Genomic DNA, 57,671 nt, shown 5'->3' with positions numbered 1-57,671 from the left:
GGAACGACAGCGCCGTGAACGCCCCGAACACGACCAGCACGGCCACCGAGTCCGCCCGGACGAACGCGCCCGCCACCGCCACCGCCGTGGCGGCCAGGGAGATCACCAGGATCACCCGCCGCCGGGACAGCCGGTCCGAGGCGGCACCCACCGGCCACTGCAGCACCACGCCACCGATCATGGCCACGGCCATGAGCACCGCGATCCGGTCGACACTGAAACCGGAGACCACGCCATAGGTCGGCCCGATGCCCATCGCGAGGCTGACCCCGATCCCACTGACGATCGAGGTCGCCGGCCCCAGCGGGGCGACTCGGAGCACCTCACGGACCGGGGGCCGAGCCATCGGCGGCGGCAGGGCAGGAGCTGGAGAACGACTGAGCGACAACGGGATCAGCGACAGCGACATCAGAGCCGAACCGATCGCGAACGGCAGGGCACTCGTGGCTCCGGTCGCGGAGAACACCCACTGCCCCACGGCCACGCCGACGTTGGCCGTCACCAGGTAGACCGCGAGGAGCCTGCCGCGGGTCTGATTGGTCGACACCGCGCTGAGCCAGCTCTCGGCCACGATGTACATGCCCGAGATACACAGGCCGAACCCGAGCCGGGTCGTCACCCAGGTCGGCGCATTGACCGCGAACGGGAACACCAGCACCGACACGGCGGCGGCCGAGGCGAGCGCGGCATACACCCTGATGTGCCCGACGGAGGCGACCAGTCGCGGCACCAGGAAGGCGCCGACCAGGAATCCGAGGTAGTGCACCGACCCCGCCAGACCCACCACCGGGGCCGAGAACTCCTCCGTGCCCCGCACGCCGAGCACGGAGGCGACCAGACCGAAACCGACCATCAAGGTGGTCACGGACACCAGGACGGCCTGTGCGCCGGCCGATCTCTCGGTGCCCGATCCACTCGTCATGCCGCTGATTGTGCAGCCCGAGCCACCCCGGTTCGGGCTTTCCCATGGTTGTGGGCGCCGGGTCGCGCGGGACGCGACACCGTCTGATGTGGGTGGCGGCGGTGGCGACCTGCCTGACGCTGGCGGCCAGCGGATCGGGTGGCTCCACCGCGACTCCTCCGGCTGGTGGGGTGTGCAGGAGTTCGGCGCCGGGGGGCTGAGCCACCCGGACCCGGCACCTCACTCGTCCAGCGGGTCATGACGGGAGCCGGTGGGCCGACCGGACCACCGTGCGCATCTCGCTGCGGTCCACGACGGCTGCCGTTCTGGCGATCCTCGGCATGGCCCTGGTTCCGGCCCCCTCCGCCACGGCGGACGGCACCGAGATGCCAGCGGGTACCTGGCCGACCTGTGACGCCCCGACCGACGTGTTCTGCCTGGAGAGCGCCACCGTCACCCCGGTGGGCGGCGAGAGCGTGCCGGTCGCGGCTCACGGCCTGACCGGCTCGGCGTCCTTCACCGGGGCGTTCAACTGGGGCGTGTCAGGGCTGGACGACCCCGACCTGCCCACGGCGGTACGGGACGGTGAGTTCACCCTGGTCATCAGGGTGAACCAGTTCCTGCCGCAGTACAGCCTGGCCATCGCCCGCGACGTCCGGGTCACCCGGGTCGTGAACGGCGACGGCACCGTGACCATGACCGCTGTCGGGCACGCCGTCCACCGCGACTGGGTCACCGGTGACGCGCTCCCGGCCTGCGTGGCGGGCACCGACTGCGGCGACGAGAACACCACCGCCGATGCGCTCGGCACCGGCTGGGTGTTCATGGGCTACAGCCAGGAGCTCGGCTCCTGGGGCCCGGAATACGCTGCGCTGGACGGGATGTCGATCGCCACCGATGCCGAGGCCCGGCCGACCTTCATCCTGATCGGCACCTACCCCGAGCTCTACTGGTCGATGCCGGTGCTCGGTAATCCGCACCTGGACGTGAACGGCAACCCGGTGCGCGGCTCGTTCCACGCCTGGCTGCCGTCGACGTTCTTCACCGCGGCAGGCACCGACGTGACCAGTGCCCTCGCCACCGGTTTCGACGTGACCAGCAGCTCGGCCGGGGTGGCCGTGAACATTCCCGCGACGCTGTCCGAGCAGGACGGTGGCGTGGCGATCGACGTGCCCGATCTGCCGTACTCGGTGCACTCCGTGACGGTGGCGAACCGCGCGTCGCAAGCACCGGACGGCACGCCCCCGGGCGCACCGACCGGCGTGACCGCCTCGCTGACCGGCGCCGCCGCCACCGTGCGATGGACGGCGCCCGCGGACCACGGGGGACTCACCCTCGGCACCTCCACTGCGCGACTGTTCACCGCGTCGTCCGGGGGGTCGGTCGTGGGGTCGTGCACGTCGTCCGGTACCTCGTGCACGGTCACGGGACTGACCCCCGGCGCCAGGTACTACGTGGCCGCGACGGCCTCGAACGCGCTCGGCGAGGGCGTGGCGAGTGCCCGGGTGGCCGTGGCTGCGGTGGCCGCGCCGGGGGCACCGCGTGCGGTCACCGTGACGCCCGGCGCCGGGCGGCTCACCGCTGCCTGGACGGCACCGGCCTCGGACGGCGGCAGCGCCCTCACCGGGTACACCGCCCGGGCGTGGAACGCGGCCTCCGGAGGGTCCACCGTCCGGCAGTGCAGCTCGACGGCGACGGCCCGGACCTGCGCGATCACCGGCCTGACCAACGGGGTCACGTACTACGTCGACGTGGTGGCCTCGAACGCCGCCGGCACCGGCACCCCCAGCGCACCCCGGCTGGCCAAGAGTCCGCGCACCGTGGCCTCGGCGCCGCGGTCGGTGGTGGCCACCTCGCGTTCGCGCACGGTGACGCTGACCTGGGCGGCGCCGGCATCGATCGGTGGCAGCGCAGTCACCGCGTACACCGGCTCGCTCTACGCGAGCTCGAAGGGTGGCAGCCCGGCCGTGCGGTGCACCGCCATCGGATCGCGCCGCACCTGCACGACAGCCGCCCTCACGGTCGGTCGGGTGTACTACGCCTCGGTGGTGGCGACGAATGCCGCCGGAGCCTCGGTGCCCTCGGCGCGGGTGCGCGTCGTGGTGCGGCGATAGCACCTCCCTGCGCGCCTCCGGCGGGACGTGGCACCATGCCAGGGGTGAGCACCCCGTCGCAGCAGCAGCGACTGCGTGATCTGGAGCGGCTGCGCGCCGTCCGGGATCGCATCGATCGCGACTACGCCCAGCCGTTGGACGTCGAGGCGCTCGCCCGCGGTGCGCACGTGTCGGCCGGGCACCTGAGTCGCGAGTTCCGGCTCGCGTTCGGTGAGTCGCCGTACTCCTACCTGATGACCCGGCGCATCGAGCGTGCCATGGCCCTGCTGCGCCGCGGCGACCTGAGCGTCACCGAGGTCTGCTTCGCGGTCGGCTGCTCGTCATTGGGCACCTTCAGCACCCGCTTCACCGAGCTGGTCGGGGTGCCGCCCAGCACCTACCGACGCCAGGCCATCGGCGAGGGCGAGATGCCGTCGTGCGTGGCGAAACAGGTCACCAGACCGATCAGGAATCGAGAAGCGCGCCGGCGTGAACCCCACCTAGCGTGAACGGCATGACGCTGACTCTTCACACCACGTTCCTGCCCCACACCGACGCCGACGCCTCGCTGGCGTTCTACCGCGACACCCTCGGTTTCGAGGTGCGCAACGACGTGGGCTACGGCGACATGCGCTGGATCACCGTCGGCGCACCCGACCAGCCCGGCACCTGCATCGTGCTGGAGCCGCCCGCCGCCGACCCGAGCACGACGGACGACGAGCGCCGCATCATCACCGAGATGATGGCCAAGGGCACCTACGCCCGGATCATCCTGGCCACCAAGGACCTCGACGCCACCTTCGAGCGGTTGCAGGCCACCGGCGCGGACGTCGTCCAGGAGCCGACGGTGCAGCCGTACGGCGTACGTGACTGCGCCTTCCGCGACCCGGCGGGCAACCTGATCCGCATCAACGAGGTGGCCTGAGGCCTCGGGCACGAGCCAAGGTCGCCGGTTCGTGCCGTTGTTCTCTGGCAACCCCGAGCCGCGCCGGTGAGGCTGGAGGTAGCTCGAGGAGGACATCATGACGACCTCGACGCCCGTGGGCAGCGCTCCTCCTGCACCGCGTCCGCGGCGCCCTCGCGTACGGACCAGGCTGACGATCGCGACAGCCGTCGTCGTGGCGCTGACTGCCGCGGGCCTCACCGTGCTCCATCGAGACGACGGTGGGACGACGCTCGACCACGACGCCTCCGTCTCGCCGACCGGTGCGTCGTCCGGGGTGGCCTCGACACCCGCCCCCGCACCGAGCTCGGGGACGACGCCGAGCGCGGCGTTCCGCTTCCAGCCGGTCTGGCCGTTCGCCTCGGTGGCCGACGCCGTCGCCTGGCAGGCGCAGGCCCGGACCAACGGCAGCCAGTCGTGGCGACTCGACCCGGCCGAGGTGGCGGTGGCCTTCGCGTCGCAGCACCTGGCGTACGCGGAGGTGAACCGGGTGACCAGCCGCGAGGTGACCTCGGAGGAGGCCTGGATCGGGGTGGCCGCCAGCCCACCCGAGGGCCGTGCCGTGAGCGCCGCCGTCCTCCATCTGGCCCGGATCGGGCAGGGGGCGCTGAACGAACGCCCCTGGGAGGTCGTGGGGAGCCGCGACACCCTGCTCACGCTGACGGCACCGCGCTACGGCGCCACCGTCGGGACCACGCTGGTGGCCGGCGGCCGGATCACCGGGGTGGATGAATCCCTGGTGGTCCAGGTGCGTGACCGAGACGGTGCACTCCTGGCTCGCAGCCGGAGCATCTCGGTCGGCGGGCAGCGGACGCCGTGGCAGGTCCCGCTGGTGCTGCCTGCCACCACGGCCGGCGTGGTCACCATCGCCGTCTCCACCGGAGGCCACCTCACCGAGGTGGAGAAGTTCGCCATCACCGCGGTGGTGGTCCACCCCGGAGCGATCACCTTTGCCACTGCCTCGGCAGCACTGGCGGCGGCGACCACCGGGGGCAGCTACGTGGGTGACTGCGACCGCCTCGGATCGCTTGCCGGAGTGCGGAATCCGGTGTGTTCTCGGTTCGTGACCTCGGCCGACGGGCGTTCCCTCTATCGCCTGGGCTTCGTGAACACCGATGCCGGCTGCTTCGTCGTCCTCGGCGCGCAGGGCGCACGGTGGATCCTCATCGAACCCGCGCTGGACGGTGCCCACGTGCCCCCGACCCTCGGCGGGCCCATCGCCGAACCGTGATGCCGATGTCGGCTGTCACGCCACCGGAGACCTCGGCCCCCACAACCGGCGGGCCGGCCCTCGGTAGCGTTCGACTCGTGGGTGACCGATCGAGACAGAAGCCGGCAGCGAGAGCATTCCGCCACCTGAACCGCCTGATGGTGGAGTGCTGGCGGTGTGGCCTGGGCCGCTGGATCAACGCCTGGCCAGCCGGCTCCGGCCGGATCCTGGTCATCGGTCACCTCGGACGCCGCAGCGGGATGCCGCGATGGACGCCGTTGAACTACGCCCGCATCGACGGTGACGTCCACTGCGTCGCGGGCTTCGGCGCCGGATCGGACTGGTATCGCAACGTGATCGCCCACCCGCAGGTGGAGGTGTGGTTACCGGACCAGCGGTGGATCGGTCACGCCGAGGATGTCAGCGACCACCCGCAGCGAGTACGCCTGATCCGGGAGGTGTTGATCGCCAGCGGGTTCGCCGCTCGCCTGGCCGGTGTCGACCCCCGGCACCTGGACGACGTCGCCCTGGACGCCGTCAGCAGCAGCTACCGGGTGCTGCGGCTGCGCCCGGTTCCCGGCGACCAGCTCCTGCCCGAGCATCCCCGCCCTGGGGACCATGCCTGGCACGGCGCCGTCGCGGTGGGCGCGGCGGCGCTCGTCATCCTGGGCACCCGGCGATACGGGATTCCACGCAACCAGACCTTCGACCCGGTGCATTTTCGACGACGATGCCCGGATGGAGAATGGCGGCGGATTCAGTTGTAGGGGCAGCGGTTCGACGTCGACGTCACCACCGCTCACAGGGGCGAGTTGCCGACGTTCACACGCCGAGTCCCTGCGAGCGAGGACCTCGGTCCAGCGCGCCCGCGGTGCCTGCGGCGTAGCGTCCCTGTCGTCGATTGGGGGTCGCTCCCATGACGAGTCGAGGCACGTGCGAGACGCCGCCGGACGAGGCGAGCACGTCGGTAACCGTGTCACGGTCGCGGCTGGCTGGATCCCTGCGCGAAGCGCGACGCACGGCGATCGCGATCCGCTGCCTGGTGGCAGCGCAAGCGGTCGGGCTGCTGTTGTGGTGGCTGTTCATCGCGCGGCGGTTCCCCCCGGCCTACTGGACCCATGGCGCATGGCGGGTGTTCTTCGCCGACGACACCCGGGTCGCTCTCGTCCTGGTCGGTATCCCGGCAGTCGTCACCGGCGTCCTGCTCGTCACGCAGGTGGAACGAGCTGCAGAACAACGCCTCTCGGCAGGCCTGAACGCGACCACCGGTCTTCGCTCGCGCCTGCCCTACCTCGTGCTCGGTCTGTTCATCGCCTCGGGGATCAGCGTCCTGGCGATGATCCTCCACCGCAGTGCCCTCGCCGCACGCGCCGAAGTGATCGTCATCCTGGTCGAGATCCTCGCGTCGTTGCTACTGGCCTCCGGCGAGGCGTTCCGTGGACAGTTGCCGGAGAATCCGGTGGCGTCGGATCCGCCCGTGGTGACGCAACCCTCCTGTCCCGAGCGCGTCGTGGCTTTCTCGGGTGGCGGGATCCGTGCTGCGTCGTTCGCCCTCGGGGCCTGGAACGCGCTCCAGCGCGAGGCGTCCCAGCCTCGAGAGACACCGGGACCGCCGATCGTGGCCCTCAGCGGCGGAAGCTACATGGCTGCCGCAATCGCTCTCGTTCGACGATTCCAGGTGCTCCGGCATGAGCGGGAAACGATCGTCCGGCAACGCCCGACGCCCCTGGACTGGCGCGAGGTGTTCGTGGACGGGACTCCCGAGTTGTCCCGCTTGCGACGGCACACCCGTGACCTCGTGGAGCCACGCCGCTACTTCTTCGGAGGTGTGTTGACCCTGTTGTCAGGCGCCGCGCTCAACGTGATCATGGTCCTGGGAGCACTCCGCTTCGCGAGCTGGTCCCTGAGCTGGCTCTATGCCACGGCCGGCATCCTCGTGGTCGAGGACTCCGTCACCGGACTCGGCACCGACCGCGATCTGCGCCTGCATCTGGTTCAGTGGCCGTCGTCCCTGCATCCGGACACGACCTGGTGGGTGGTCTCGTTCCCCGTGGTGCTCGGACTGTTCCTGGTGGTTGTCCTGAGCCTCGGCGTGTGGCTCTCTCAGGGCGTCCGGGACACACGGCGGCCCGTGGGCATCGTCGGCCGACGACTGCCCGCTGTCCGCGCCGTGGCCGTGGCCGGCCTGCTCGGACTGCTCGGCGTCCTGGTTCTGGTGCCATCGCTGCTCTTCGGGCTCTCGTGGTCGGCGCTCTCCGGCGCCCCGACCCAGACCACGGCGAGCGCCCTGCGGGAGCTCGGGTTCACCACCCGAGACCTGTGCGAGACCCGTGCTCGCAGGGAGCTCTCGGCAGCCCTGGCGGCAGCGGAACTCCAGGCACGCGCCAACCCGGGCCTTCGCCAGACCCTCGTCGCCGGAGCCTGCGGTACCTCGTCATCCATGAGTCGGACCTTCCCGGAGAACGACTCCGAAGCGCTGTCCCCTACCGCACGGGACCGGCTCATCCTCGATGCCGCCGCCGCCCAGGCCCACGGACCGGGCGCGACCGGAGCCGGCCAGACGGCCGTGGTGACGGCCGTGGTGTCCCTCATCGGCGTGGCGATGCGCCGCGCAGGGGCGGGGACGACCACGGTGAACCAGTCGGGTTGGCGAGCCCGCGCCCGCCGCGTGTTTCTCGCCTGGCTACCGCTGACGGCAGCGGCCCTGATACTGCTCTGGCTGTTCCTGTCCTGGACGTACCACCTCACGGTGGACGGCAATGCCCGGGCCGGTACGACGCAAGGCCTCCTGCCCTTCGCCGCTGTGATGGTCGCGGTCTGGTCGAGCGCCAATCTGACGTCGCTGCACCCCTATTACCGTTGGCGGCTGTCCAGCGCGTTCGCCATGGCCAGGTCTGACGGGGTCGACGACACCAGCGATGGGGCACCTGACACTCCCGAGCGCGGCCCTGGATCGGCCGTCGAGCTGCCGGACGGCCAGACCTGCTCCTTCTCGTCACTGGGCACGATTCCGCTTCACGTCGTCACCACCGCCAACGTGCGGGCGTATGACGAGGCCCCGACCCGGCGGTGCGGCTTCCCCATCGTGTTCTCGTCGCAGAGCATCCGCATGATCGCCGCGGACCGGACCCTGGTTCGCCCGACTCAGGACTACGACGAAGGGGCGGGGCTGGGCCAGGTGAGCGTGATGTCGGTCGTCGCGATGTCAGGCGCCGCCGTGAGCCCGATGGCGGGACGGTTCGCGGCGACGGTCGCGCCGTATCGCATCCTGCTGACGTTGTTCAACGTACGCGTCGGGTGCTGGGTCGCGAACCCGATGTGGATCGGCAGTCCACCCCCCAGGCCGACGTCGCTGGGCAGCTGGCTCCGACGGTGGCCGCACTCGCCCTGGCTCATCGGCAGGCCGGGGGCGGCACAGGTTGCCACGGAGGCCTTCGGGCAATCCCGAACCGACGATCGATGGCTCTATCTCAGCGACGGCGGGCACCTCGACAACACCGGCGTGGTCGAGGCGGTGCGCTTGCTCCAGCGACCAGACGGCACCACATCGGGCTTCGTCCTGGCAGCGGACGCCAGCAATGACATGTCGGGTTCCTGGTCGGCCGTGGGCGATGCCCTCTCCGTGCTCAGATCCGATCTGGGTGTCGAGCTCCACCTCCATTACGGCCAAGGCGTGACCGGAGTCGGCGCGCCCGTCACCGGTGGCGGGGTCACGCCGCGGAGCCCCTGGTTCCGCCGAACCGACGCGGCCGTGGCGCCCGACGCGAAGCCGACTGCGAAGGAGCCGCAATTCGCCCGCCTCTACCGTGGACGAGGTCGGGCGTCCGGCCTGACGCTCCTCGTCGTCAAGGCGGTTCGGCCGGATTCACTCGACCGACTACCCGAGCCGGTCCGCTCGTTCGCCCTTGTCCACCAAGATTTCCCCCGCGCCTCGACGACCCGGCAGGACTTCGGCGATCTGGAGTTCGAGGCCTACCGCGCCCTCGGCGAGTGGTACACCGCTGCGGCGCTGTTCGAACTCGCGAGCCAGCCGGATGCGTGAGGGGTCCTGGTCGGCCTGGGATTGCCCCGTACTTCGCCGGCCTCGGGGCGTGACGTGAGTTCTTCCGGTGAGCTCCCGGGACCCGGCCGCTGCGAGGCACCTGCGGTGCACCCGAGGTTTGCGTCGGCGTCCTGAGGGAAACCCGGCGCCATGGCTGTGTTCTCATCACTCGACCGCATCGCCTCACTGCCGTGGCTGGACTCCGCCCTGGGCCGGGCCGAGGCGCCGTTGCACCGCCTTCCGATGCCGATTCGCGATGCCCTGCACGGCATCTGGCTCGGGCACCCGCTGCACCCGGCGCTGGCCCAGACCCCGATCGGGTTCTGGACCAGCGCGGCGCTGCTCGACGTCCTCGGGGGCTTGACGCCGCCAGGCCCGGCCAGAGACCAGCTCGAGAAGACGGCCGGAACGCTGATCGCGGCCGGACTGATCAGCGCTCCGCTGGCCGCGGCGTCCGGGTTGACCGACTGGTCACAGCTGGACCGGCCGCGACAGCGGATCGGCGTCGTCCACGCGGCGCTCAACTCCGCCGGGGTCGCCTTGGTCGCAGCGTCCGTGATCGAGCGTCGTCGAGGCCGATCGGGTCGTGCGCGATGGTTGAGCGTGGCCGGGGCGGGTGTCACCGGGCTCGCGGCCGGGGTGGGCGGACACCTCAGCTATCGGCACGCCGCCGGGGTCAACCACGCGCCCGACGTACCGGCCGACATCCCGGCGCTGCCCGAACGCCTCGTCGAGGGCGCCGGTGATCCACCGGACGGCTCCCTCGACGGCCGGCCGGACTGGACGGCGGTGACCGGGCTGGACGAGCTGTCCGACTCGAGGCCGGCGCTCGGCATGCTCGGCGACGTCCCGGTGGTCGTGGTGCTCCGAGGCGATCAGGTGCACGTCCTGGCTCACACCTGCAGCCACCTGGGAGGGCCGTTGTCGCAGGGAGAGGTCGTCGACGACTGCATCGTCTGTCCTTGGCACGGCAGCGCCTTCCGGTTGACGGACGGCAGCGTGCGCCATGGCCCGGCCACGGCGCCACAGCCCACCTTCCAGGCCCGGCTGTCGGACGACGGCAGTGTCCAGGCCCGCCTGTTGAGCCTGATCCCCTGAACCCGGGCACCCCTGCCAGCATGGGTTCGTGAGCCGGACACCGCTGCGCGCCTCGCGAGGTCACCTGCTCGCCTACCGACGCACCGTGCAGGAGCTGGACGAGCGGCTGCCCTGGAGCGCTGCCTCGCTGCGTCGGGCCGCCTGGGCCGGGCTGCAGGACAGCATGCCGCGTGCCGCGCTGCTCTCGATCCATGCCCGAGTGGCCCAGACCCTGCCCACCGCGCTCGACGACGCCTCGCTGATGCAGGTGTGGGGGCCACGGTTCAACGTCTACGTGATCGCCGCTCAGGACGTGGCGCCGTTCACCCTGGGCCGGCACCCGGACGACGCGCGTGGCCGCCGCCGCGCGGAAGAGCTGGCCGACGCGGTCACCCGGGTGCTCGCCGGGCGCGAGCTGGCCTATGGCGAGGTCTCCGCGACGCTCGGCATCGGGAATGCGATCCGATACGCCACCACCACGGGACGGCTGGCGATCCGCTGGCACGGCGCCCGCGCCCCGATGGTCCGTGCCATCGAGCCGCCACAGGTCGAGCCCGACCAGGCACGCCGCGACCTGGCACGGCGCTACCTGCACGTCTACGGCCCCACGGACGCCGAGACCTTCGCGCAGTGGGCCGGCATCTCGGCACGCGAGGCCCAGGCGGCCTTCGCCGGACTCGACCGCGAACTACTGGCCGTCCACACGCCCCTGGGCGAGCGCTTCCTACTGGACGAGGACGAGCCCACGCTCCGCGCCGCGGCCGACCTGGCCGCCTCGACCCTCGCGGCGGCGTCCGCGCGGTTGCTGCCGAGCGGGGACGCGTACTACCTGGCGCAGGGCAGCGACCGCGAACTGCTCGTACCCGAGGCCGAGCATCGGGCTCGGCTGTGGACCTCGCGCGTCTGGCCCGGCGCCGTCCTGGTGTCGGGTGAGATCGTCGGCACCTGGCGTCGCGCCGACCGGATCGCGGCCATCGAGACGTGGCGGCCACTCGACGGCGCCGAGCGGGAGGCGGTCGAGCACGAGGCGGTCTCGCTTCCGTTACCCGGGTCGGGCGGAGCGATCACCGTTCGCTGGGCCGACTGACCCAGAGCCGCTCGGCTACCGCTCCTGATGCGCCGACACCGACCTGAGGTCGATCGTGATCGGCGAGGCCGGCTCCTCCTCCAGCACCTCGAGCGAGCCGAAGGGTGCGGTGCGTGCCGATCGGGTCACCTGCTGCAGGAGCCGCGGGCCGAGCTGCCCGGCGACGTCCGCCTCGGCGCGGGTGATGACCTCGACGCTCAGGGGATGACCGATCGCCAGACCTCGGGCCCGCCGCCAGATGCGACCGATCGCCACCAGCCGAGCCCCCGCGACGACCTCACCGGCCTGCGACAGCGCGGCGCCCAGCAGGCTCGCGATGTCCGGCAGGGCCAAGGGTTGCGACAGCTGGCTGTTGACCCGCGCGGCCCGGCGGAGCACCGCCACGGCTCGGGCCGGGTCGCCGAACACCAAGGCGAGCACCCCGACGATGACCAGGACGTCACCGAGCGCCGGGCTCGGACCGGTCTGCTCGGCCGCCGTCAGCGCCTGCCCGGCGAGGTCGGCGGCCCGATCGTGCTCGCCGTCCGCATACGCCAGCAGCGCCAGCTGGGCCGTCGTCGTCGCCAGGTGCCCCAGGCTGCGCTCGGCCCGAGCCCGCGCCTGGAACTGCTCGATCAGTGCCCGCCCCTCGCCCACCGCGCCGAGGTGGGCCAGCACCTCACCGCGCTCGTTGTCGATCAGCGGCACGAGCTGGTCGGCACCGGCCCGGACGGCCAGCCCTCGCGCGGTGTCGAAGTGCTCCAGGGCCAGCGCGTGCTCGCCGCCGTAGCGATGCACGAGGCCCCGATTCATCAAGGCCCGCGCCAGCAGGAGGTCATCACCGACCTCCAGGGCACGAGCATGCGCGGCGTCGAAGGACGCCTGTGCCCGCGGCAGGTCCCCCGAGACGAACGCCAGACTGCCCGCCGACAGGTGCAGCGTCGCGCGGGTGCGCGCCGGGACGTCGCCGGCCTCGGCCAGCGCGAGCCAGCGGTCGGCATCACCCAACGCACCGGAGAAGTACCAGTAGTCGAGCAGGACGACGACGAGCCGGGCCAGCCGCTCGCTGTCACCCTCGGCGTGCAGCCGCCCGAGCACCACGGCGAAGTTGGCCGTCTCGGCGCCCAGAGCGGACCGGGTCTCGACGTCCAGATTCACCCGGAACTGCGGCCCCAGGCGCTCGGCGAGCTCGAGGTAGTACGCGCTGTGGGCCGCGCGAGCACGCTCGGCCGCCCCCTCGGGCAGGTGGGTCAGCATCTCGGCCGCGTACTCGCGGACCAGTTCCAGCATCCATGATCGCCCGCTGCCGTCGGCCACCACGAGGCTGCGATCGACCAGCCGGGCGAGCACGTCGAGCACCTGCGTGCCCTCGTGCAGTGGGGTACAGACCGCCTCGGCGGCCTCCAGGGTCCAGCCTCCGACGAAGACCGAGAGCTCGGCGAAGACGGCGCGTTCGGCCGTATCCAGCAGGGTGATGCTCCAGTCGAGGGCCGCGCGGATGCTGCGATGTCGATCCGGCAGGGTCCGTGGTCCGCCACCGAGCAGTCCGAGCCGTCCGCTCTCGCGGCGCACCAGCACCGCCGGGGGCATCAGCCGCACTCGGGCGGCGGCCAACTCGAGCGCCAGCGGCAGGCCGTCGAGCATCCGGCAGACGGCTGCCACGTCGGCCGCGTTCTGCTCGGTCACCTCGAACTCGGGCATGGCCGCTCGCGCCCGATCCCGGAACAACCGGACGGCGTCGCTGTCGAGCACCTCCTCGCAGGTCGAGGCCGTCGCGGATGGCACCGGGAGCGGGCCGATCGGGATCAGGTACTCCGCCGGCAGCCCGACCGGGGAGCGACTGGTGCACAGGACGGTCAGCTCCGGCAATCGAGCGATCAACTCGTCCAGGCCGGCCAGCCCCTGGTGGTCGGTGCCCGGCCGGTCGATCAGCTGCTCCAGGTTGTCCAGCACCAGCAGGAGTCGCCGCCCGCCGAGTGCCCGGGTCGCGACGTCGAGCGCCGGCTCGCTCGCCCAGGCGGGCGCGGCACCGGCCACACGGCAGATCTCCGGCACCACCGAGGCGGGGTCCTCGGTGCCCGCGAGCGCGACGACGAACACGTCGTCCGGCCACTGGGTCGCGACCTCCATGGCCAGCCGGGTCTTGCCCGCACCGCCCGGCCCGAGCAGGGTGATCACTCGCACGGCCGGATCGGTGAGGTGTGCCCGGACGCGAGCGAGGTCGGCTGCCCGGCCCACCAGGGGCCTGCCGGGTCGGATCGGCGGTCGGGACGAGGGCACCGCTGGTGGCGGCTGCGGGGCGGGCTCGGCGCCGGTCGAGGTCTCGGGCAGCGACACCTCTTGCCGCAGAACGGATTCGTGCATCCGGCGCAAATCGGTGCCGGGGTCGATCCCCAGCTCGTCGGCCAGGCGCCGAGCGGCCGCGGCGTAGGCGGCCAGGGCATCGGCCTGACGTCCCGCCCGGAAGAGGGCGGTCATCTGCAGCACCACCAACTGTTCGTCCAGCGGGTGCCGGCGGACCAGTTCCTCGAGCTCCGAGATCAGCGCATGGTGGTGGCCGAGATCCAACCCGGCCCGCACCAGGGCGGTTCTGACCGCCAGCCGACCGGCCTCCAGCCCCGCCCGCAGACCCTGTCCCGCCGCGCCGAGGTCGGGCAGCGCCTCACCACGCCACAGCGCCAGCGCCTGCCCGAGTACCTCTCGGGCCGCCTCGGCACGACCTTCGCGCAGTAGGGCATGCCCGGTGTCCGCCAGCCGCCGGAACCGGACGGCGTCGACGGCGGCCTCCGGCAGGTCCAGCACGTAACCCCCCGGACCCGCGCGCAGCGCCCGCCCGCCATCACCCAGCGCCTTGCGCAGCCGTGAGACATAGACCTGGACGGCGTTGCGTGCGCCGTCCGGCTCGTCGCCGTCCCACAGCACGTCGATCAACCGGTCCAGGGCGACCACGGCGCCGACCTCCAGGGCCAGCACCGCCAGCAACGCCCGGGGGCGAGGCCCGCCGAGCTCGGCCCGGAGGGCATCGACGTCCACCTCGAGCGGTCCGAGCAGGCGGACGTCGACCCGGGCCTCGGATCCCGGCGCCTGGCCACCGCGGGGCGTCACGGCACGGAAGATACGTGATCGCCCGAGCGGCTGCGGCCGTTCGGCGCGCCCGCACTCGACCGGACGCCTCGACGGCACTGTCAGTGGACTGTCAGCGCGCTGTATGGGCGGGGCGAGAGGTTCTTCTCAGCAGCACGGACCGGGACGGACTGAACGACCAGGACAGGCCGACCAGATCCATCCCCACCACGGACGTCAGGACCTCGAAGGGAGCCGGCCATGCGTTCCATCACCATCAAGCAGGGCAGCCGCTGGGGCTGACCTCACGCGCAGGTGCCCGCGTGGGCCGACGCGGATGCCGGGCCAGGCCCGGGGGATCTCGAGGGGGATCTCCCGGGCCTCTCGGCGTTCCGCCGCGCGACACCCCACCCAACCCGCTCATGCTCCGCGGGTGACCGCTCATGCTCCGTGGATGACGTGATGACAGCGTTGTCAGACCGTCATCACGCGTCACCTGCGGAGCATGACGCGGTTTGTTGGGGTGGGCACCACCATCGTCCCGGCGACGAGGTCGTGCAGCGCCCGGTGGTCGATGGTGCGCCAAGCCGTCAACACCGTGGTCACGGCCAGCGCCACCCCGGCCACGTACGCCACCGCCGTCAGCGCGGCGTCGTCGACCTCGAGCACCATACGGACGACGGCCACGTGGGCGAGTTGCCACGGCAGCAGCTTCACGGCGTTGCGCACGGCACACCGTGCCACCCCCGGTCGTCTGCCGGTGACGGTGATGACCTGCAGGCGGCGACACCGTTTGCCCCAGGTGGCCTGGACGGCGCTCTCGGACACGGTGAGATAGGCCCAGGTCGGAGCCACGCTCGCTGCCAGGACGACGGCATCGGTCTGCCCGACCGACAGGGCCGCCGGGCCATGAAACGTCAAGGCCACGAGGCCTCCGACCGCCAGGATGCCCAACACCACCAGGTAGTCCCACAGCGAGGCGAGAACACGGTCCCCCAACCGAGCCGCGGTGGGCCGGGCGCCGTCCTGCCTCATGACGCGGATCCTGCCAGTCGGGCGCCGCCTCGCGTCGGAACGGCTCGAGCCGCCAGCACCGCATCAGCCTGGCGTGATGTCACCTCGGTAGGCGCCGTCCTCGGTGCCGCGGGCCTCGATGTAGCTCTTGAACCGCTCCATGTCCTGCTTGGCCCGCGACGACACCAGGCCGAGCTTGTCGCCCAGGGTCTCGACGACGCCTTCCGGTGCGGTGGTGAGCTGAAGGGTCACCCGGGTGAGGTTGGGAGCGAGCCGGTGAAAGGTCACCACCCCGGCATGGTCGGCGCCGTTCAGGCTGTTCCAGGCCACCCGCTCGTCGGGGTGCTGTTCGGTGATCCGGGCATCGAACTCGCGCGCCACACCCCCGATCTTGATCCGCCAGTGAGTGAGTGTGTCGTCCAACTGCTGGATCTGCTCCACACCCTCCATGAACTGGGGGAACTGCTCGAACTGGGTCCACTGGTTGTAGGCCGTCCGCACGGGAACCGCGACGTCCACCGATTCGATGATTTCGCTCATGGACCGCGCTTACCCCCGGACAGCACCCCCAAACCGCGGCGCACCGCAGAAGCGAGTGCCTTGCTCTCCAGGTGAGGCGAGCCGCCGGACTACACCCACGCCAGTCATCGTTCGAGGGGAACGATCCACTCCTGCAGTTGGGCCGCGATCTGCGGGGTGTCGATCTCACCGGCTGCCGCGGCCAGCACGAACGCCGTCTCCTTGTCGGGGCCGGCATTCACCGTGAATCCGTTGCGGCCGAGGAACATCAGCGTCGCCAGCCAGGCAATGCGCTTGTTGCCATCCACGAGTGCGTGGTTCTTCACCAAGGAGTGCATCAGGGCCGCGGCCTTGGAGTGCAGGTCGGGGTAGGCGTCTACGCCGAACGCTGACGATCGGGGGCGCTGACACGCACTGTCCAACAGGCCGATGTCGCGGATCGGCCCCCAGCCCGCCACGTCGATGTAGCCGAGCAGATCGTCCAGCGTCAGGTAGGTGATCACGCGTCCCCGAGTCGCTCGAACGTCTCGGCGTGCTCGGCCAGCATCCGCTCGAGGAGGGCGTGATCGGAACCCGACACCGCCCGCCGGACCGCTTGCCGGACGAACTCGATCTTGGACACACCGGCCGCCCGCGCGGCACGCTCGAGGGCGGCATCCTCGTCGGGGTCGAGCCGCAGCGTCATGGCCATGCACCGATGATACCAACGGTGCATGGCGGGTCCTGGGCCACCGGTCAGACCGGATCAGAGACTCTCGATCCAATGATCACCTGGCACATCGGGCAGTCCTGGCACGGGACGCTGCTCCTCCACCCAGTGGCCGTGCCCGAACGCTTGATCGGCGACCCGTCGCCAGAAGCGTCCGGCGGCCACGTTCTCGTGCTGGAAGGCAACCTCCCACGGGCCGACATGGCGACCGATCACGTCGAGTGCCAGCACGAGCCCCACGCCCGCACGACGAGCGACCGGGGCAACCCACAACGCGGACAGCGTGCGTCGCGGGCCCTCGAGGCCCTCGACGACGGCGAAACCGACCGGCGATGGATCACCGGTCTTGGGATGGCTCTGCAGCGCCAGGTACCCCGCCACGTCCGGCGTCGTCGCCGTGGGCAGACCCTGCGTCGCATACCGGCCATCCGCATACGGCAGCGCCGACACGATGGGCGCGAGGTCGTGTTTGAAGCACTGCCACATCCAGGCAACGACATGCCACTCGTGATCAGCCACTTCTCGGACCAGCATGCGACGACCCTATGAGTGGCCCCGACCGACGACCATGAAACGCCAACTCCTGGCTCGTCGACATCGACCGTGCTTCACGATCTCTGAATGCGGCAACCCCTGCCGACGAACTACCGTTGCTGAATGATGTTGCGGGTACTGGGCCCGTTGCAGGTCGACGGCCCGGACGGGGCGGTATCCGTGGGGGGCCCGGTTCCTCGCCGGATCCTCTGCGCGCTGCTGGTCCGGCCCCGCGAGGTGGTTCCGGTCGACAGCCTCGTGGACGCCGCGTGGGGTAACGCCGCCCCGCCGAGCGCAGAACGGACGCTGATCAGCCATATCGCCCGGCTGCGTGAGGCTTTGGCTCGCCTCGACGCTGCTGCACCCGTTCAACTGGAGCGCAGCAACGGCGGATACCGGCTGATGGTCGCGCCGCAGGTGGTGGACGCGACCCGGTTCGAGCAGACCCTGTTCGGCGTCTCGAACCTGCCGGCCGCCGACGCCGTACCGGCGCTGCTCGAGGCCACAGCGCTGTGGCGTCCGCCCGCACCGTTCGCCGATCTGCAGGACACGACCTACCCGGCAGCGGAGGCGGCCAGGCTGGTCGAGCTGTACGGGTCGGCGATCGAGGCGCTCGCGGCCGCCCAGCTCGACGCGGGCGATCCCGTGGCTGCGGCCGCCGGAGCGCAGGCACGGCTGCGTGAGGACCCGTACCGGGAGCGGTTGTGGGAACTGCTGATCCTGGCCCTGTACCGCCAGGGACGGCAAGGCGATGCGCTGGAGGCCTACCAGAGTGCCCGCGTCGAACTGCGAGACGGGCTCGGCGTGGATCCCGGCCCGCTCCTGCGCCGGCTCGAAGCGAGAGTCCTGGCGCAGGATCCCGGGCTGCTCGCGGGTTCGGCGCAGATCCGGCGACCCTGTCCCTACAAGGGTCTGGCCCGCTACGACACCGCGGACGCCGCCTTGTTCGTCGGCCGCGAGCGGCTGGTGGACGAACTGGCCGCCCGCCTCGTGGACGAGCGATTTCTGGTCGTCGTGGGGCCGTCCGGCGCAGGCAAGTCCTCGCTGGTGCGAGCCGGCCTGGTCCCGGCCCTGGCGACCGGCGCCCTTCCGGGGTCGCAGGACTGGGGCGTCTCGGTGATCGTCCCGGGGGCCGAGCCGGTCGAGGCCCTGGACGGCGCGCTCGCCGTCCGGCCGGAGGTTCTGGTCGTCGATCAGGCGGAAGAGGCGTTGCTCACCGATGACGGCGCGCGGCTGGTGGCGTTCGGCGACCGGCTGCTCGAGGCGATCCGCGACGGTACCCGGGTCGTGCTCGTGCTGCGTGCGGACTTCTTCGGGCTGCTCGCCGGGCACCCCGTGCTGGCCCGCCGGGCCGGACCGGCGACGGTGCTGGTGGGGCCGCCGGACGAGCAGGAGCTGCGCCGGATCGTCACCGACCCCGCGGCTCGGGTGGGACTGCGGGTCGAACCGGCGCTGGCGGACCTGGCCGTGGCCGAGGTCCGTGACCGGCCCGGGGTGTTGCCGGTGCTGTCCACCGCGCTGGTGCGCGCCTGGGAGCATCGCGATGGGGAGGCCCTGACCGTCGCCGCCTACCGCGCGGGCGGCGGCGTCGCGGCATCGCTGCAACGGGTCGGTGAGGAGGCGTGGGCCGCGTTCGAGGACGACGCGCAGCGGGCCGCGGGCCGTCGCCTGCTGTTGCGTCTGGCGTTGCAGGAGAACGGGTCCTGGGTACGCCGCTGGGCCCGGCGGGCCGACCTGGTCCGGCCCGACGACCCGGCCGCCGCGGCGGCGTTGGCCGTGCTCACCGAGCGTCGGCTGGTGATCGCGCGGGCCGAGGATCTGGGGATCGCTCACGAGGCGCTGCTCACCGGTTGGCCGCGGCTGCGCGGCTGGCTCGAGGACGGCCGGTCCCGCGCGGAGATCCGTGAGCGACTCGCCCTAGCCGCAACCGCTTGGGAGGAGGGCGATCACGATCCCGGCGAGCTGTATCGCGGCACTCGGTTGCAGGCCGCCCTCGACACCGCCGCCGCCGGCCCGGAGGACCTCACCACGCTGGAGCGCACCTTCTTGGCCGAGTCGGCGGCCGAGGCCGACCGGCAACTCGACGACCAGCGCGCTCGGGCCGACCGGGAGTCGCACGGCCGGCGTCGGGCTCGCGTGGTCGCCGCCGTCCTGGCCGTCACCCTCGCCTTCGCCGCCTCCGCCGGCGCCTACGCGATCACCCAGCAGCGCACCGCCCAGCGGTCGGCCCTGGCCTCGGACGCCGCGCGGCTCGGGGTGCTCGCCCGAGCCGGTGGCGACTACGACCGGTCCCTGCTCCTGGCGGCACAAGCACTGGCCATGGACCCCTCGCCGGAGGCCGAGAGCGACCTGTTCGCGACCCTGCTCCGCGGCGACGCCGTCACGGTGACCCTGCGCGCGCCGGGTCGGGCCCACTCGATCGCCATCGCCCCGGACTCCAGATCCGTTGTCGGCGTGACCCATGCGGGCGACGTCGTCCGGTGGTCGGTCTTCGGCGGCCCCAGCAGCACCCTGGCCCGGCTGGGTCAGACCCCCGGCGAGTTCTCGTTCAACGGCGTCCTGACGACCGGCTCCCAGATCGCCGTCGCCCACGACGGGCGGCTGGTGGTCGGTGTCTCCTCGGAGGCAGGCCACGGCAGCCTGCAGCTGCTCGACGCCACCACCTCTCGGGTGCTCGAGCGATTGCCGGTCGATCTCTTCGTCGGCTGGGCGTTGTCCCGGGACCGCCGCGTCGCCATGGCCGCGACCCCGGACAGCATCCGAGGTCTCACGCCCGGCCTGCTGATCTGGCCCCTGGACGGCCCGGCCCACGAGGTGCGACGGATCGCGTTGGGGGCCAGGCCGATCACCGTCGCCGCCTGCGGCAACGCGGCCTGCGTCCTGACCGATCGCGAGCTCGTGCGGGTGCGCTTGGCCGACGGCGTGGTCGAGGGACGCGTTGCGCTGCCGCCGAACACCATCGACCCGCAGCGGCCGGAGGCGGTCCACAAGCTCGTGGTGAGTCCGGACGGCGCCACCCTCGCCGTGACGTCCCTCGACGGCACCCTGCGCCTGCTGGACTCACGGACCGGCAGGGCGGTGCGGGAGCTGACCGGCACCTCCGGGGATCTACAGGCGCTGGCGTTCTCCCCCGACGGGACCCGGCTCGTGGCCGCCGATCACTCCAGCGTGCTGATCTGGCGCACCGACATCACCGCTCGTCCGGAGCGGCACGACGTGCACGGTGGGCGGGTGTCGACCGCGGAATGGTCCGCCGATGGGGGCACACTCGCCACGCTGGGCGTGGACGGGGGCGTGGTGCTGCTGGACATGACGGGCAAGCGTCGCGTCGGGGCCGTCCTCACGGACGCCCTCGGTGCGCGGACGACCACCTTGTGGGCGACGGAACAGGCGATCGTGGTGGGCCAGGTCACCGGTCGGCTGCTGTTCGTCAGCCCCCTCGACGGCACCATCGAGCCGGCAGCCGAACGCCCCCACGGGACCAACGCGATCGACAGCGCCCGGGCCGGGCCGAGCGGGGAGCGCCTCATCACGACGGACTATCTCGGCGCCTCGGTGTGGGACCTCGCCGACCGCCGGCTGCTCGGCAGCGTCGAGCTGCTGACCGATCCGCCCTCGCCCGACCCGTCGTCCGACAGCGCGCCCTACTACAACACGGCATCGTGGGTGAGCCCCGATGGCCGGCTCGCGGCGAGCACTCCCAGTCGCGCCGGACCGGTGATCGTCGATCTGTTCACCCGCCGGGTCGTCCGCCGGCTCCCCCCACTGCCGCCACCCGAGGCCCAGATCGAGGTCAGCGTTCAAGGCTGGACGCCGGACGGCCGCTCCCTCCTGATCACCCGGCAACTGTCGAGTGCGGCGTCCGATCTGCTGGTCGTCGACGCCACCAGCGGAGCGGTCAGGCTGCGGGTCGACACCAACTCCGCGCTCCCAGGGGAAACCGTCGCGGACCCCACCGGCCGCTATCTCGTCGTGGGCACGACCGCGGGGACGCTCCTGGTCCTCGGTGCCACGGACGGTCGCCCGTTCGCGCCGGCGTTGCAGGCCAACGACGGCAGCGTGATCAACGTCTCGATCAGTCCGAACGGGCGCTATATCGCCGCGGCCGGTCAACCGCCGCGGCTGACCGTCTGGGACACCCGGACGTTCCGACAGGTCGCGATCCCGCTGCCGCTCGACGTCAATGCCGCTGAGGCTCGCGCCCGGTTCGCTCCGGACGGTCGCCTCATCGTGGCGACCGGTTCGGTGCTGCGGGCGTTCACGATCGACCCGGCTCAGTGGCTCGCTCGAGCCTGCCGCGAGGCGGGACGGGGTGCTGACGCGGGACGAGTTCGAGGAAGTCCTGCCGGGTCGGGCCTACGAGCCGGCCTGCGCCTGACCCGATCGGACGCCGAAGGATCGCGGCCTGCAGCCCACCCGCAGTCGGGCTGCAGTCGGGTTGCAGTCGGGCTACAGCGCACCGCGGCCAGCCTGGGCAGGGTCGGCGGGAACCACCCGCCCAGCCCGGGAGGGCCGCCACATGGCCTCGCGCACGCCTCGTCGACGTGACACCGGCTCCAGAATTCCTGGCCTGGCTCGCACGTTGATCGCCATCCGGCCGATCGCCCTGCTGCTGGCCCTCGCCGTCGCGTCGGTCCTGGGCGTGGTCGTCGCAGCGCAGCTGACCGATGACACGTCCGACACTCAACACTCCTCGGCCGACACTTCCGAAGTCATTCCCCTCGCGAGGCCTACCACGCACGCGGCGACCTCGCCGACGACACCCACCGCGACGAACACTGACGAGGACGACGGTTTCGCCTATATCCCCTGGGGACCGAGCGACGCGGTGATCCCCGAGCAGTACCGAGCGCTGGCTGCCGCGACGGGTGATCCTGAACGGTGCACGACGGTGCAGGACAAGGCGCCCCAGGACAAGACACCCGAGGACACGTTCTGGCCCGTCGTGGTGGAGATGTGCCTGGCCATCTCGGGGCACGGGTCGTGGCCCTCGACGGTGCCGGCTCCCACGCCCGCCGACAACGACTATCAGGCCTGTCTGGACCAGGACATCGTCGCGATGCTCAAGCGCGCCCTGAGGTGGCACCAGCAGCACCCGGGCGCCGTACCAAGAGTCACCCAGGCCCACCCTTCGAGCAGGTCCGATTGCCAGAAACGCCTCTACAACACCGAGATCCGGCGCCCGGTGATCGGCGATCCCCCCGGCATCGCCGTGGTGTTCGACGCCCCTGGCCTGGACGGCGAGACCCAGACGCAGGTGACACTGCGCGCGAAGCAGCTCAGCACCACGGCGGAAGCCACCATCGACGAGGACAGCGAGGATCCCGAGCAAGGGTTGAGGCGATTCGTCGTCCAGGTGCCGGGTGCGGCCTACCCACGGACGGTGCGGCTCGAGGTGGCTTCTGCCTTCGGCACGTTGACGACGACGATCGAGCTGCCTGCGGTTGACACCACGCCAACGCCAACGCCAACCCCCTCCAAGACGATCACGACCGTCACCCCGAGCACGCGAGGCTCCGTTGCGCCGACCTCCGCACCGAGCTGACGACCCCGGCCCGCGGACGGCGCCAGCCGACGACGCGGTGACCGGGCTCAGCGGCCAGGACGTTCTCTCCGCCGTCGGGGCGTTGGGAGCCCTCTCCACGGTGGCCACGGCCACCATGTTCTACTTCGGCTGGCGGCGCAGCGACGTCCAGGCACGCCTGATGGGCATCGACGTCAGCCTCTTCGGCTTCTCAGCGCACGACTACATCCTGCGCAGCCTGAGCTCCCTCTACCTTCCGCTGCTCGTGCTCTGCGGCCTGGGCTTCGGCTGGTTCCTGCTCCATCTGCGCGTCGTCCGCGTGGTCTCGGGGGTGTCAGGTGCGTCGAGCCCGCCGAGCCGGCGGCGCCGGACCGCGGCAGCCTGGGCGCTCGGCGTGGCCGCGACCGCCGGTATCGCCGCAGCGGGTTCGATCCTGTTCTCGCTGCTCGCGGGCCTCACCGACCCGCCGATCGGCGTCCGCTGGCTCGCCGTCCGGCTCCGCGACAGCGCGTGGGTGGTGCCTCTCGTGACCCTCGTCGCCACCCTCACCGGTGTCTATGCGGGGTGGATCCACCGCCGGTTACGAGCAGCACATGCGACCCCCACGACGCAGACGTCCCGGCGCCCCTTGCTGCCCCAGGTCCTGGTCGGGGGAACCGTGATGTTGTCGACGTTCTGGCTGCTGGAGGAGTACGCCTCGGCGGTCGGCCGTGGCTACGCGCAGCAGCTGGCGCACAGCGTCGACCAGCTCTCCAGGACCGTGGTCATCAGCCCACGGCCGCTGGGCATCAGGGCGCTGGGCGTCCAGCAGGAACGCGTCGGGACGACGGACTCCCCGTCCTCCCCGGCCACGGTCTACCGCACGATGGGACTGCGACTGCTGGCCCGATCCGGCGGCAAGGTCATCCTGGTGCACGACGGCTGGAACCTCGCCACCGGAACCGTGATCGTGCTTCCGGACAGCGACGACCTGCAGTGGGAGTTCTCCCGCTGAGCCGACCTGCAGTTCACCTGCAGTCGGGCTGCAGCCGAGCTACAGCCACCGGCGAGCAGCCTTCGGACGACGGCGAGAACCACTCGCCCACATCCGGAGGACCGAGTCATGACCCTGCGCGTCACGAAACGCCCCACGACTCAGCTGAGCGTCGTCGTCACCACGGTCGGCGTCGCCATTGCGGCCCTGTCTGTCGCAGGATCACCAGCAACCGCCGCATCGTCGCCGAGTAGCACCTCGACCGGCAACGCGGTGATCGCCTGGAACGCCAGAGCCGGGGACGCCGCGCTGGCCGCCTGTATCTCGCCCGCGGACGACCCACTGCACGAGTCGCGCATGTACGCGATGATGCACCTCGCCGTCCACGACGCCCTGAACGCGATCGACCGCCGGTCTCAGCCCTACGCGTATCACGAACGCGCCCACGGCAAGACCTCCCCGGATGCCGCGGTCGCGGCCGCCGCGCGGGACGTGTTGGTTGCCACGGTCGGGCAGCTGCCGGCCCCGTTCCCGACGTCCTGCCGGGATGCCGGCACCGCCAGCGTCCTGGCCGGCTACGCGACCGCACTGGGCGCCGTCCCGGACGGCCCGGCGAAGGCCCGCGGGGTGGCCCTGGGACGTGCGGTGGCCGCGAAGATCCTCGCCCTGCGGGCCGGCGACGGCTCCGACACCCCGCTCATCGACGCCGGGTACCCCCAAGGCACCATGCCAGGGAAGTACCGATTCACCCCCGGCAGCACCTTCGCGTTCGCCCCGGGCTGGGGGACGGTCAAACCGTTCACCCTGAGGACGGCGGATCAGTTCCGCCCCGGCCCTCCCCCGGCGCTGACCTCCGCCCGCTACACGCGGGACTTCCGAGAGGTCAAGCGCCTCGGCGGCGACGGAGTCACCACCCCCAGCGCTCGGACCGCGCAGCAGACCCAGACCGCGCTGTTCTGGTTGGAGTCCTCCCCGCTGGCCTGGAACCGGCTCACGCGCGGCATCGCCGTCGACAAGCACCTCGATGCCTGGGCCGCGGCCAGGCTGTTCGGCCTGCTGAACATGGGCATGGCCGACGGCTATGTGGCGACCTTCGACACCAAATACCACGACGCGTTCTGGCGTCCGGTCACGGCCATCCGCGCCGCGGGCACCGACGGCAACGATGCCACCAGCCCCGACCCCGGCTGGACGCCGCTGCGGCCCACCCCGCCGATCCCCGACTACGACTCGGGGCACGCGGTCCAGGGCGGAGTCGCGGCGGCCGTGCTGCGGGGCTTCTTCGGCACCGACCGGGTCAGCTTCAGCACGTGTAGTCGCACCCTGCCCGCCGCCGACAGCTGCACCGACGCCACCCCGGTCGTCCGGCACTACAGCCGGTTGTCCCAGGCGGCCGAGGAGAACGGCCTCTCCCGCATCCTGATCGGCTTCCACTTCCGCACCGCCGTCCAGGCCGGACTCCACCACGGCACCCACATCGGCAGCCACGCCGTCGAGCACTACCTGCGGCCCACGCACTGACAGCGACTCAGTCGGCGGCGTCCGGACGTCGGGGGTGGGTACCGCCACCCCCGGCGTCCGGGCGTTGGAGTCCCACCGATCGTCCAACCCTGACCCAGCTACAACGCCAGCACCTCGGCCAGCCCTTCGGCCAGGCACTCCATCAGCACGTCGTCGTCCGGCACCGCGGCGGCATCGATGGTCAGTCCGATGCAGCAGGTGCCCACGTGCGAGAGCATCGCGGCCATCAGCGCCACCCCGGGCAACGGCCCGAAGGGATACACCCGCACCACGCGCGCCCCGGCCAGGAACACCGGTTCACTTGCCCCCGGCACGTTGGACGCCGCGAGGTCGGCCCGCGCCCCGAGGGAGATCACCGCGGCGCCCACGGCCGACGGCAACCGATTGGCCAGCGGGGTGAGCACCGAGAACGAGTCGAGAGCGGGTTCGTTCAGCTGGGAGAGCACCGCACCGCGGATCGCGGCGATCCGGTCGGCCGGGTCGGCGATACCGATCGGCCCGGACAGCATCGCCCCGGCAAACCTGTTGCCGCCCATCGGGTCATCGGCCCGGCGCAACGACACCGGCACGGTGATCGGCAGCTCCTCGATCGCCACCCCGTGCCGTTCGTGATAGCGGCGCAGGCCACCGAGCAACACCGCGAGATAGGCGTCGTTGACCGATCCCCCGGCTGCGTGGCCGGCGGCCCGCAGACTCGCCAACGGGCACTCGAGCGTGCGCAACACCCAACGCCGCCCGTCCCGGCCGGCGAACAACGGGGACGACGCGGCCGCCGGCGGTGAGAGCACGCGGCGCAGCGAGGCAGCGAATCGCAACCCGGCCGAGGCGGCGCCGGTCGGGTCGGTGACCACCCGCCGTCCGGCCTGCACCAGGTTGAGCACCAGGCCCGGCGCGGCCTGCGCGGTCTGCATCACTCCGTGCACGGTCACCGAGAGCCGATCGGGAGCCTCACCGTCCGAAAGGGCTTGCGCAGCAACAGGTTTGTCGCTGGTGTGGCGGCGGGTACGGCTGTGCAGGGCCGTCAGCAACTGCACGGCACCGACCCCGTCGGTGAGCGAGTGGTGCAGCTTGAGGAAGTAGGCCGCCCGCGCCGTCCGGGTGCCCGGTTCGGGCGCCAGGCCCTCGATCAGGGTGGCCTCCCACAGCGGCCGGGTGCGGTCGAACGGCGTGATGGCCAGCACCGAGACCAGCTCGTGCAGGTCGTCGAGCCCGTTGCGCCGGCCGAGCTGTTCGCGTCGCACGTGATAGCCGAGGCTGAAGTGCCGGTCGACCACCCAGGCCGGCGGACCGGTCGGCAGCAGCGGCTCGACCACCCGTTGCCGGGTGCGCGGCACCAGCGACGTGGCCCAGTCGTGGGCCGCGACCAACCTCTCCCAGTCCGGTGCCCGGTCGAGGATCATCAGACTGCAGATGGTCGAGGACTGCTGCGGGTGCCGCTCGGCGCGCCACATGGTCGCCTCGAGCTCGTTCATGGTCTCGCCGCGGCCCCACTGCGCGGCCGCCGCCCACGCGGCGCGGTTGCGCGCGTCGGCGTCCGGCTCGTCCGGCTCCGGCGGAACACCCGACTCACGCATCGTGCCCTCCTCGAACAGATGACGGTCCCGGGTGATCCCAGTCGGCCAGGGTGCGTCGGTACGCGGCGTGCAGGTCGGCGATCGCGGCGTCCAGGCCCTGTTTGGTGCGGGCGGCCTCGGCCCAGCCGGTCACCGGGGGCAGCACCTGCACCTGGACGACGCCGGCGCGGATCGCGTGCCCGTGCCGGGGCAACACCTCACCGGTGTTGCGCAACACCACCGGCAGCACGGGGACCCCGGCCTGAGCGGCCAGGTGGAAGGCGCCTTTCTTGAAGGGCAACAGGGTCTGGGTGGGCGAGCGGGTGCCCTCGGGGAAGATCAGCAACGAGGTGCCGGCGCGCACTCGGTCGGCGACCTGGGCCAGGGTCGCGCGGGCCGACTCCGAGCTGCTGCGATCGATGAAGGCCGGATCCAGCAGGACCGACCCGAGCACCGCCCGGGGATCCCAGCGGGCCTCCTTCTTGGCGACCACGGTGAAGTCACCGCGCAACAGCGAGGCGACCACCACCGGGTCGATGGCGCTCTGATGGTTGGCCACCACGATCGCAGGGCGGGCTCCGCCCCGATCGAGGTCCAGGTACTCGGCGCCCCGCACCGCCAGCCGCACCCCGGCCACGCGCAGCGCGGTGTCGCAGGCCATCGCCACCGCGGCGTTCACGCCCCGGCGGCGATCACCGGTGACCGCGCCCCAGGCCAGGCCCCCCAGTGCACCCAGGTTCATGCCGCCGAGCGCCGCGGCCGTGCGCACCACCTCGGCCAGGCCAGCCTGCGGCGGGTCGGCCAGGTCGAGCACGGGCCAGGCGAACCGTCCGGCCGCATCGCGCAGCCCCGGGTCAGGGCTGAGCGGTACCGGCCGACCCACCATGGCGAGGAAGTCGACGTCCTCGGTGCCGTTGCCGTACCCGAAGCTGACCCGCAGGTTCACCCCGTGGGCCTGGGCGAACGACCGGACGCCGCGCGCCTTGCCCGGGCCCCAGCGCATCGGGCCGTCGGTGCGCCCGGTGAACACCCCGTCGCGCAGCTCGAGCCGGGTGCAGATCAGGTGCTCGATGCCCAGATCACGGGCCACCGGACCGATCTGGTAGGCGGTCGCCGCCGACGAGATCACCACCGTGTGGCCCTGGCGTTGGTGCGCGCGAACCAGTTCGCGGGCCTGTGGGCGGAGCGTGCGGGCGATGGCGTCCTGGAACAGCCGCTCGCCCAGGTCGGCGAAGGTGTCCTCGGTGCGGCCGCGGAGCACCCCGAACGCGGACTCGCCGCTCTTGAGCGGATCGCCACCGAGGTAGGTGCCGTCGACGGCGGCGGCCACGGTGCGCATCGCCGTCCGCACCCCGACCTCACCCCGACGCACCTGATCGGTGAAGAACGTGGTCGCCGTGAACCCGGCGACCAGGGTGCCGTCGAGATCGAAGAACGCCCCGACCTGCGGACCGGCCGGGCCGGCCGCGATCGCGGCGAGGTGCTCAGTGAGCTGCACGGTCACCGCCTGGTTCCTGCCCGGTCAGTAACTGATCGGTCGCCTGATCCCCACGCCGGGCGGCGCGATCCAGGTCGGCGATCCGGTCGAGTTGGGCCACCACACCGGCGATCTCGTCCCGCAACGCCGTCCGACGGGTGGCCAGGTCCTGGCCCCGCACCAGACCCCGGTGCTCGACCAGGCGTAGCCCGGTGCGGAACAGCTCCAGCGAGACCGACTCGGCGCTGGCCACCCGCCGTTGCAGCACCCATTGCTCGCCCACCTGCAGGGCTTCGGTGAGCAGGTACTGGGCTGCGGCGTCGTCCAGCTCGGCGTCACCCAGGGCGGCGAGCCGATCGGCGACCAGCAGGTAGGCGTCCAGGAACGGACGCAACACCAACGGGGCCAGGTGCGGTCGCGAGCCCGCCAACAACTCGCGGGCCGCCTGAGGGCTCAGATCGGTGTCGGCCGAAGCGGTGACGCCGGTGAGCAGGGTCAGTTCCTGACGCAGATCGGCGAGGAAGTCGGTGCGCGAGCCGAAGAAGAACTCGAACTTGAGTAGGTCACGCAGCGCCAGCGCGGTGTGCCACGCACCGGCCAGCCCGCCGGCTGGGCCGCCGGCTGTGCCCTCGGTTTCGCCGACGGAGAGCAGCGCCACCTCACCGATGGCCCGCTCCACCAGGAAGTGGATCACCGTGTTCCGGTAGAAGGCGGCGACCAGGTGCTGGTCCGGGGCGATCCGCCAGACCGGCTCGGTGCCCGCGTCGTAACAGTCCAGCACCCCGGAGGCGGTCAGCTCCTGCAGCGTCCGCCGGATGGTCGAGCGGTCCGTCAGAGTGGCCGCCCCGGCCACCGGCCGCTGTCGCGCCGCGAGGTAGGTGGCCAGCGGCTCGACCGTGTCCAGCACCCGGTCGAAGGTGAGCGCCCGGTCGGCGCCCAGCAGGGCCAGGCACACCACGGCGGTGACCGTCACCGGGGTCGCCCGGTTGATCCGGTGGCTGACGTCCAGGGCCACCCGCTCGACCGCGGTGTGGGTGGGCAGGCCCTGGCCACGCAGTTCGGCCATCCGCTGCCGCAGCGGCATCGGCTCACCGACCGTGAGGTAGGCCCGGCCCAGACGCTGGCGCTGCGAGCGGGCGAACGACACCAGCCAGCCGAAATCCTCGGGCCGTTTACGACCGCCCTTGGCCTCGGCGGTCATCCGGGCGACCTCGTGCAACTGGTAGTAGACGATGGCGATCGGCACCACCATCACCTCGGGGATGGGCGGGGTGGCGAGGCTGCCGACCTGATTCGAGTCCTCCGCGCCAGACTCCACCGCATCGACCAGGTAGCGCAGGATGCCGTGAACGGGCGGACGCAGCTTGCCGGTGCGGGTCCGGCCGCCCTCGATGGACCAGGCCAGGTTCGCCCGCTGCCGCACCAGGTGGGCGATGTAGCCGCGCAACGCCAGCCGGTAGACAGGGGTGTCCCGGGTCGCCCGGCGGATGAAGATGACGCCGGTTCGGCTGGCCAGCCGTCCGAGCACCGGCAGGTCGAGGTTCGCGCCGCCGAAGGTGTAGGTGGGTGAGAAACGTCGAGCCGCCAGGGCCAGCGGCAGCACCCAGCCGTCCAGGTAGGAGCGGTGCGAGAAGATCAGCGCCAGGCTGTGCTCCCGGTCGAGTGAGCGCAGGCGGGCCAGCTCCTCCTCGTCGACCAGAACATCGTGCGCCCGTAACATCCAGGCCCCGAACCGGTTCCACGACCTGGTCGCCCGGTCGCCGTGCGAGGCGAGCATCTCGGTGAGGTAGCCGTGCGCCTCGGTGCGCACCGCGGCGAGTTGACTGCCGTGTTCGGTGGCGAAGCGCTGCAGGGACGCCGCGAGCGCCGGCTCGTCGAGCAGCGCGGTGGCGTCGGTCACCTCACCCGGAGGGGCAGCTGCGTTGGTCATGGGGCATAGCCTGCGACCACAGCGCCCGGCTGTCACGAGGTTGGAGCAGCAATCTCTCACCAACGGCCCGGTTAGGCTCATCGGGTGCGTCCGTCGGCTCGCGTTCTCGATCTGTTCGCGGTGCCGGACCTCGTGGAGCCCTTGGCCGGTGGGCAGAGCCGCACGGTGCGCGTCGGCGATCTGGTACTCAGCCCGGATCGAGACCCGGCGACGCAGGAGTGGCTCAGCCCCCTGATCGCCCGACTGGCGGTCGACCTCGACCAGGATCCGATGCGGCGGCGGCAGGACCTCCGGATCGCCGTCCCGGTACCGGCACGCGACGGTTCGTGGGTGGTCGAGGGCTGGGCGGCCAGCCGCTACGAGCCCGGGACGGCGCCCTGCCGCGATCTCGATGTCATCCTGGCTGCCGGGCACCTGCTGCACGCCCGCCTGGCCACGGCGGTCCATGAGCGACCGGCGCACCTCGACGCCCGTACGGACCGCTGGTTCGCGGCAGAACTGGTGGCCTTCGACGAGGCGCCGATGCCGGACGTCGAACCGGAGCTGGCCCGTCTGGTCGCGCGGGTCCGGAGGGCGATGCAGGCCGACGCCGGCGCCGGCGGAGCGCAGCTCGTACACGCCAACCTCGCGGGAAATGTGTTGTTGGACAAGGCGGGTGCTCCTGTCGTCATCGACCTCTCACCGGCATGGCGCCCCGTGCTGTGGGCCGACGCGGTGTGTGTCCTGGACGCCGTGCTCTGGGCCGGGGCCTCACCGGCGGTGCTCGCACGCTGGAATCACGGCCCGGAACGCACCGCGATGTTGCGCGCCATCGTGTTCCGTCTGCTGGGCGATACCCGACCGGATGTCGAGGCCTACGCCGACGTACTGTCGTCCCTCACGGCCGCGGCCACGGATGGGTCGGGTGGCTGAATCCGGCGGTCCGGTGCGGGACCGACGAGTTCTTCGGCGAGCAGGTCCATCAGCAGCCCGTCGTACCACGCGCCGTCCTCGCCGCGCTCATCCGAATTTCCTGACCTGGCGCTCAGCGCCGGGTCTCGTACCTGGTCAAGACCAGGCCGCCGGGGAACGTCCGGGTCTCCACCAGGCTCAGGTTCACCCAGTTGTCCAGGGTCGTGAAGAACGGCGCACCGCCACCCACCAAGACCGGCGCAGTGACCAGGATGTACTCGTCGATCAGCCCGGCCCGCATCGCCGCGGCGGCCAGGGTGGCACCACCGATGTCCATGGGGCCGCCGTCCTCGGCCTTCAGCCGGGTGATCTCGGTGACCGCGTCGCCAGTGACCAGGCGGGCGTTCCCGTCGACGGTGCTGATCGTGGAGGAGAACACCACCTTCGGCAGGTCCCGCCAGCGGCCGGCGTACTCGATCTCCGCCGGTGTCGCGCCGGGCTGCTGGTCGGCGGTCGGCCAGTGGGGAGTTCATCGTCTGCCAGAGCCTGCGCCCATAGAGCGACAGGCCGGTCGCCGACACCCGGTCGGACCACCACTGGAACAGCTCGTCGCTCGGCAGGCTCCAGCCGAGGTCGTCGCCGGCCGCGGCGATATAGCCGTCGAGGCTCACGTTCATGGCGAAGGTCAGTTTCCGCATGGCGTCAGCCTCCCGTGATTCGGTACTCGCTCACAGCACGGAGCGAGAATCATCGGCCGGGCCGCGCCGAAGGCGAACCCGAGACCGGCCGAACACCTGCTGTTCTGTTGTCAATGGCCAGGTTGTGGTCCCCGTTGGTGGCCAGTTGGAAGTCCCCACCTCGGGGTTGATCAGCGTGTGTTCTTGGTGGCACCTCCCCGGGCTCGGGCTTGTTTCATCCGGTAGGAGTCGCCGTCGGTGACCACGGTGTGGCAGTGGGTGCAGGAGCCGGTCGAGGAGGCTGACGGCGGTGGTGTGTTCGGGCGGGAACCGGCCCCAGGACTCGAACGGCCAGTGCGAGCCGATGCCCAGGGAGCGACGTTCGTAGGCGGCGGCGACGAACCGGAACAGCAGTTGGGCGCCGGTGTCGTCCAGGGGCGCGAACCCGAGTTCGTCGACCAGGACGACGTCGTTGCGCAGCAGGTTCTCGATCACTCTGCCGACGGAGTTGTCGGCCAGGGCGCGGTAGAGGGTTTCGACGAGGTCGGCGGCGGTGTAGTAGCGGACGCGGTGTCCGGCCTCGACGGCGGCGACCCCGAGAGCGACCAGGCAATGCGATTTGCCGGTGCCGGCCGGCCCGATGAAACAGGTGTTCTCCTTGCCGCGGATCCACTCCAGGGATGCGAGGTAGTCGAACGTTGCCTTCGGGATGGAGGATGCGGCGACGTCGAACTCCTCCAGCGTCTTGACCACCGGGAACGCCGCCGACCGCATCCGGTTGCGGGCATTGGACTCATCGCGGGCGGTGATCTCGGCCTCGACCAGGGTGCGCAGGAACTCCTCCGGGCTCCAGCGTTGGGTCTTGGCGGTGATGAGCAGCTCGGGGGCGACGACGCATCGCGGCCATCTTCAGCCGTTTCAGGCCCTCGTTGAGGTCGGCGGCCAGCGGCGGCGCTGCGGTGGTCACGACAACTCACCACCGATCGCGTAGTCGGCCAGGGACCGGGTCGGCACCGAGGGCAGGGTCATGACCAAGGCTTCGCCCGCCGGGCGCGGTGTGGGTGCGGCACCGGCGGCGGCGAGGATGGAGCGGACGTCGTCGGCGCGCCACCGCCCGAACTCGACCGCCCGGGCCAGCGCCGCGAGCAACGCCTCGTGGCCGTGGGCATCGTGCAGGACCAGGATCTGTTCCAGCTCGCCGGGCAGCCGGCTCACCCCGGCCGCGGCCGCACCGACCAGGAACGCCTCAGCGACCTCACCCAGGGCCAGGAACCGTTTCTCCACAACGGTTTTCGGTCGCGGCGCGCGACGTGGCTTGTCCGGGCGGGTCGAGCCGTAGTGCTCATCAAGGATGCTGGTCTCACCCGGGGCGACCAGGGTGTGTTCGGCGACGACCTCACCGGTGAACGCCTCCAGCACCTGCACCCGCGCGTCCAGCACGGTGAGCAGCACGCTGGTGCCGATGAGCCGGTTCGGGACCGAGTAGCGGGCCGACCCGAACCGGACACAGGACAGCTTGTCGACCTTGCGGCTGATCGGCGCAGCGCCGACCTCGAGCCGCAGCGACGGCAACGGCCCGAGAGGTCCCGTTCGGCCTCGAGCCGCTCGGCGGGGACGGCGCAGATCTCCGGAATGGACCACCGTGTTGACCTCGGCGCACCAGTGGCCGGCGGCCCGGTTCGCGCCGCCCAGATCACTCACCGACGGTTCGGCCGGCACCATCAGGTCCCGCTTGGCATACCCGACCAGCGCCTCCACGATCCCTTTCGACTCCGGATCCGCGGCCTGGCAGAAGTCCGGCCGGAACCCGTAGTGGGTGGCGAACCGGACATAGTCCGCGGTCGGAACCACCACATCGGCGACCACCCCAGCCTTCAGGCAGCCCATCCGGTCGGCCAACACGGTCTTCGGGACCCCACCGAGGACCTCGAAGCACTCTGCGAGCAGCCCGAGTGTGGTGGACGCCTTCTCGTCGGCGGCGAACCGGACGAACCGGATCCGCGACCAGGCCAACACCGCGCAGAACACGTGCACCCCCGCCTGGACACCCCAATCGATCACCAGCGTGTCCCCGGGCGTCCACACCGCCGGACGACGGCCCCGATGATGACCCCGCCGCCAGGCCGCCTTCTGCGCCGCGACCAGCCGCCGGAAGTTGCGGGCCGACCCCCCATAGCCCGCTGCGCGGGCAGCCGGTAACAGCCGCTTCGCGCTGATCTTCCCGTGCGTCGCGCGGACCTTGTCCGCGACCAGCGAGCTGACCTCGTCGTAGTTGTGGCCCCGGCCCTGGCGTTCCGATCCGCCATCACCGGCGTTGTGTCGTTCGACGACCCGCCGCACCGTCTTGTGCGTCGTCCCGCAGATCACTGCGGCCGCTCGATAACTCCCCACCTCACGGTAGGCAGCCAAGATGTCCATCCGTTCCCTCGCGTTCTTCAATACAGGCACCCTGCGCGGTCGATCCGATGTCTGGTTGGCACCGACACCGTCACCGCGCAGGGCCACCATCCCCTGGACAGGACACGCGAGGAGTGGGGACTTCTAACCGGCCACCAGCGGGGACCACCACCTGGCCACCAGTGGGGACTTTCTCATGGCCACGGACATCTGTCGGGGCCGCCCGTGGGAATCGGCTCACGACCTACGCATGACGAGTGCGAGGCCACCGTGCGCACATTGCTCGCGCCTCGATGACCTCCCGGGTAGCAGGGACAGCCTCGGCGACGTCCTCGACCTGGGGGGTGGAGCGCTCGGGGGCCGGGTACCGGGTGCGGTCTCAGCAGCGGGTGCATCCAGGAGAACGGCCGAAACGTCGACCCCTGGCCGCCACGCCCAGACACGAATGCCTCCCGGACGCCACACGGGCCGGCCAGCACCTGCGGTAGCACCACCACAACCGAAAGATGCACTCGGCTTGTGCGGAACAGACCATGGGCCCGCGGGTCAGTTCGACCTTCTCGTTGTCACATCGATCGTTTCGGCTCCGTCTCAACCACGGGAGACGTCCACCCATGGATGCACCCAGGCGGTGGCTGCCCTGTGCACCTAGGGGCTGAATCGCGCAAGCGGTTGCGGATGCTGTCACATGGACGCGCAAGGTTGGCGTGAAGTGGCCATCACGGTGATCCCCGCCGGCGACTGCAACCGCACGAGTCTCATCGGTGTCCTTCCCGGGCTTCGGTGATGGCGGCGAGTTGCGCGGTGACGGTGCCCCAGCCGTCGGCGAACCCCAATTGCTCGTGGTGCCTGCGCGAGCTCGGATCGGCGTGCCGGACGATCGCTTGGTAGGCGGTGCCCTGCGGGTGATCGCCGAACGTGATCTCCGCGGTCATGGACACCGGAGCGGGGCTGGTCGGGCGCCAGCGACTGTCGAGAGCGTTGGTGAACATGATCCGTTCGGCGGGCTCGACGACCACGAAGCAGGCGTCGAGGTGAGGGCTGAACGCCGCGCCGTCCTCGCTCATCGAGGTGACGAACGCGCCTCCCGGGACGACGTCGAGCCGCTCGACCCGACATGTCATGGGAGCCGGCAGCCACCAGCGGGCAAGGTCGAGCGGTCGGTCCATGCGTTCCACACCCGTTTGCGCGGGGCGCGGATCAGGCGTTCGATCCGCAGATCGAGGTTCGGGTCGAAGTCGATCATCAGGACGGCTCCTGCCGGGTGACGAACCGATCGAGGCGATCGGTGCGGTGCTGCCAGATCCCCCGTTGCTCGGCGAGCCACCTCTCGACGATGTCCAAGCGGGGGCGGTCGAGGGTCGGCCAGCGCCGTGAACACCTCGTCGAGCGGTGAATACTGTGCCACCCGGCTAAGTGTTTAGGGTCATGTGAGCAAGTGCAAGACCATCACCACAGCCCCGGTGACTCATCCGCGGTTGCCGCGTCGGGCCGCGTAGGTCCGGCGGCTCACGGTGTCGGGTCCAGATCACCGTCCCACCGGTGCGCATCAGCTCGGGAAGACGCTCCACCGTGCCGCGGACGTCCCGCTCCGGGAGGTTGCCCAACACCCTGCACACCAGGACGAAGTCTGCGGGAACCAGGTCCTGGTACACGGACGTGCTGGAGGCGTTGCCGATCAGCACGTCGACCGTATCGAGCCCGGCGCTGCGTGGATCCGCTTCGACCAAACGGCTCTCCACCACGGCATCGCCGACCGCCTGAACACCGCGCGAAGCCGCACGAACTGCAACCACATCAGCCCGGGTGGACGCTCCGGAATCTCGCCAGTTACTCCAAGCTTGCTGGTCGCCGCGAGGCCGTGTTGGTCGCCCTGGAGACTGAGCTCCGCCTCGTCGAGCAGGTGCCTCGTGGCTGTGACTCCCCCCAGCCGGGCGGCCACCACCACGTGCCGGATCAGTTCCACCTCTGATCGGGACAACCAGCCGCGACCGGTCTCGGCCAGAACAGCACCGCTGTCCCCGGATACGCGCTCTACCCATGACGGCACCCACTGGTCAACCGCAGAGGTCATCTGCCCGGCGACCTCGGCCACCGAGTCCGAGGAAACGTGCCACGAGCCGGGACGCCGTGGACCGCGGTCCCGACGGCCAACACGACCTGCCATTCGTCGTCATGATCTCGGGTGAACCAACCAGCAGCGCGAGGCCGCCACCCATCCTGACTGAGCGGCTCTCTGAGAGCCTCTTTGATGAGTGCCTGCCCTGACTGCACGGACAGATGGTCTCATCGACCACATTCCTCCAACTCCGTCATGACGTGGCCTGTCCGACTCTGAAACCGGCGCAATAGTCGCCCGTCCAGCGGCATGTGCGTGCGTCCGGCGCCGCCGCGGTGAGACTCAAGAGCGGGCACCATGAGGTCGTGGCGCCCACGAGCGCACCACAGGGTCCTCGTCACCGCAACCCGAGTCATCGTGCATTCAGGTGGTCTCCGCCGTCGGCCTGAGGAGCATCCAGCGGTGTCCGAATGGGTCGACGATCACCGAGCCACGACCGTAGGGCTGGTCGACCGGTTCCCGCTCCACCAGAGCGCCACCGCGCCGGGCCAGCTCCGTGATCGCGTCGACGTCATCGACCTGCAGGTGAAGGGTGTGGCTGAACGTGGCGGGGGAATCGGGTGCGCGCACGGGAACGTCGGGCCACAGGTCGGAGGCTTCGGCGAACATCAACACCGCCTCGCCGATGTCGACCTCGGCGTGGCCGATCGTGCCGTCCGCGTTGACGTGGAGTTCGCCGCGGCGCTGCGCCCCGAACACATCGATGTACCAGTCCATGGCGCGCCGGGCGTCAGACACGACGATGTAGGGGGTCAGCGTCGGAACCCGGGCGGGTTGGCGCTCGACGCGGGTCGGGGTGGTCTGCTGGGACATGGTTCCTCCCGAGGGTGTCAAGACCTTCCGGGTCAGCCGCAGCCGCAACCGCTCGGCGAAGTCGGGGTCGGGATCGGCAGGGTGACGGGCTCGCGCAATGCCTCGAACGGATCGGTCATCGCGAGCCCTCCTCTGCCTCGTACCCGCGGCGGAACGCGGTGCGGGCTCGCACCAGCAGCGCCTCGGTGGCGTGCACGGTGCGGTCCAGGTGCCGGGCCACCTCAGGCACGGGCAGCCCGTCGAGATAGCGCAACGTAAGCGCCGCCCGGTGGTGCGGGCCGAGCCGGTCGAGCACCTCACGGGCCCGGATTCTGTCGACGGCCGCCTCCCACGGGTCTTCGACGCGCGCCGGCTCGCCGTCCAGCAGACGCAACCCGCGCTGCTCCCGCTCAGCCCGCCGCCAGTGATCGGCGAGCTTGTGCCGGGCAACCCCGATCAGCCACGGGATCGACACATCGGGCGCGCCGGGCTTGCGGACCGCCTCCACGGCCGCCAGGAACGACTCGGCCGTGAGGTCCTCGGCCAGGCCGGTGTCACCGCAGCGGGCCAGCAGGTAGCCGTAGACGTGCGGCAGCGCATCGTCGTACAGCTTCAGCAGCCCGAACGCCGGGTCGGGCCGCACCTGTCGGTACGTCACACCCTCATCATCGTCCGGGAGGCCAGCACTCCGACGGGCCGTGCCAGACTTCTTGGGCAAGCCAATGGGCCACCTCGCGCCTGGGTAGATATGCGTGGAGTGAAGGCACTCATCTCGGCAGAGTCGTCCGTTCATCGATGCGAAAGGCGCACCGCACTCAGGGCCAATGGTTCATTCGCCGGAATGCCCTGGCGCACTGCCCCTCAGCCGAGCCGCAACCTACGCACACAGAATGCGTAGGCCTGACTGGCCCATGAGCACTCCACCGGACGTCGCTGCAGGTCAACGGCTTGCCGCCGCCCACCACGGGGCGTCGTCCTGGTCTGCGACGGGATCAACTGCAACCGGAACCGCCACCAGCAACGGCAATCACCGCATGCACCGGGTGGCGGCCGAGCACAAAGGCACAGGTCAGAGCCCTGACATGGGAGCAGCCTGTGGGAATCGAACCCACGACCTACGCATTACGAGTTCCCAGGAACTCCTTCGCAGGCCTTCGCCCACCGTCGATTCGTGCTCATGGCAACCGTTTTCGGTGACCGGCGAAGGGCAGCGAAGCCGCACGAACTGCAACCACAACTGCAACCAGCGAACTGCACCAGGGGCATGGTCGCCCGGTAGCGGGCCACCCACCTAGAAGGCGGGGATCGCGGAGGAGTCCGGCCGCCCTCAGTCCTCGGCTCCAGCAGAGACAGCTTCGGTGCTCGCAGAGCGGAGCCAGGCGATGGCTCTTTCCGCCGAGGCCTCGTGACATGGGTCGACCGTTGACAGTCGGGCGAGGATGATCGTGGGGTCGACGAGCCGTGCACGCAGGAGCGCGGCGACGAAGTTCCGGTCCTTCTCGCGGAGCGCGCAGAGCTTGGCGACGCAGACGTCTTCCTTGTCCAGACACCAACCGGTGAACCGCGGCTCACCCGAGGGCGCTGCCGTGTTGGCGTTCTGCACCTTGACCAGGCGGTCACGCCATCCATCGGGGAGCGCGGAGGTGCTCAGGTCGACGCCGTCGATGCTGAACCCGTGCAGTTCCTCGAACGATGAGAACTCCCCCGCCACTCCCTCGATCAGATCGGCCAGGCGCGCCGTCTCATCGTTGTCGTCGGCGATCGGGAGGATGTCGATCTCGACCGACATGGTGGCGTCGGCGGGGAGTTGGTCTTCCCGGAAGGTCCCCAAGATCGACTGCGACCCGACCACGATCACCTCGTGCCGACCGATGATCTGGCAGGCGGTGCGGATCGCATGCTCGAGCTGGTCACGACGCATCAGCCGACCTCCGCCAGGACGCGCGTCCGCTCCTCCTGGGTGAGCACGCCACCGAACGGTGAGACCTCGCGCATCTCGATCGACTCACGGTCCAGCCCGGTCAGCACCCGGTGCAACCCGAGGACGTCCCCGCCTTCGACCAGGTAGGTCCAGCGGTCGAGATGCCGCAGGTGCGGCTGCCCGGTGACCTGCCCTCGCAGCCGGTGCAGGTTCCGCTCGATGGTGGGGCGCCACTGCTCAAGGCTGACCCGGTCGAGACCGCACGAGAGCTGGCGATGCAACCGCCACGAGCGGCGCTCCGAACGTGTCAGGTCGGGTTCGACCGGCCGCCGGATCACCTCGAGCCGATACCCCATGCAGAACAGCAACCGCTCCAACTGCTCGTCACTCAGCTCGACCTTGCCGGACAGGAACTGACTGATGCTCGGCTGATGAACGCCACTGAACCGAGACAACTGCGACTGAGTGGTGCCCGTCACGAGCATCACCTCACGCAACACATCACGTCGACCAGTCACACGACTAACATAGCATTACATGCTATGGGAATGGAGCCGCCTCGGCGACCTTCGAATGGCCCCGACACGAACACACCGCATCGACGCGTGAGCAGTCACGCACAGCGGCATTGTGCGAAGGTCAGGGACGGCGTGGCCCTGCGTGACCGGCGAGGCACTGCCAGCCGCCGGGCAGGCGCACCCAGACCTGCGTCATGGGCATCTTGAACGTCTCGGGCTCGTGGTCTTCGGAAAGCACTACGTCGGACACCTCGGCGTGGAGTACAGCGGTATCGCCGACCACCACGACTGCAGCACTGCCCAAGTCCTGGGAACGCCAGGCCGTGCGCCCATCGGTGTTCCGACGGATGTACTCGGACCTACCGAAGACTTCGCCTGCGTGGGTGGTCCACCTCAACCCCTCATGAAGGAGGCGGGACAGCTCCTCGGCGTCACCCAACGCGAGCGCAGTCGCCCGCGCCTCGGCGGCCGCAATGACGTCTTCGACATCACCCATACGCGTGAGCCTGACACGGCGTTCGAGACGGTGCTCCACACGCACTCAACTCGGCAGGGTCGCGCGTTCGTCGAGCGAAGGCGCGACGCACTCGAGGCCACTGGTTCTTTCGCCGGGAATCCCCCAGCGCGCAGCCCGTCGCCCGAGCCGCAACCTACGCACACAGAATGCGTAGGCCTGACTGGCCCATGAGCACTCCACCGGACGTCGCTGCAGGTCAACGGCTTGCCGCCGCCACCACGTGGCGTCGTCCTGATCGGCGGCGGGATCAACCGCAACCGGAACTGCCACCAGCAACGGCAACCAGGACACGTACCGGGTAACGGCTGAGCACAAAGGCACAGGTCAGAGCCCTGACATGGGAGCCGCCTGTGGGAATCGAACCCACGACCTACGCATTACGAGTGCGTTGCTCTGGCCGACTGAGCTAAGGCGGCGTGTGCCGCCCAGAAGGACAGGTGGCACGGGCATCGAGTATAGGGGCCACACGGAGCACGCCCGTGCGCGGCCACGTCACCCCCAGGGCGACCCTGGTCAGCGGCGGCGATCGCTCGTCGTCCGGCGCCGGCCCCGGGTCGGGGTGACGGTGGCACCCGCGACGGCGACGAGCGAGCCGTCGGGTACCGCAGCGGGCTCGCCGTCCTGGTGCGTGATCTCGTCCCGCAGCGCGCGGCGGCGTTGCTGCGGGAGGCGAGGGCGTCCCGACGCGTCGCCCTCACCTCCCGCAGCCCCGCTCCCCGATGCGCCCCCCGAGGCGCCCCCCGCCATTCCACCCGAGACATCCCCCGACACCTTCGGCTCCCGCACCGAACCCGAGGCCAGGTGCCGCGGCGTCCCGTGCCCGGCCGAACGCGGAGACCACGTCGGCGTCCATCGACTGCCACAGATCCTCAGTGAGGCATACCCCACACCGAGCACGATCCACACATCTCCGAGGCTGAACACGTTCGACAGCGGCCAACTGGCCGGGATCGCGAACACGTCGCCCAGGAAGCCCAGCCGGGCGCCGTCCAGCACCCCCGAGTTGGTGAACTCGTGCGCCCGCTGATCGATTCCGGCCCGGCGCAGCGCCTCGGCGCTGGCGGGCAACGTCCCCCCGTTGAGCGAGATGGCCAAACCATTGCTCGCCGCACCGAGCGCCAGCACCACCATGCCGGGCACCCGCCGGTTGGCCCACAGGAACGCACCCGCCGCCACGTAGGTGCTCACGTGCACGCCACCCAGCAGCCACTGCGGACGGGTGAAGATCTCGATCACCACGATCTGGGTCGCCAGCGCCAGCCCGACCAACCAGGTCAACTTCAGCCGGACGCCGGCCAGCCGCCGCAGCCGCCCGCCGATCACCGCGGGCAGCAACAACACGAACAGCGCTGCCACCGGAATGATCACGAGCGCACCTCCTGGCGGGGAAGGGCCGCGGCCACCTCGCCCGCGCGCCGGGAATCGAGCCAGGTCAGCAGGGACTCCTCCGACATCGGTCGGGCGATGTGGAATCCCTGCACCCGGTCGCACCCCAGGTCGGCCAGTCGGCCCAGCGTCGCCGGGTCCTCGACACCCTCGGCCACCACGGTCAATCCCAGCCCGTGGGCGAGCTCGATGGTCGACCGGACGATCACCTCATCGTTCTCGTCGGCCAACATGTGCGTCACGAAGGACTTGTCGACCTTCAGGTCGTCCGGCCTGAGCTGCTGCAGGTAGGACAGCGATGAGTACCCGGTGCCGAAGTCGTCGACCGCCAGGCGCACGCCCAGCTCACGCAGTTCGCGCAGCACCCCGAGCGCCCGGCGGGGGTCGGCGAGCAGTGTCGACTCGGTCACCTCCAGGGTCAACCGCTCGGCCGGCACCGACCGCTCGGCCAACACCTCACGGACCCAGGTGGGCACCTCGAGGTCCTGCAGCAACCGCACCGAGACGTTCACGGCCATCGACAGGTCGTGGCCCGCGACCCGCAGTCGGTCGAGCGCCCGCAACGACTCCTCGACCGCCCGATGCGACATGTTGCGGATCGCTCCACAGTTCTCCGCCAAGGGGATGAACACCTCGGGCTCGATCGGGCCGTGCACCGGGTGCCGCCACCGCATCAGCGCCTCGAGGCAGACCACCCGGCCGGTCGCCGTCTCGATCTGTGGCTGGAACACCAACCCGAACCCCTCGGGGACGCCGTCCCCCGCCAGGTCGGCCACCAGAGCCAGCCGCATCACGGTGTTCTGGTCGTACTCGGGGCTGTAGACCTGCACGTCACCGCGGTTGTTCTTGGCCTGGTAGAGCGCGATGTCCGCGCGCTGTAACAAGGTGTCGGTGGTCGCCTCGTGATCGTTGCTCAGCGCGATGCCGATGCTCGCCCCGATACCGATCCGGACGTCGTCGACCACCACCGGTTCACGCAACCGGCTCGAGATGCGGGCGGCCAGCTCGCGCACCTGCTCGGGTTCGGGCACCGGGCCGATCACGACGGCGAACTCGTCGCCCCCCAGGCGGGCCACGGTCGCCCCGTCCGGCTGGCAGGCACTCACCCGGCGGGCCACCTCACGCAGCAAGGCGTCGCCCACATGGTGTCCCAGCGTGTCGTTGACGTCCTTGAAGTGGTCCAGGTCGAGCAGCATCACGCCCACCAGGCCACCCACCTCTCGTGCCTGGGTCAGCGCCCGGTCGGCCCGCATCCGGAGCAGGGTTCGGTTGGCCAGCCCGGTCAGTCCGTCGTGCAACGCCTCGTACTGCCGTTGCGCCGCGATCCCCGCGCTGCGCTGCACCCCCACCAACGGCAGCGCGACCAACCCGAGCACCAACACCGAGTACTGCGAGGCCATGGCCGCCACCGGCGCCAGCCCGATGAGGATCACCGTGGTCAGTCCTTGCGCCCGCAGATCGCCCTCGATCACGGCCAGAGCGCTGCGCCCGGCCTGCAGCGCCACCGCCAGGGCGACCGCACCGTTGTTGACCACGAAGAACGTCGCTCCAGCGACCAGCGCCGCGACGACTTGATCGGAGGTGATCGTGGTCGTGGGGTCGAGCATCCCCGCGCCGGTCATCAGGCAGAACACGGCACGTGCCGAAGCCAGGGTGAGGATGTACTGCGCGACGTTGAAGGCAGCGCGTAGTCGTTGTCGCCCGCCCAGGGCATCGCTGGCGGCCACCGCCACCCCCTGGACCAACAGGGCCAGGACGAGCGGTCCGGACAGCAGCAGGGCCAGGGCAAAGGTGGTCGAGACGGTCACCTGATCGGTGTCGCCGTCGGCCCGCGCGACGTGCACCGGACGCAGCTCACCCAGCACCAGCAGCCCGGCCAGCAGGTAGCAGGTCACCAGATCGGGACTTCCCCAGTCGACGGTCGAGATCTGTCGCACCGCGACCACGCCGAAGAGCACCACTGCGCACACCACGATGCCGACCGCGTACACGGTCACCACGGCAGGCCGGCGACGGCGCACCGAGGCGCCGTCCGCAGTCGCCGTGCTCATGCGCGAGGTCCCCTCCCTGATTCCCATGGCTGCCCCGAAACGGAAGTGGCCACGTGTGCCGCATCGGCTCGCGTCGCCGTCGCCTGAGGCCACGGTGGCCACAAACACCCGAGTGCCCGTGCCGGGGCACGGGCACTCGGGTGCTGGGAAGTCAGGATCTCTGCGGGAAAGGGGAGCGCCGCGGGTGCGGTCCCGGACGCGCTGAGCCGATCGATCAGGCCCACTTCTTACCGGCGAACACGACGCCGGCCACGACTCGGGTGGCGGTCATGCTCAGAACCACTTCACGCCGGCGCCGACAACGGAAGCCACGGCGATGACGCTCGCCGCGGCACTGACAGCCTTGGACAGGATGGTGATCTTCATAGGTGTTCGGTCTCCTCGATCGTTCCCCGGACCCTGCGGCCCGCTCGAGTTCAATAGTGGCTATGGGTAGTCGCCAAAGCACTATGTGTAAGGCCGGACCACTCGGACGGATTGCCGCTGGTCAGAGCGGGTGAGTCCCGCCCGACCAAACGGGCACCCGCACCGGGCCGCGTGACGCCCCAACGGCGTATCTCGGCGTCGTCGGCTACGCCATCCGGGGACATCACGACCGGACGATCACCCTGAGTGGGCGGTACCCAGCGTGACCGCAGGAAGGGTCAGCTGCAGCGCAGGCCCTCGGCAGGCAGCGTTCCCCTGAGCAGATAGGTGTTGACGGCCGAGTCCAGACAGGTATTGCCGTTGCCGTAGGCGGTGTGCCCGTCGCCCTCGAGGGTGATCAGCCGGGCCGCCGCGAGCTGCTTCGACACCGACACCGCGTCCTCGTACGGCGTGGCCGGGTCATTCGTGGTGCCCACGACCAGGATCGGCGCCGCTCCCGACGCCGACAGCTTCTTCGCCGGCATCACCGCGTCGTGGGGCCACTCGGCACACGTGACCGCCCCCCAACCGAGCAGGTCGCCGAAGGGCGCCGCGGTCTGCTTCATGCGCTCGGCGTCGGCCTTGATCTGCGCGACGGTCCGCCGGTCGGCGTGGTCCATACAGAAGATCGGGCTGGTCACCTGGAGGATCTGTTCGTATCGGCCGTCCACGTCGCGGCGGAGATAGGTGTCGGCCAACAGCAGCATCGTGGTGCCGTCACCGCTCAGCGCCTCCGTGAGGCCCTGGGTGACGGTGGGCCACAACGAGGTGCTGTACATGCCGCCGAGCAACCCGGTCAGGAACAGCGCCTGAGTCAGCGGCCTCCCATCGGTGCGCAGCGCCTTGGCGTCGATCTGCCGGCTCAGCTGCTCGAGCTGCCCAACCGCCTGGTCCCGGGTGCCCCGCAACGGGCAGGCCTCCTCGGCCAGACAGTGAGCGATGAAGGAGTCCACCGCCCGCCCGAAGCCCTTGGCCTGGGACTCGGCGAACTGCCCCGCCGTCGCCGACGGGTCCACGACGCCGTCCAGCACGATGCGTCCGACCCGCCAGGGGAAGGTCTCGGCGTACCACACGCCCAGGTAGGTGCCGTACGACACCCCCATGAACGTCAGCGTCTGATCCCCCAGGACGGCGCGCAGCACGTCCATGTCCTTGACCGTGCTCAGGGTGTCGAGGTGTGGGAGCAGCTCACCGGAGTGCTGCTGACAGGCCGCTGCGTAGCGCTTGTTCTCCGCGACCCACGCCTCCTCCTCCGCCACGGTGTCGGGCGTGGAGTCGATCGCGTAGAAGGCGTCCTGCTGATCGTTCGGCAGACACGTCACGGCCGGTTGGCTCTGACCGACCCCGCGGGTGTCCCAACTCACCACGTCGTAGACCTTGCGCACCTCGCGTGGCAGCTGGCCGTACAGGGCCGGGGCGTAATCGACACCCGACGCACCCGGACCACCCGGGTTGAACATCAACGCGCCGATCCGCGTGCCGGTCGCCGTCTTGCGGGTCACGGCCAGTTGCAGGGTCGCCCCGGCCGGCTCCGCCCAGTCGACCGGCACGGTGACCTTGGCGCACTCGAACCCGTCGGTGCAGCCCTTCCACGCCGGTTTCTGGCCGTAGTACTGGGCCAGTGCCGGGTCGGTCGCCGGATCGCGGCGTTCGGTCGTGACGGACGTGGCCGGCCCGGGCTGGGCCGGCTTCGCCGCGGAGTCCCCACCGGGCAGGCCGAGCGGGCCACAGGCGGCGAGCACCAGGACGACGACGCAGGCGGCGACCAGGGACGACGCTCGTCGGACGGCATCGGTCATGCGGTAGGACCCCCACGAGGATGATCGAGAGCGCACCTGGCCCGGGGGCGGCGCACCGGGTCGAGATGTCACAGTGCTGATCGGATTTGCTGAACGGAAGGCTATCCCGCGCGACGGCGCGCGCCGTCCATGGGTACCTCCCCGAGCAAGGCGACCATCAGCGCCTCCACCGCCAGCAATGGCGCCACATTCGCCTCGATCCGTTCTCGCGCAACGCCGATGGCCTCCAGGCGGCGAAGCGTCGCCTCGGGTGTTCCGGCCCGGGCCAGGCGGTCGATGTCGGGCCACGACTCGGGGTTGGTCAACTCTGATCCGGTATCGAGCTGGGTCACCAGCACATCGCGGAAGAACGACATCAGGTCGGTCAGCGACCGGTCGAGGACGTCGCGCTGGGCGCGCGTGGCGCGGCGCTTCTGGTTCTCCTCCAACGTCTTCAGCTGACTACGCACCGCCGGCGGCAGGGTGGACAACCCCTCGGCGCCCAGGGTGTGCAGCAGCTGAGCCCGCTCGGCCGCATCGCGTTCACCGGTGGCGGCCTTGGACTCCTCGGTGGCCACCTCGACGAGCTGACCGGCAGCCATCACCGCTGCCCCGACGCCACTCAGCTGGGTCGGCAACCGCACGATGTCCCGGCGCCGGATCCGGGCGCCCTCGTCCGTCGCCAGCCGCCGGGCCAGGCCGATGTGACTGCCCGCAGCCCGGGCCGCGAAGGCGGCGATGGCCGGGTCCACCGCGTGCCGGCGCACCAGCAACGCCGCGACGTCCTCGACCGGCGGCACCCGCAACCCGACGTGCCGACAGCGGGATCGGATGGTGACCAGCACGTCGTCGGGGCTGGGGGCACACAGCAGCCAGACCGTCCGCGGCGGTGGCTCCTCGATCGCCTTGAGCAACATGTTGCCCGAGGTGTCGTTGAGCCGATCGGCGTCCTCGATCACGATCACGCGCCAGCGGCCCAGGGTGGGCCGCTGCGAGGCCAGGGTCACCAGCGGCCGGACCTCGTCGGCGCGCAGGTGAACGTGCTCGGTCGCGATCAGGGTGACGTCCGGGTGCGACCCGGCCAGCGCCGTCCGGCACTCGTGACACCGACCGCAGCCAGCCTCGCTGCACTGCAACGCGGCGGCGAACGCCCGAGCCGCCGTCGACCGGCCACTACCGGGGGGGCCGGTCAGCAACCAGGCGTGGGTCATGCCGGACGACGCGTCCAGCACCGAACCAGACCCCGAACCCGGCACCGTGTCCGGCGCGCTCGCACGCGACAGGACGCCGACCGCCTCGGTCTGCCCGACCAGATCGGCCCACACGCTCACGTCTGGGTCCAGCCGCCGAACAGCTCGTCGCGCAGGTCGCGGACACCGGGCTGGGGTGGCGTGTGTTCCGGCGCCTCGGGGGGTTCGCTCACCGCCTCGACGGGATCGTTCGCCACCGGAGCCGGCCGGGCGAGCTGCGGGTTGAGGTGTGCCAACGGCAGCGGCTCGGTCTCGCCGGCGTCGGTGAACCAGGCCCGTTGCGGATGGGTGGCCACGTGCTCACCCCGGGGTCGGCGACGGTCCTCCACCCGCACGACCGGTGCCGCCGTCGGTGCCGCCATCGGGGACGGCGTGGGCTGGGTCGCGACCGGGGCAGGTGGTACGGCCGGGGCCGGTGACGCGGTGACCACCGGAGCCGGGGCCGGCTGGGCCGGGGCCGGCTGGGCCGGGGCCGGCCGCGCAGTGATGGGTGCCGACACGGTCACGGTGGGCGGTGGCCCGGGGACGCGCGCAGTCACCAGCGGCAAGGGTTCGGTGGGCGGCTCGGCGTTCATCTCGCGATGGCGCAGGGCCGGGCCGCTGGGTGCGTCGCCCCGCGATACCACAGCCGGCGCCAGGCTCACGACCTGCTGGTCCTCGCGGGCGGTCAGGGCGGCGCGCTCGGCCTCCTCGGCGTAGCGCCGCTCGACCTCCTCCTGCAACTGACGGTCGGCCTCTTCTCGTGCCCGACGGGTGGCCTCCTGACGGGCTCGGGCCTCGTCGCGGCTGCGCCCCCGCAGCTCGGCGTCCAAGCGCAGTACCTCGGCCTCGGCCGCGGCGCGCCGACGGCGGGCGTCCTCTTCGGCGGCCAACCGGGCGGCCAGTTCGGCCCGGCGCTTGCGCGAGATCGGGACCACGTCGCGCACCCGGCGCCGGATCGCCTCCTGGATCTCCTCCCGAGGATCGGACCCGTCGAGCACGAGGTAGCGGTGGGGATCCGTCCGGGCCAGGTCGAGGAAGGCCTGACGAACCCGGTCGTGGAACTCCTCCGGCTGGGCCTCCATCTTGTCGGCGCCGTTGCGCTTGGGGTCGTTGGCCCGGCGGACCCGCGAGATCTCGGGCGGGATGTCCAACAACACGGTCAGGTCGGGCACCAGGCCCGCGGTGGCCCAGCGGGAGATGTAGCCGATGTCGTCGGCCCCCAGCGCGCGGCCCACGCCCTGGTAGGCGATCGAGGAGTCGACGTACCGATCCGTGATCACGATCGCGCCCCGGGCCAGGGCCGGCCGCACCAACGAGTCGATGTGGTGGGCGCGGTCGGCGGCGAAGAGCAGGGCCTCGGCCCGGGGCCCCACGGACTCACCCTCACCGAGCAACACCTCGCGCAGCCGGACGCCGACCGCGGTCGCGCCGGGTTCGCGGGTGAGCACCACGTCGTGGCCCTGGTCGGAACGCAACCAGTCGGCCAGCACCCGGGCCTGGGTGGACTTGCCGGTGCCGTCGCCGCCCTCGAAGGCGATCAACCAGCCGTTGTAGGGCCGGGACGAGCGTGCCGAGACGCTCGCCTCGGGCATTCGCCGATCGGCCCACAGGGCGAACAGATCGCTGCGCAGTCGCGCTCCGGGCCGGTCGTCCATCGCTCGATAGGCCATCGTGCCCACGACCAGGGCGATCACCCCGGCCAGGCCGAACACCCAGGCGGCACCGTTGTAGACCAGCCGTTCGTTCCACGGCAGCACCACGGTGTGTCGTCCCACGGCCGCGGCCAGGGCGGGGCCTGCGGCCAGGGCCAGCAGCAGGACGATGCGTGCCGCCGAGTGCAGGAAGCCGAAGGTGCGCCCCCGGATCTCGTCGGTCACCTCGAGCCCGAGCAGGGTGTAGCCGATGACCCAGGCGACGCCCCCGCTCAGCCCCAGACAGACCGTGAACAGCACGGCCAGGACCAGATTGGGCACCAGGGCCAGCAGCGCGAGGAACAGCCCGGCGGACACCAGGGCGAGCCCGAACAGCCGCCGTCGCGAGAATCCGGCGAGCAACCGGGGGCCCAGCCACATGCCGCCGGCCAGCCCGGTGAAGACTGCCCCGAACAGCACCCCGAAGCCCGCCTGACCTGCACCCAGATCGATGACGAAGGTCTGCGCCAGGCCGACGACCAGACCGCCGGCGGCGAACGCCCCGAGCATGCCCAGCACCAGACCGCGGACCAGACGGTTCTGGGCGACGAAACGCCAGCCGCCCATGATCGAGGCCAGCACGGGCTCGGCTCGGGCCACCTCGCGGGCGCCGGTATCGGGGATGTCCAGTCGCCAGATCACCAATGCAGAGATCAAGAAGGTCAGGGCGTTGGCCCACAGCGCGACCGTGACCGGTGAGACATCGGGCAGCGACGGCATCGCGGTCGAACCGTCGGCCAGCAGGGACAACACGATGTAGAGCAAGGCGGCGATCGGCGCCGAACCGAAGGTGGCCACCAGGTTGAGCTGGTTGGCGGCCTCCAATCGGCGCCGGGGAACCAGGTTGGGCACCGTGGCATCGTTGGCCGGGCTCCAGAACAGCGCCACACACTCGATCAGCAGAGTGGCGGCGAACAGCCAGGGCAGCGTGCCGACGACGACGATCGAGGCGAAGAGGCCGAACCGGAGCAGGTCGGCGACCACCATCGTCCAGCGCCGGTCGAGCCGATCGGCCAGGGCTCCGGCCAGCGGACCCAGCACGACCGCCGGTGCCAACCGCAGGATGAACACCCCGGCGATGGCGATGTTCTGCGCGGCATAGGAGCTCTGGGCCAGCGAGCCGGCCATCGCCGCGGTGGCGAGCAGGCCGAGCCAATCACCCAGGCTGGACAGCCCGCAGGCGAGCCACAGCCGTCGGAACGCCGTGATGCCCAGTACCGCGCGGATGTCGTGGTCGGGCGCGGGATCGTCGTCCGACAGCACGCCGACAGGGCTGTCGGACGCACCGACACCACTCGCCAGCCCAGTCACCGGGCCAGGGTAACCGCGACGGGTGACAACGGGCAGGTCGATGTCGACTCACATGGGCGAGGCGGTCCCGGGCTTCCAGTCCGTGGTGGTGCCCGGGAAGGGGCACGCAACGACCCCCGAAGCACCGGTAGTTGTCGCCCTGCTGCCGCCCCGAAGGCGGTCACGGACACCACGGACACCACGGCACCGAGGAGGGCAATCGCGCGTCTGGACGTCCTCACGCGGTCCGGGTCACCAGGACCAACCCCGGCTGCGCAGTTCGGCCTCGGCCATCATGCGCCGCAGAGAGGAGTTGTCCTCCGGTAGGTCGTCGATCTCGGCCAGCCGACAGGCCTCCTCGAGCAGGTTCGCATACGCGGTGCGAGCAGCCTGCAGGTGATGCCCCCGGGCGAATCGGGACTCATCGACGAGCAGCAGATCGATGCGGGTCTCCACCCGGGTCAGGGCGTACTGGATCTGCAACGCCGAGAAGGGGTCGACGTCCGGACGCCGCGCCTTGCGCAACGTATCGACCACCCAGGTCTGCCATGTGGGCATCGGTGCCCCCGCTCGTCGGCGTTCTGCCATCCCGAACCACGGTAACTCCCGGGCGCCGCACCGCCCACCCCCGGCCCCGTGGTGATCATGCAATTCGTGCACGCTCGTGAACGGTTTCACGAGCGTGCCCGGATTGCATGATCACCGCGGAAGGGGTCAGCCTGCGGTCTTCTTGGCGGCGGTCTTCTTGGCCGTCTTCTTGGCGGCCGTCTTCTTGGCCGTGGCCTTGGTCGCCGTGGCCTTCTTGGCGGTGGCCTTCGTCGCCGTCTTCGTCGCTGTGGCCTTCTTGGCGGTCGTCTTCTTGGCGGCGGTCTTGCGCGCCGTCCGCTTCACCGGCCCCCGGGCACGCTTCTCGGCGAGCAGTTCGGCCGCACGCTCGAGCGTGATGCTCTCGACCGCATCGCCCTTGCGCAGGGTGGCATTGCTCGTGCCATCGGTGACGTAGGGGCCGAAGCGGCCGTCCTTGACCACCACCGGGCCACCGCTGACCGGATCGGGACCCAGCTCACGCAGCGGCGGTGCCGCTGCGGCACGGCCCCGTTGCTTGGGCTGGGCGTAGATCGCCAGGGCCTCGTCGAGCGTGGTGGTGAAGATCGCGTCCTCGCTGCCCAACGAGCGCGAGTCCGTGCCCTTCTTCAGATACGGCCCGTAGCGGCCGTTCTGAGCGGTGATCTCGTCACCGCTCTCGGGGTCCGCGCCGACCACCCGGGGCAGCGACAACAACTGCAGCGCCTGCTCCAGGGTGACCGTCGCGACGTCCATGCTCTTGAAGAGGCTGCCGGTGCGTGGCTTGGTCGCCTTCGGGGCGTCGTCCTCGAACACCTCGGTGACGTAGGGGCCGAACCGACCAGCGCGGGCCACCACCTGCCGGCCGGAGGCCGGGTCGACACCCAGCACCCGGTCCCCGCTGTTCTGGTGGCTGAGCAGCTCCCGGGCCTTGGCGACGGTCAGCTCGTCGGGCGCGACGTCGTCCGGCACGCTCGCGCGCACCGGCTCGTCGCCCTCGGCCTCACCCGGCACCTCGACGTAGGGGCCGTAGCGCCCCACCCGCAGCTCGATGCCCTCACCCAGCTGCACCGTGTTGATGTCGCGGGCGTCGATCTCGCCGAGGTTCTCGACCAGCGGACGCAGCCCCCCGCCGTGCGCCTCGCCGTCGCCGAAGTAGAACCGCGACAGCCAGGCCACCCGCTGCTCGTCGCCGCGGGCGATCCGGTCGAGGTCCTCCTCCATGGCGGCGGTGAAGTCGTAGTCGACCAGCCGACCGAAGTGCTCCTCGAGCAGCCGGGTGACCGAGAACGCCAGCCAGGTCGGTACCAGCGCCGACCCCTTGCTCGTCACGTAGCCGCGGTCCTGGATGGTCGTGATCGTCGCGGAGTACGTCGAGGGGCGGCCGATCCCGCGCTCCTCCAAGGCCTTGATCAGGCTGGCCTCGGTGTAGCGCGGCGGCGGCTGGGTCTCGTGACCGTCGGCGGTCAGCTCGAGGGTGCGCAGCGCATCACCGGTCGTCAGGTCGGGCAGGCGGCGCTCGTCGTCCGACGAGCCGTGCCTGGCCCCGTTGGCCCCGTTGGCCCCGTTGGCGCGCAGCTCGTCGCGGCCCTCCTCGTACGCGGCGAGGAAGCCGCGGAAGGTGATCACGGTGCCGGACGCCGCGAACTCGGCCTCGCGCGTCAGCACGGTGGCGGCCGCACCGGACACCGCCCCCGGCGTCGCGACCAGGCGCACGGACGCCGTCGAGCCCCGGGCATCGGCCATCTGCGAGGCGACGGTGCGCTTCCAGATCAGCTCGTAGAGGCGGAACTCGTCCCCGCGCAGCTCGCCGGACACCTGGGCCGGGGTGCGGAAGGAGTCTCCCGACGGCCGGATCGCCTCGTGCGCCTCCTGGGCGTTCTTGCTCTTGCTGGTGTAGGTGCGCGGCGAGGCCGGCACGTACTCGGGGCCGTAGAGCTCGCCGATCTGCCGCCGGGCGGCGGTGATCGCCTGCGTCGACAGCACCACCGAGTCGGTTCGCATGTAGGTGATGTAGCCGTTCTCGTACAACCCCTGCGCCACCCGCATCGTCTGCCGCGACGAGAAGCGCAGCTTGCGGCCGGCCTCCTGCTGCAGCGTGGAGGTGGTGAAGGGCGCGGCGGGACGGCGGGTGTAGGGCTTGGTGTCGACCGAGCGCACCCGGACCGGCGCGTCGTCCAGCGCGGTGACCACGGACGCCGCCTGCTCACCGTTCAGGTGCACGGTGCCGGCGCTGCGGGCCGCGGCGGTGAGCTGACCGGTGTCGTCGAAGTCACGTCCGGTGGCGACCCGCGCGCCGTCCAGGGCGACGAGGCGCGCAGCGAACGCCTCTGCTGCCGCTGCAGCGTCCCCCGGCTCGCCCTCGGGGGCGAAGCTGCCCTCGACGTCCCAGTAGGACGCCGCGCGGAACGCCATCCGCTCCCGCTCGCGCTCGACCACCATGCGGGTGGTCACCGACTGCACCCGACCGGCCGACAGACCGGCACGGACCTTGCGCCACAGCACCGGCGAGACCTCGTAGCCGTAGAGCCGGTCCAGGATGCGCCGGGTCTCCTGCGCGTCGACCAGACGCTCGTCCAGGTCACGGGTGTCCTGCAGCGCCCGCTGGATCGCCTCGCGGGTGATCTCGTGGAACACCATGCGCCGCACCGGCACCTTGGGCTCGAGGACCTTCAGCAGGTGCCAGGCGATGGCCTCGCCCTCGCGGTCCTCGTCCGTGGCCAGGTAGAGCTCGTCCGCCTCCTTCAGCGCCCGCTTGAGCTCGGTGACCTTCTTCCTCTTGTCGGCGTCCACCACGTAGTAGGCGTCGAAGCCGTTGTCGACGTCGACCGCGAACTTGCCGTAGGGACCCTTCTTCATGTCCGCGGGCAGCTCACTGGGCTGAGGCAGGTCCCGGATGTGCCCGACGCTCGCCTCGACGTCGAATCCCGCGCCGAGGAAGCCGGCGATGTTCTTCGCCTTGCGAGGCGACTCGACGATGACGAGCCGGCGCGGAGTGGGGGCCTTGGTGGTGGCCACGCTGAGCCTTTCCCTGACTGGTGGAGCAGAAGGTCGATCCTTGGAGATGATGCCGGTCCGGGCAGCCCGCGAGCGGGACGGAGGTCGGCTCGGCTCGGCCGGTGGGCCGCCGTCATCGGTGGGCTCGAAGGGTAGCGGCACGAGTGCGGAACGCCATGACGGTAACCCGCACGGACACCGAGGGGGCAATTCGGGACCCCGCAGCGCCCCGTCTCGACCCCCGTGTCGACCCAGCGCAACCATCGGCACGCGTCATCTGCATCTGCACCTGCATCTGCATCTCGCCGCAAATTGACCGAATCACCCGACAAATAGTTATACAGAGAGTTATGATCAGTTACATGAAGTTGGGCGACGGAGCGATTCGCGGCACTATTAGCCGCTGAGAGGTGTCGCTCGCGCCTTCAGCCACGTAGCGTCATCCCCCGTAGGTCTGACAGCATCAATGATCGATCCTGGCGCCCTCGAGGTCCCGGAGCTAGCACCATGGGTAACGAGCGCTCAGCGGGGGAACTAGGCCAGGCATCACCGCACAACGCTCGCACCCAGGAGGATCCGGTGGCCCGTCACGGTTCGGCCGATGCCGAGCACCCGACCCCGGACGCCCCGGCCGAGGTGCCGCGGCGCGTCGGGGGGCCGGCGACCTGGCCCATCCGGCAGAAGCTGATCGGTCTCGTCGCCCTGCCCACAGCCGCCCTGATCGGGCTGGTCGGCCTTCAGCTCACCCAGTCCTATTCCACGTGGAAGCAGGCGAGCACGGCCCAGGACGACGCCGAGGCGCTGATCGTGACCAACGCCTACGTCCAGACCGTCGACCGTGAGCTCCAGCAGACCTTCGCCCTGCTGCTGCGCAGCCCCAACGCCGGGCCGGAACTCACCGCACGCCGCAAGGCCACCAACGACGCCCTGAACGCGCTGGCGACCCGGCTCGACTCCCCGCCCGCCGGCGGCTGGTCACCGCAGGTCGCCCGCCAGGTCGAGGCCGTGCAGCGGGTCGGCTCGTCGTTGCTGGACCAGACGCCGTCCAAGACCGAGGTGCGGCTGCGCCAGCTGGTCGAGGTGAGCGGCACCACCTCGGCGTCCAGCGCGAGCCACATCGGTCTGGCGACCGTCGCCCAGAGCTTCGACGTCTTGATGCAGCCGGCCCGTGATCTGGCCACCGCGCTGTCGGCCGATCTGGCCAGGAGCACCCCGAACCCCCGCACCGTCGACACGGTCTCGCTGCTGAACTCCCTCACCGGTGCCAGCACCAGCGCGTCCCACGAGATGGTGTTGCTCACCACCGCGCTGCGCGACAACAAGGCCAACCTCTCGCAGGTCACCGCGATCGAGGAGGCCTCGGCCGGGCAGACCACACTGCTCGATCAGGCCGTCAGCCGCGCCAACCCCACCCAGCTGGCCCGGATCCTGGCCGTGCGCGCGCAGGACGTCTCGATCGCCACTGCGCGGAGCACCGGCCTGGGCATCGCTCGCGAGGGTGACGGCAAGCCGAACGCCCGCGCCGACCGGGAAGCACTCACCTTCTCGGTCAATGCCGGTAAGCGCCTGACCGCCCTGAGCGGGTTGGTCACCAGCACCGCCCAGGACCTGCAGGATCAGACCGGCTCCGACCGGCGTGCGGCGTTGCTGCGGCTGATCTTCTTCGGCGGTCTCGGTGTGGCCAGCCTGATCCTGGTGAGCCTGCTGGTCTCGGCCCTCGGCCGCACCATCACCGTCCCGATGCGCCGCCTGCGCAGTGGCGCCGTCGACTCGGCGACCGTGCGGTTGCCGGCCGCCGTCCGTCAGATCGAGCGCGAGGGTCCCGAGGCCGTCGTCGCCGTCCCGCCGGTGCTGCCGCTGGACGCCCGGGTCGGCCCCGAGACCCGCGAGGTCGCCCAGGCCCTGGACGGCCTGACCGCCGAGGCGATCCGGCTGGCCACCTCGCAGGTGCGACTGCGCCAGTCGCTGGACGAGGCCTTCGTCAGCATGTCCCGGCGCAGCCAGTCGATGGTCGAGAAGCAGCTGGCCATCATCGACGAACTCGAGAGCACCGAGGAGGACCCGGAGCAGCTGCGCAACCTGTTCCGGCTCGACCACCTCGCGGCGCGGATGCGCCGGTACAACGACAACCTCCTCGTGCTGGCCGGCTCCGCGGTGCGCACCCGCAGCGCGGCCCCGGTGGCCATCGCGGACGTCTTCCGCGCGGCGACCTCCGAGATGGAGCAGTACGAGCGGGTCCGGCTGCAGCCCTTGTCGGGCGCCTCGGTGGCCGGCGCCGCAGCCGGTGGCCTGATCCACCTGCTCGCCGAGCTGCTCGACAACGCCGCCATGTACTCCCCGCCCACCAGCCCGATCGTGCTGTCGGCCGCCTTCACCCACGACGGCGGCCTGCGGCTCGAGGTCACCGACTCGGGCGTCGGCATCCCGCCGGCCGAACTGGCCGACCTCAATGCCCGCCTGGCGATGCCCGGCACCATCGACACCCAGGTGCCCTCGCGCATGGGTCTGTACGTGGTGGCCCGCCTCGCCCAGCGCGGCTCGTTCGGCGTGCGGCTGGCCGCCCGCCCCCAGGCTGCCGGGACGGTGGCCGAGGTGCTGGTGCCGAAGGCACTCGTGCTCGGTGCCCCCACCGGCCCGCTCGACACCATCGTGCCGCCGCCGGCGCCGTCCGCCCCCCTGGTTCAGGCCATGGAGACCCCTCGACTGCCCGCGCAGCACGGCGGCGCCGTGGCCACCCCCATGGGTGGGCTCACCCGCCCGGTTCGCCCGACCCAGCGTCCGGACGCGCCCCCGGTGCAACCCATGCCGACGCACGCGGCCCCCCCGGCGGCTGCGGGCACGACGCCTGGGCTGACCTCGGCCGGACTGCCGTCGCGCCGTCCGGGTGCGGCCCTGGCCGGCAACCCGTTGGCTGCCCAGCAGGCGGCCAACAGCCCGGCAGCGGCGAACCCGATGTCGCCGACCGCGCGCACGGCCGTCCCACGGGAATTGACACCCGCCGGACGCGACGGTGACGGCGCGACCCGCAACGGTGCGGCCGCCGGCCTGGACGCCGCGCGTCGCCGCAGCGGCGAGGGCGGGCTGACCGCGGACCTCCCCCGACGCCAGCCCGGTTCGACCGGCCGCCTGGGGACCCCGTTCATGCCGCCCGGTACCGCCGCCCCCTTCGGCGCCGATGGTCCCGGCGCCTTCGAACCGCCCGCAGCACGACGCCAGGGCGACGGTCTGCCCACCTCGGTGCCAGGACGACGCCCGGGGGCGCGACCCCTGCCGGTGCGAGCCCCGGGCCAGCCCGGTGGCGGACCGGCCCTCGGCCCGTCGGCAGCCACGGCCGTGGCGGCCGCCGCCTCGGCCCGGCCCCGCCCCACCGCGCCGCTGCCCGACAGCGGCCTGTTCGCCGCCGCCGCTCGACCGGCCGACGACACCGGAACCGACGGTGCTACCGGCGCCGACGGCACCGACGGCGCCGAGACCGCGGTCCCCACGGGCAAGGCGGCACCGTCGGCCACGGCAGCCCCATCAGCCAAGGCAGCACCGTCGGTGCCGGCCGCACCGTCGGCTCCTGCAGCGTCCCTGCAGACCCCACCGGCCCCGGTGCAGCCTGCGGCCGACAAGCCGACGGCGGCACCCACCGCACCGGCTGCGCCGGCACCGCTGCCCACCCGGCCCGTGGCACCTGCGGCCAAACAGGCACCTCCGACCGCCACCCCGGCGCAGGCAGGAACCCCTTCGCCGTTCGAGGTCGAGGCCCGGGCCGCCGCAGCGGCGTCCAGCGCTCGATTCGTTCCGCCGGGGGCGGCCGGCCCGCTGATCGGTTCCACCGGCGCCGGGCGTGCCCAGACGCCCATCTTCGATTCGATCTCGGTGTGGTTCTCGGACGACCGGACGGCGCACGTCAGCCGCGCCGGCGAACCGGCACAGGTGATCGACCTGCGGGACGGCGCGGCCAAGGCCGTGCCGCCGCCGGCGGCGAAACCGGCGGCACCCGCCGGACCGACCGGCCCGGCCGAGCCCTCGGCCGCGGGACCCGGTACGGGCACACCGAGCCGCTGGGCCAGCCTCGGCGACCAGCGCTGGATCGCCACCAACCTGCGGGCCGCTGCCGCGCCCGAGACGGCCGGCAGCACCTCGACGGGCTTGCCACGGCGCCGTCCGGGCGCCAACCTGCTGCCGTCGGCCGCTGCCGCCGCCGGGGCGCCCACAGCCGCTCAGGGAGGGCTGGCACGCCGCACGGACGCCGAGTCGGTACGGGGTCGGCTCGGGAGTTACCAACGAGGGCTCAGCTCGGCCCGTCGA

Annotated in this window: 36 protein-coding genes, 1 tRNA gene and 4 pseudogenes (2 of these 41 running past the window's edge); 14 read left to right on the top strand and 27 right to left on the bottom strand. The window is 71.2% G+C overall.

The window, feature by feature from the left end; genetic code table 11:
• Positions 1-922, bottom strand: partial view of an MFS transporter gene (locus IPK24_08610; protein ID MBK8075609.1) — the 5' portion only. The gene continues 344 nt to the left of window position 1, outside the view; the window shows 922 of its 1,266 coding nt (coding positions 1-922); its start codon is at positions 920-922; its stop codon lies off the left edge, out of view.
• A 269-nt stretch (positions 923-1,191) separates the two neighbouring features.
• Here IPK24_08610 and IPK24_08605 point away from each other — a divergent pair, with 269 nt between their 5' ends.
• The 8 genes from IPK24_08605 to IPK24_08570 all read left to right on the top strand — a co-directional run bounded on the left by IPK24_08605 (position 1,192) and on the right by IPK24_08570 (position 11,353).
• Positions 1,192-3,015 carry a fibronectin type III domain-containing protein gene (locus IPK24_08605; protein ID MBK8075608.1) on the top strand — a complete coding sequence of 608 codons (1,824 nt, stop codon included), beginning with the start codon at positions 1,192-1,194 and terminating at the stop codon, positions 3,013-3,015.
• 35 nt (positions 3,016-3,050) lie between these two features.
• Positions 3,051-3,503, top strand: a complete 453-nt coding sequence (locus IPK24_08600; GenBank protein MBK8075607.1) for a helix-turn-helix transcriptional regulator — start codon at positions 3,051-3,053, stop codon at positions 3,501-3,503.
• 5 nt (positions 3,504-3,508) lie between these two features.
• Positions 3,509-3,919 carry a VOC family protein gene (locus IPK24_08595; protein MBK8075606.1) on the top strand — a complete coding sequence of 137 codons (411 nt, stop codon included), beginning with the start codon at positions 3,509-3,511 and terminating at the stop codon, positions 3,917-3,919.
• Positions 3,920-4,112: 193 nt separating this feature from the next.
• Positions 4,113-5,168, top strand: a complete 1,056-nt coding sequence (locus tag IPK24_08590) for a hypothetical protein (GenBank protein ID MBK8075605.1) — start codon at positions 4,113-4,115, stop codon at positions 5,166-5,168.
• Between the two features lie 77 nt (positions 5,169-5,245).
• A complete protein-coding gene (locus IPK24_08585; protein MBK8075604.1) occupies positions 5,246-5,914 on the top strand; it encodes a nitroreductase family deazaflavin-dependent oxidoreductase in 669 nt (222 codons plus the stop codon).
• 149 nt (positions 5,915-6,063) lie between these two features.
• Positions 6,064-9,189, top strand: a complete 3,126-nt coding sequence (locus IPK24_08580; GenBank protein MBK8075603.1) for a hypothetical protein — start codon at positions 6,064-6,066, stop codon at positions 9,187-9,189.
• A 150-nt stretch (positions 9,190-9,339) separates the two neighbouring features.
• Positions 9,340-10,287 (top strand): Rieske 2Fe-2S domain-containing protein, encoded by a 948-nt coding sequence (locus IPK24_08575; GenBank protein MBK8075602.1) that lies wholly within the window; start codon positions 9,340-9,342, stop codon positions 10,285-10,287.
• Between the two features lie 28 nt (positions 10,288-10,315).
• Positions 10,316-11,353: a winged helix DNA-binding domain-containing protein gene (locus tag IPK24_08570; GenBank protein ID MBK8075601.1), complete on the top strand. Its 1,038-nt coding sequence runs from the start codon at positions 10,316-10,318 to the stop codon at positions 11,351-11,353.
• 15 nt (positions 11,354-11,368) lie between these two features.
• Here IPK24_08570 and IPK24_08565 read toward each other — a convergent pair whose 3' ends face one another.
• The 6 genes from IPK24_08565 to IPK24_08540 form a co-directional block, all read right to left on the bottom strand.
• Positions 11,369-14,437 (bottom strand): winged helix-turn-helix domain-containing protein, encoded by a 3,069-nt coding sequence (locus IPK24_08565; protein ID MBK8075600.1) that lies wholly within the window; start codon positions 14,435-14,437, stop codon positions 11,369-11,371.
• Positions 14,438-14,887: 450 nt separating this feature from the next.
• The gene (locus IPK24_08560; protein ID MBK8075599.1) at positions 14,888-15,430 is read right to left on the bottom strand and encodes an RDD family protein; all 543 of its coding nucleotides are present in this window, start codon (positions 15,428-15,430) and stop codon (positions 14,888-14,890) included.
• 63 nt (positions 15,431-15,493) lie between these two features.
• Positions 15,494-15,949: an SRPBCC family protein gene (locus IPK24_08555; protein ID MBK8075598.1), complete on the bottom strand. Its 456-nt coding sequence runs from the start codon at positions 15,947-15,949 to the stop codon at positions 15,494-15,496.
• Positions 15,950-16,053: 104 nt separating this feature from the next.
• The gene (locus tag IPK24_08550; GenBank protein MBK8075597.1) at positions 16,054-16,428 is read right to left on the bottom strand and encodes a type II toxin-antitoxin system death-on-curing family toxin; all 375 of its coding nucleotides are present in this window, start codon (positions 16,426-16,428) and stop codon (positions 16,054-16,056) included.
• Positions 16,428-16,619: a ribbon-helix-helix protein, CopG family gene (locus IPK24_08545; GenBank protein MBK8075596.1), complete on the bottom strand. Its 192-nt coding sequence runs from the start codon at positions 16,617-16,619 to the stop codon at positions 16,428-16,430. Before IPK24_08545 ends, IPK24_08550 begins: the two co-directional genes overlap by 1 nt.
• A 54-nt stretch (positions 16,620-16,673) precedes the next feature.
• The gene (locus tag IPK24_08540; protein MBK8075595.1) at positions 16,674-17,171 is read right to left on the bottom strand and encodes a GNAT family N-acetyltransferase; all 498 of its coding nucleotides are present in this window, start codon (positions 17,169-17,171) and stop codon (positions 16,674-16,676) included.
• A 123-nt stretch (positions 17,172-17,294) separates the two neighbouring features.
• Between IPK24_08540 and IPK24_08535 the strand changes: the two genes are divergently transcribed.
• From IPK24_08535 to IPK24_08520, 4 genes are all read left to right on the top strand, one after another.
• Positions 17,295-21,719, top strand: a complete 4,425-nt coding sequence (locus tag IPK24_08535; GenBank protein MBK8075594.1) for a winged helix-turn-helix domain-containing protein — start codon at positions 17,295-17,297, stop codon at positions 21,717-21,719.
• Entirely contained in the window at positions 21,691-22,716 is a 1,026-nt protein-coding gene (locus tag IPK24_08530; GenBank protein ID MBK8075593.1) for a hypothetical protein, read from the top strand. Before IPK24_08535 ends, IPK24_08530 begins: the two co-directional genes overlap by 29 nt.
• Before the next feature lie 37 nt (positions 22,717-22,753).
• Positions 22,754-23,689: a hypothetical protein gene (locus IPK24_08525; protein ID MBK8075592.1), complete on the top strand. Its 936-nt coding sequence runs from the start codon at positions 22,754-22,756 to the stop codon at positions 23,687-23,689.
• A gap of 108 nt (positions 23,690-23,797) precedes the next feature.
• Positions 23,798-25,189, top strand: coding sequence for a vanadium-dependent haloperoxidase (locus IPK24_08520; GenBank protein MBK8075591.1), 1,392 nt, complete (start codon positions 23,798-23,800; stop codon positions 25,187-25,189).
• 98 nt (positions 25,190-25,287) lie between these two features.
• On the opposite strand, the gene IPK24_08515 is transcribed toward IPK24_08520, so the two are convergent.
• The 3 genes from IPK24_08515 to IPK24_08505 are packed head-to-tail and all read right to left on the bottom strand — an operon-like array spanning position 25,288 to position 30,185.
• Entirely contained in the window at positions 25,288-26,763 is a 1,476-nt protein-coding gene (locus IPK24_08515) for a DUF1298 domain-containing protein (GenBank protein MBK8075590.1), read from the bottom strand.
• Positions 26,756-28,246 carry an HAD-IB family hydrolase gene (locus IPK24_08510; GenBank protein ID MBK8075589.1) on the bottom strand — a complete coding sequence of 497 codons (1,491 nt, stop codon included), beginning with the start codon at positions 28,244-28,246 and terminating at the stop codon, positions 26,756-26,758. The genes IPK24_08515 and IPK24_08510 overlap by 8 nt, the downstream gene beginning before the upstream one ends.
• On the bottom strand, positions 28,227-30,185 hold the full coding sequence (locus IPK24_08505) for a lysophospholipid acyltransferase (protein MBK8075588.1): 1,959 nt from the start codon (positions 30,183-30,185) through the stop codon (positions 28,227-28,229). Before IPK24_08505 ends, IPK24_08510 begins: the two co-directional genes overlap by 20 nt.
• 48 nt (positions 30,186-30,233) lie before the next feature.
• Between IPK24_08505 and IPK24_08500 the strand changes: the two genes are divergently transcribed.
• A complete protein-coding gene (locus tag IPK24_08500) occupies positions 30,234-31,061 on the top strand; it encodes an aminoglycoside phosphotransferase (protein MBK8075587.1) in 828 nt (275 codons plus the stop codon).
• 112 nt (positions 31,062-31,173) lie between these two features.
• Here IPK24_08500 and IPK24_08495 read toward each other — a convergent pair.
• The 17 genes and pseudogenes from IPK24_08495 to topA all read right to left on the bottom strand — a co-directional run bounded on the left by IPK24_08495 (position 31,174) and on the right by topA (position 53,639).
• Positions 31,174-31,738, bottom strand: a pseudogene (locus tag IPK24_08495) (dihydrofolate reductase family protein).
• Between the two features lie 170 nt (positions 31,739-31,908).
• Positions 31,909-32,624: pseudogene (locus IPK24_08490) on the bottom strand (ATP-binding protein).
• A 56-nt stretch (positions 32,625-32,680) separates the two neighbouring features.
• A complete protein-coding gene (locus IPK24_08485) occupies positions 32,681-34,135 on the bottom strand; it encodes an IS21 family transposase (protein MBK8075586.1) in 1,455 nt (484 codons plus the stop codon).
• A gap of 737 nt (positions 34,136-34,872) precedes the next feature.
• Positions 34,873-35,360: pseudogene (locus tag IPK24_08480) on the bottom strand (SRPBCC domain-containing protein).
• A 1,236-nt stretch (positions 35,361-36,596) separates the two neighbouring features.
• Entirely contained in the window at positions 36,597-37,046 is a 450-nt protein-coding gene (locus tag IPK24_08475; GenBank protein MBK8075585.1) for a VOC family protein, read from the bottom strand.
• Positions 37,047-37,161: 115 nt separating this feature from the next.
• Positions 37,162-37,683: a sigma-70 family RNA polymerase sigma factor gene (locus tag IPK24_08470; protein MBK8075584.1), complete on the bottom strand. Its 522-nt coding sequence runs from the start codon at positions 37,681-37,683 to the stop codon at positions 37,162-37,164.
• 669 nt (positions 37,684-38,352) lie between these two features.
• Positions 38,353-38,946 (bottom strand): hypothetical protein, encoded by a 594-nt coding sequence (locus IPK24_08465; GenBank protein ID MBK8075583.1) that lies wholly within the window; start codon positions 38,944-38,946, stop codon positions 38,353-38,355.
• Positions 38,946-39,431 (bottom strand): helix-turn-helix transcriptional regulator, encoded by a 486-nt coding sequence (locus tag IPK24_08460; GenBank protein MBK8075582.1) that lies wholly within the window; start codon positions 39,429-39,431, stop codon positions 38,946-38,948. The genes IPK24_08465 and IPK24_08460 overlap by 1 nt, the downstream gene beginning before the upstream one ends.
• 154 nt (positions 39,432-39,585) lie before the next feature.
• Entirely contained in the window at positions 39,586-39,960 is a 375-nt protein-coding gene (locus tag IPK24_08455) for a nuclear transport factor 2 family protein (GenBank protein ID MBK8075581.1), read from the bottom strand.
• A gap of 363 nt (positions 39,961-40,323) precedes the next feature.
• Positions 40,324-40,397, bottom strand: a tRNA-Thr gene (locus IPK24_08450).
• Between the two features lie 97 nt (positions 40,398-40,494).
• Positions 40,495-41,349 (bottom strand): DUF5317 domain-containing protein, encoded by an 855-nt coding sequence (locus IPK24_08445; GenBank protein MBK8075580.1) that lies wholly within the window; start codon positions 41,347-41,349, stop codon positions 40,495-40,497.
• On the bottom strand, positions 41,346-43,418 hold the full coding sequence (locus IPK24_08440; GenBank protein ID MBK8075579.1) for a bifunctional diguanylate cyclase/phosphodiesterase: 2,073 nt from the start codon (positions 43,416-43,418) through the stop codon (positions 41,346-41,348). Before IPK24_08440 ends, IPK24_08445 begins: the two co-directional genes overlap by 4 nt.
• Positions 43,419-44,062: 644 nt before the next feature.
• Entirely contained in the window at positions 44,063-45,622 is a 1,560-nt protein-coding gene (locus IPK24_08435) for an alpha/beta fold hydrolase (protein ID MBK8075578.1), read from the bottom strand.
• Between the two features lie 101 nt (positions 45,623-45,723).
• Positions 45,724-46,932, bottom strand: a complete 1,209-nt coding sequence (locus IPK24_08430; protein ID MBK8075577.1) for a DNA polymerase III subunit delta' — start codon at positions 46,930-46,932, stop codon at positions 45,724-45,726.
• Positions 46,933-47,762: 830 nt separating this feature from the next.
• Positions 47,763-49,787 (bottom strand): annotated as a pseudogene (tmk, locus tag IPK24_08425) (dTMP kinase).
• Between the two features lie 279 nt (positions 49,788-50,066).
• Positions 50,067-50,402: a hypothetical protein gene (locus tag IPK24_08420; GenBank protein MBK8075576.1), complete on the bottom strand. Its 336-nt coding sequence runs from the start codon at positions 50,400-50,402 to the stop codon at positions 50,067-50,069.
• Positions 50,403-50,528: 126 nt separating this feature from the next.
• Positions 50,529-53,639 carry a type I DNA topoisomerase gene (topA, locus tag IPK24_08415; GenBank protein ID MBK8075575.1) on the bottom strand — a complete coding sequence of 1,037 codons (3,111 nt, stop codon included), beginning with the start codon at positions 53,637-53,639 and terminating at the stop codon, positions 50,529-50,531.
• A 315-nt stretch (positions 53,640-53,954) separates the two neighbouring features.
• Here topA and IPK24_08410 point away from each other — a divergent pair, with 315 nt between their 5' ends.
• Positions 53,955-57,671: the 5' portion of a hypothetical protein gene (locus tag IPK24_08410; protein ID MBK8075574.1), read on the top strand. It continues 87 nt past the right edge of the window; only the first 3,717 of its 3,804 coding nucleotides appear in the window; it begins with the start codon at positions 53,955-53,957; its stop codon lies off the right edge, out of view.

The organism is Kineosporiaceae bacterium, assembly GCA_016713225.1.
Classification (GTDB): domain Bacteria; phylum Actinomycetota; class Actinomycetes; order Actinomycetales; family Kineosporiaceae; genus JADJPO01.
The sequence above is the reverse complement of the archived record's forward strand: the minus strand, read 5'-3'. Positions and strand labels throughout refer to the sequence as shown.

Coding starts and splice junctions, on each gene's coding strand:
- IPK24_08600 (MBK8075607.1), top strand. CDS start 3,051: ATGCCAGGGGTGAGCACCCCGTCGCAGCAGCAGCGACTGCGTGATCTG.
- IPK24_08595 (MBK8075606.1), top strand. CDS start 3,509: ATGACGCTGACTCTTCACACCACGTTCCTGCCCCACACCGACGCCGAC.
- IPK24_08580 (MBK8075603.1), top strand. CDS start 6,064: ATGACGAGTCGAGGCACGTGCGAGACGCCGCCGGACGAGGCGAGCACG.
- IPK24_08575 (MBK8075602.1), top strand. CDS start 9,340: ATGGCTGTGTTCTCATCACTCGACCGCATCGCCTCACTGCCGTGGCTG.
- IPK24_08560 (MBK8075599.1), bottom strand. CDS start 15,430: ATGAGGCAGGACGGCGCCCGGCCCACCGCGGCTCGGTTGGGGGACCGT.
- IPK24_08555 (MBK8075598.1), bottom strand. CDS start 15,949: ATGAGCGAAATCATCGAATCGGTGGACGTCGCGGTTCCCGTGCGGACG.
- IPK24_08545 (MBK8075596.1), bottom strand. CDS start 16,619: ATGGCCATGACGCTGCGGCTCGACCCCGACGAGGATGCCGCCCTCGAG.
- IPK24_08540 (MBK8075595.1), bottom strand. CDS start 17,171: ATGCTGGTCCGAGAAGTGGCTGATCACGAGTGGCATGTCGTTGCCTGG.
- IPK24_08535 (MBK8075594.1), top strand. CDS start 17,295: ATGATGTTGCGGGTACTGGGCCCGTTGCAGGTCGACGGCCCGGACGGG.
- IPK24_08530 (MBK8075593.1), top strand. CDS start 21,691: ATGGCCTCGCGCACGCCTCGTCGACGTGACACCGGCTCCAGAATTCCT.
- IPK24_08520 (MBK8075591.1), top strand. CDS start 23,798: ATGACCCTGCGCGTCACGAAACGCCCCACGACTCAGCTGAGCGTCGTC.
- IPK24_08515 (MBK8075590.1), bottom strand. CDS start 26,763: ATGCGTGAGTCGGGTGTTCCGCCGGAGCCGGACGAGCCGGACGCCGAC.
- IPK24_08485 (MBK8075586.1), bottom strand. CDS start 34,135: ATGGACATCTTGGCTGCCTACCGTGAGGTGGGGAGTTATCGAGCGGCC.
- IPK24_08475 (MBK8075585.1), bottom strand. CDS start 37,046: ATGTCCCAGCAGACCACCCCGACCCGCGTCGAGCGCCAACCCGCCCGG.
- IPK24_08465 (MBK8075583.1), bottom strand. CDS start 38,946: ATGCGTCGTGACCAGCTCGAGCATGCGATCCGCACCGCCTGCCAGATC.
- IPK24_08460 (MBK8075582.1), bottom strand. CDS start 39,431: ATGCTCGTGACGGGCACCACTCAGTCGCAGTTGTCTCGGTTCAGTGGC.
- IPK24_08455 (MBK8075581.1), bottom strand. CDS start 39,960: ATGGGTGATGTCGAAGACGTCATTGCGGCCGCCGAGGCGCGGGCGACT.
- IPK24_08440 (MBK8075579.1), bottom strand. CDS start 43,418: ATGAGCACGGCGACTGCGGACGGCGCCTCGGTGCGCCGTCGCCGGCCT.
- IPK24_08435 (MBK8075578.1), bottom strand. CDS start 45,622: ATGACCGATGCCGTCCGACGAGCGTCGTCCCTGGTCGCCGCCTGCGTC.
- IPK24_08420 (MBK8075576.1), bottom strand. CDS start 50,402: ATGGCAGAACGCCGACGAGCGGGGGCACCGATGCCCACATGGCAGACC.
- topA (MBK8075575.1), bottom strand. CDS start 53,639: ATGGTTGCGCTGGGTCGACACGGGGGTCGAGACGGGGCGCTGCGGGGT.